We start from the raw sequence: 57,671 nt of genomic DNA, 5'->3' as shown, positions 1-57,671 counted from the left end.
TTTTGAAATATCACGTCCTGATCGTCGACAAAATTTCCATTGAATTTGTCCATGAAGCCGACGCGGAAGGTGACTCTCTTCTGCTGGTGGCTGATTTGGGACAGGTTCCGGTTAACGCACGCGGCACCGTTTATAAATACCTGCTGTCTGCCAACGTTGTCTTTAAAGGGACTGGCGGCAGCACACTTGGGGTTCATGAAGAAACGGACAACGTGATCCTGAGCTTTGCCGTACCAAACCATGCCCTAGAGCCGGAAAAACTAGCCGACATCATCAAGGGCTTTGTGGATGTGGCCGAGTTCTGGCGTGCTTCACTGGAAAACTGGCGCGAAAACGACGTCAACACTGATGGCGATATGGATGAGCAATTCTTCGCTAACCTTGATGCACCTGCTGCCCCATCTTCCTCCGCCTCCCGTCCAGATCAGTTCATTCGCGGTTAATCCCCGCAGAATACGCAAATTAGGAGTAACCCCATGGTAAATCCGATCATAAATAACCCAGGCCTCTATCAACCTTTGATCCCACCCGGGAACGGCGGCGTTCAAAACGTAGGTCAAGGCGCACAAGGGGCACAAAACGCCCAGAACGCCAATAATGGCGGTGTCAACATGCAGCCAGCCCCACCGGGCGGCGCTTTGCAAGGTCACAATATTGGGGCAGGTAACGCACCGGGCATCTTTAGCCAGATCAAAAATTCCATCACCAACTTCTTTGATCGGATCGGCGCCTTCTTCCGCCCGTCCCCACCGGTACCGATGAATGCCAACCCGACCGTTGCGCAGCTCAACACCCCATCCCCGCATGGTCTGTTGCAAACCGCGCCGGGTCTGGACGCCCGCATGGATGCCTATCGCCAAGATATCGGCTCTCCCCTCTCTCAACAAGATGTGCGCGACCTGATCAACACCGGTGAAAAGATCATGTCCGCGATCCAGCACTCACGACCAAATGCCGATGGTTCCTACGATATCCAACAGGGCGGGCAGGACGTCAACGTACGTTCCAACACCCATACAACATTGGCTCTGTCATGGTATATGATGGCAAAAGCCGGCGCTGATGGCGATGATAGCTTGATCGGCAGCGGATCCATGTTGATGAAAGATCCCGGCAACAAGGTCTATAACTTCTTAAGTTCCGCACCAACGGCTTATGACCGTATTTCGACTCACTTCAACGAACGTTCCGCGAGCCCGATCAATCATGGTCATGCGACACAGCGTGGCATTGAAGATTTCGAGAGCCGTATGCCGTCCAAAAAAGGCGCGATTTGCTTTGATAAACTGAATGATCCGAATGGGGGCCAGCCGGACCTGTTTGTTAAAATCGAAGGTTCAGGGATGCCACCGGTCTTTCGTGGGCTTGCTCATCACGGCGATGAAGGCACCAGCACAGGGACACGTGTCCTAAATGCGTTTAAATCCATCGGTCGCCAGTTCCAGCATTGCACCAGCTTTATCTCCACACGTTTTGCTGCGCCGGATGGCGGAAACTTCCAAATGCACCGCGAGCATATCAACAAAGATGCGCAGCGTGACATCGTCTTCCAGCCGTTCAGCAACGCCATGAACCTGTTAACCAACCCGAATGATCCAAATGAAAATGCGGGCGAAGCTTTCATCAAACAAGGTCAAAAATATGGTCTAGGCCATATCGAGGCACAACTTTATGAAATTTCAGGTGCGTTGGATCTTCTGGATGACCTGACGGGCAATCAGATCACCATCAACGGGACAGACTACACAGCAGACCTGAACGCCCTGAGAGCCGCAGTAGATGCCGCACTTGACGGGTGTAATGACTTCCGTCAAGAAGACAATGTAGGTAACGACTATGGCGTTGTGCGTAAAGGTGCAGAAGTCCATATCGGCTTTGCAGACACACCGGACTTCAAAACTCTTGAAATTCAAGATGCATTTGCCGCTGTCCAAAATGCCGATGACCAGACAATTGCAGCCACTTTAAAGGACCAGCTCACAACAGCAAACGGGAATTTGAAATCTCGCGAAGAACGTGACGACGTCTTCCAGATTGCCAAAGTTGCCTGTGGCCTCAGCCATGTTCAAATGAACAATATCGTCCTTGCCTTGTTGGAAGATCAACAAAATACTGTTGATTATAACAGTGGCAACTTATTGAGAACGGATAACCCCGCGTCTTGGGTCGCCTCCGCACATGTCAAAGCGATGGTTCAAGACTGGATCGATGAGGTAAAACAAGCCGTTTTCGACCACCCGGGCGCCCTTGAAATGACGGGACCACAACTTGAGCAAACGATTTTGAATAAAATCCTGCGCAGTACCGATGATCTGCCAGATCAGTTCAAACAGCTGATGACGGGTATTCAGAACCTCCAAGATGGTGAAGGCAGTGCTTTGCGTGCTAAATATGGCGTTGATACGGCAGATACCGTTACCAATGATGCCTTTATCCTGCGCAACGTCATGCCTGCCTTCATTAAAGACCCAGAGTTCCTGAATGAATTTGGGATGGGGGCTGCACGCGTGGTTCAGCACGTTCAACAGATGTTTAACGCCGCTGTATCCGACTCAACCCCAGAAGAGGCAGTTGAGCAACTTGTGCAACGTCACGGGCTTGATCCTGAAGTTGCAACCGAAGGCAACATCAATATGTTAAGAGCCTTCTACGACGAAATCCGCGCATAAGCCGGACCGTCTACAGTAAAGCCGCCTACCAATGGCCTCCCTCACCAGGGAGGCCATTTTTTTATGTTTCCTTTCCTCTTCCCCCCTGCTCCTTCTGCCGCTTGAAGAGAGTACGCAGAGATCTGTCCTGATAAGCGGAGAGCATTGCTTTTTTCTTTTGCCCTTGATCTGAACCTTGACCTTACCTCTCAGGTTCTCAGCAGCCCGACATTGATCAAGGCCCCCTTCCCCTGCCCTGCCCACACAGCTTCATGAAGTTGAACAACCTCTATACGCCATCTCTGCCTATAGGTAATAGGGCCTGCGTCCCCTCATAGAAAAAGGCACGAGAAGATCGCTCCTCTCGTGCCTTTGTTTCAACGCTTTAAAACAGCTTTACGGTTTGCTTACAGTGTTACACGACCCAAAGGCTGAATATTCACGTCCTTGGCCAGCTCTTGATAGGACAGGACCGGCAACTCGTACAGTTCCGCCTCAATCATCTTGCGGACATATCGGCGGATATCCATTGAGGTCAGCAGAACCGGCTGATGAGGCTGGGCAGATAAGTCCCCAACCGTTTCCTTCAAGTTCGTCACCAGCTTGCGCACCGCCGCCGGATCAAGGGCAAGATAGCTCCCCGTTGAGGTCTGGCGGATTTCGTTACGGATAGTATCTTCCACATCCGGCGTAAACATATAAGACGGCAAGATATTCTGTGATGTCTTATACTTATGACAGATATGGCGGCTTAAGGAGCCACGGACATATTCCACCAACAAGACGGTGTCTTTTTCCTTCTGGCCCCATTCGATTAAGGCTTCAAAGATCGTTCGCAGGTTCCGAATAGAAACATCTTCGCTCACCAGACGTTTTAAAATCTCGTTGATCTTCTGGATCGGCAAGACGCGCTGTGCTTCCTTGATCAGTTCCCCATATTCACTTTCAAACGTATCAATCAGGCGCTTGGTTTCCTGAATACCGATAAATTCTTCTGCATGCTGTTTAAGAACATACGACAAGTGATAGGTCAGGATGGTCGCACCTTCCATGTAAGAATAGCCCATGGCATCCATGCGGTCCTTATGTTTTGCATCCACCCAAAGCGTCTCAAGGTTGGGCAGGAACTTCTCGCCCTTCTCCACCTCGATATTCAACATGGCGAGATCGTCCACCTTTTCGCGTGACAGCAATTTACCCGCCAGGATTTTACCCTGACAGGTCGGGACTTCGTTGATCAAAATAGTATAACTACCCGGGGCCAAATTCTGGTTAAAGCGCAGGTAAATTTCAGGGAACGGGACGCCCAAATCAAAATAGAGCGCGCGCCGCAGCCGGATCAGCTCGTTATTCAGCTTTTTATCATTGATCGAACTTCGTCCGTCACTACTGACATCAATAATCAACGGTGTGGTCAGGGTCAGTTCTGCCGCAGATGCTTTAGAATCCAGATTTTCGTTGTAATCCTCTTCCGCGACGATGGCCAATCCGCCCTCTTCGTCGTCCCCACCCTCTTTCTTGCCAAATTTGCCGGACTGAAATTTATTGAGCATCACGCCACCGCCGCCGACAAGGGCTGCAAGGATCAAAAAGATCGTGGTCGGAAAACCCGGAATAAACCCAAAACCCACCAAAATCGCAGAGGCGACCAACAAAGCGCGATGATGACCAAACACTTGTCCGGTAATGTCGGACCCAAGGTTTGCGTTTTCCACATCATCGTCACTAATGCGGGTTACAATGATCCCCGCAGTAATGGAGATCAACAGAGCCGGAATTTGGGAGACAAGACCATCACCAATCGTCAGGATAGAATAGACCTGCAAGGCATCGCTAATTTCCATCCCGCGCTGCATGGCCCCGATGGAGACACCACCCAAGATGTTGACGAAGATGATAATCAGGCCCGCGATCGCATCGCCCTTCACAAACTTCATGGCACCGTCCATGGCGCCGTAAAGCTGGCTTTCTTTCTCCACCATGGAACGGCGGCGCTTGGCCTCTTTCATATCAATGGTGCCGGCGCGCATATCCCCATCAATGGACATCTGCTTACCCGGCATCGCATCAAGGGAAAAACGCGCGCCGACTTCTGCGACACGTTCAGAGCCTTTGGTGATTACGATAAACTGGACGATCGTGATGATCAAAAAGATAACCAGACCAACGATCAGGTTTCCCTGCACCACAAAGTTACCAAACGTTTCAACGATCGCACCCGCATCAGCTTGCAACAGGATCAAACGGGTTGTGGTGATCGACAGCGCCAATCGAAACAGCGTTGTAATCAACAATACCGCCGGAAAAGACGTAAACCCAAGCGGTGACGGCAAATAGACCGCCACCATCAACAGGATAACGGACAAAGTCATATTGGTGGCAATCAACGTATCCACCACCAGCGTCGGCATCGGCAGGATCATCATAAAGATGATCGCCATCAACAACACCGCAAGCGCGATGTCAGTCCGCTTGGACATAAGCACTAAAAGGCCGAGTATTTTATCCATAAATCTTTTCCACCAAAGGGATCAGCCTTTGTTGATCCTTTCCAGAATGTCTTGTGCTTTTTGGAGTTCGCCTTGGGACGCAAGGGCACGCGCGCGCAGAATTTCCAGCCCGTCGATATCTTCTTTCTCGTCACTCAGCTTGTAGACCTGATCAATATGAAACAGAGCTTGCGCACCATCGCCATTTTGAAAATGACCATAGGCCAACAGCTTATGAACCTGCGCGTCCTGATCGTTGATATGATGCATCCCTTTTAAGATCGACAGCGCCTTTTCAGCACGCTGAGCATCGATCAGGAAAAAGGCCAACACCATCAAGGCATCCCAGGAATTATTTGAGAGCGCAGGCTCCGACTTTCGTTTCGTCATCCTTGATCTTATCCTGCAAACAACATTTCACGGAAATACTGCAAGGCTTCCTGAAGGTTCTGATGATCTTCAATCGCGGCCTTCATCTCGCCAAGAGCTTCATGATTTCCCATCTGGTCCAGCGCCTTCATCGCGTTTTTAAGTTCTGCCTCAAACTTATGCGGCGACAGAATTTCACGATCACTGATAAACGGCATCACCGCCATTCGGGTCTGGGAACTCAGGGTCGGTGCATTTTGCAGTCGCGACACCATACCCGATGTGTTGGCTTCGGACGGGGCCAGCTTGGTTTTGCGCTGATCGCCCAGCGTTTCCTGCACCCCCTGATTGCCGATCCGACCAATCCCGCGGTCAAAGTTAATAATCGGAGCGTTATTTTGAATAGCCATAAGACATCCTCCTAATCACGCCGCCAACTGGCGGAACCGTTCTGACAATTCATCCAGCACCTGTTCAAGGATACTGAGATCGGCCTGACTTTGGTCCAGACGGACAAAAAAGATCAGCCGTTCATCTTTCGACAGACCGGATCTCACCGGATGACGAAAGATGGTGTCAAAATGGCTTTGGGCCAGTGCTTTGCGTGCCATATCCGGTTTAAACCGGTCATAAGTCTGAGACAGCGCCACAGTGATGTGATCTTCTGCTTTCTCCAACTGGAGAGTCCCCAGACGTTCAAATTCAAATTCACAGAGGTTATTTTCGTCGAACCGAAGTCCCTCTATGCCCATGCTTTCGCCAAATCGTGTTAACAGATCATCAAAAAACATTATTCATTCTCCAGCATATCTTGCTCGATCTCGTCAGCGATGTCCTGCGCTTCAACGACACTATCCATAATCCGGTCCTTATTACGGATCGCTTCTTGCGTATCCTGCGAATAGGTGCGCAGAGGCAGGTTCGACAGAACCGTCCTGACTTCGCGCAAGACCGCAATTTTCCCTTCGATGGGAGAGGATAAAACCGAGTCAGCCAGTTTTGTGATCTGGTTGGCGGAAACGCTAAACGGACGATCCACAGCCTCAAACGTGCCTTGCATAATCTTGAAGGCCGCATTTTCCGGCACACCACTATAAAACCCTTCAAGGCGTTTCACCGACACGCTTGCCTGATCATAGGTCGTTTTGACCACTTCCAACTGGTAGAGATTATCAATCACGGCTTTTTGCTGATTTTTATCCACATTGGATGACATGGACGACATATCGGCACCAGCGGCACGAATGAGATATTCCACAGCATCCGTAAAGCCTTTTTCGCCATATTTTTCCATGATGGAACAAAACGTGTGACCGATACCCGCATCTGCAGCGACCTCTGCCATATAGAGGTTACGCAGATCAACCATGCTGCCCAGCGCTTCACTGGCATAAAGTGCTGCACTTTCTGAAATGATCATCCCAGAGTGAATTTCACGCCCGTTTTCCGCCAGATAGCTGTTGGTTGCCTCTTCAACAATGCTGCGCAGTTGCTCGCTATCGCTATCATCCAACGTGTGGGAGATATGTTCCAGCACCGCATAGACCTGCACCGGATCAGGGTCTTCATGTTTGGACAGTTCATTTTTCAGATAATCCAGCAACTCGTCCTTACTGGAAAAGCTTTGCTGACGCGACCGCTGGGTAATGTCCGAAATTTCATCTTTACGGTTTTTCAGATCAGGGAGTTTATTGAGATAATCGTCAATCTTTTTAACCTGCTCAACCCGTTTTGCCAGCTCTGCATTATCCGGCTTGAGAGAACGTTTTTTACCCTGTTTTTTCTCCGCACGTTCCGAAAAGGCCGCGCCGATTTCTTCTTGCATGTCAGCCGCCAGTGACTGTGCGGAAATTTGGATTTTCACCCCTTCCCCACCGCGACTACCAGCTTGTGCTTGCGGGGACATAGCGGCGTTACCTGCATTATTGGCAGTGGCAATCGCGCTTTGTCCTGAAACTATGTTAATACTCATTCTGCGTACCTCTAAAAGCTCAAGAGAGACTTATCCCTCGCGCTCCTTCCAAATTGTGCGCAACGTGTCCATCAGTTCGTCTGTAATGTCCTGACCTTCCTGCTCCGTTGTGAAGACACGCGGATTGAGGAACACCACCAGCTCTGTACTGCTGTTCAACCTGTCACTCGACCCAAACAACGGCCCGATTAACGGCAGATCCCCAAGGATCGGCAAACGGTTATTGGTCACAGTATCTTGCTCAGAAATCAAACCACCCAACACAGCGGTCTGACCGGATTTCACATCGATCTGTGTGTCGATAATGCGTTTTGATAACGTCGGCGTCAGAGATGATGTGTTGGACAGGGACGACACCCGAGACACTTCTTGCGTAATATTCAAAGTCACCTTGCCGCTTTTGTTGGCATAAGGTGTCACTTTCAGGATCACCCCGGTCGGCTGATATTCAACACTTGTCACCGTCGGCGCATTTGGATTTGTCGTATCCTGCACTTCCCTGACTGTCACCGGGACTTCGTCGCCCACCTGCAAACTGGCTTCATGATTATTTGCCACGATCAGTTTAGGACGCGACAACACCCGAATATCGGTCACAGCGCGTAACGCATTGATCACCGACTGGACATTGCCTGTATTGTTCAGGATAGCGTTAAAGCCAGGATACGTGGCCCCAACCGCCCCAGTCGTCGCATTGGAAAAACCAAGACTGACTTTGCCCTCCGCGAGGCCCTCAAACAAAGACTGCACCCCAAACTGCAACCGGTCATTCAACGACACTTCGATAATGGTCGCTTCAATCATGATTTGAATGGGTTTTGAATCCAGCTTCTGAACCGCTTCATAAATTTCCTGATAATCTTCCAGCGTGGCGCGGATCAACAGGGAGTTTGCGTGCTTGCTCGGCACCGCGACCACCGTCGAGTCCACCTGCGGGGCTGATTGCCCCCCATCACCCTCTGCCGGTGCTGCGCGGGTGCCGCCCCAGCCCAACTGGTTCAGCTGATCCGCAATAACACCCGCTTCCGCATTCTGCAGCTCGATAACATAGAGCCCCCGCCCTTTATGGGCCGGTCGATCAAGATCACGCACGATCTGGCGCAATTTCTGGATCATCTGCTCAGAGCGACCGGTCAACAAAATCGCATTCAACCGCGGTAATGGCGCGTAATTGATCGCGGATCCGGCCTGACCTTGCGGGTAGATTTGGGCCAATTCGGCCATCATACGCCCCGCTTCGGTGTGATTAAGCGGCACAACCATCAAGCGACGCCCCGTCAGCATGTTGGTATCAAAATATTTTGCGGACTCGATCACCCGCTGGCGACTGTCTTTCGGTCCCCAGACAAAAAGCAACCCACGATCAGCATCAACCGTGACCTTGGTAATACCCGGAAAAGCCTGTTGCAACAAACGGGCAACGTTTTCCGGTTCGGTGTTTACGATGGGGATCACCGAAAAGGCCTTCATCTGCTCCCCCAGAGGGACCAGACTGTCTTTCACATTGACGATAAACACATCATCAGATCGATCCAGCACCACACCAGCAACCGATAATCTTTCTCGCAACAACTTCACGAGTTCGACCTCGCTCATGGTGCCGCCGGCACTCAGATCGATGCGCCCGGTTACATCCGGTGAAATAACAAAGGACTGTTGCAGCACTTCACCGATTACGGCAGCGGCAACATCGGAGATACGGGCGTTCGAGAAACGAAAAGATAGTTTTTTCGGCTCTGTACCCAATCCCGCATACAATTCGGCATTGGCAACCTCGCCCACATAAAAGTCATCACTTTCACGTACAGGGGGTTCGCTTTCTGCGTTCTTTGCTTCCTGTTCGGCTTTTGCCTGCTCTCTTGCCTGATCCTCGTTCGTCTTCTCCTGCATTTCGGTGAAGACACGATCATAGCTTGACCCATCCATCTTCCATGGGTCCCAAGATCCGGAACAGGATGCCAGCAAAACGGACATACCAACCACAGTAAAACTGTTACGTAGTGACGACTTCAACGCCTCTCCCCTTTATTATTATCCCCTTGGCGACAAGAGGCCTGTTAGTTTAACGCATGTTCTGAATGATGGATTTCACCGCATCGCCATAACTCTTCATCATCGTAGATTGAAGGTTGATGGACATGCTCCATTTCTGCATGGCTTGCTGCATTTCCAGCATATGGGCCGTATCATCCAGACCGTTAGGGTTTTTGGACAATGTTTCCAGTTCATTTGCCTTCTGAGTCACAACACTGTTCAGGTTGCTGCTCATGGATTTCATATCAAAGCTCATATCGGCTCTCCTTTAGAATATTGGCTTATGTATTCTTAGTAACCCAATAGGACTGAAAAGTTTCACCTGCAGCCGCAATTGCTGCCCGAAATTTTTCCATTCTTGCAAAATCGTCCGGCTTCAGGCCGCCATCAATCTGCTTTTTTGCGGCTTCGTCCATAGCCCCAAGACGTGCCATCAAGTCATTGACCACGGTTTTATCGGCATCACTGTCCAGTTTTTCCTGCATTTCAGACAAGGCCATCGCGTCTTCGTTCATTTGGCTCATTCCTTTCCAATTTGATAAAATTTATTCTTTGATCCCTGCTGCGTCCCGACCCCCTTGTCGGAAATACGCGTGATCACATACCCGTTTGGCAATGTGTCCCCAACGCTATAGGTCTTTCCATTGCTGCCGATCGCGACCGCGACATCCCCATAAATCATCCCGCTAAAACCAAATCGACGGGGGGACGGCACGGTCTTTGCCACAACGGGTTGGACACGTTTTTCCACCACGACAAGTGGCGGGGGGGCAACCGCTTTCGCAACTTTATCCGTCACCTGAGACTGGATATCCAACTGGCTTTCAATTGTGGCACCCCACGGATCCGCGCTAAACAACGTCTGCTTAAAAGTTTGCATCGCCTCCATCAGGCGTGTTTTTTCCGCAGGCTCCACCTCACCGCTCACAACCATGCGACGCGGTATGTTATTTTCGTGATGCAAGACTGTTTGAAGCGGTAAGCTCAGCTTCAACGCGTTGATCTTTGCCTCCAACTCCGTTTTGATCGCGTCTGCCGTGATCAATTGCAGATCAAGTGGGCGCAACTGCGGTAAGTCCCGTTGTAAGACAGCGACAATCTGATTTTGCAGAACTTCATTGGGGACATAGCCCTGAAGTTCTATTTCCCCGCTGTCCACATTCCCTTGCACATGCCAGTTGACGTCCATGCGGCTCAACAAGGTTTTAACGGAATTGGCCTGCAAGTTCAGGACTGCGATATTCATACGCGGCGCATATCCCTGATCAGAAAAAAGATACCGCAAATCCAGCATGTCCGCCGATGTTTTCACAAAGCCGGTTAACGCCAGGACACCATTGCGATCAAATTCAAACGTGACACTTTTATCCAAGCCGACCTGCTGCAACAGATCAGCCACTTTCTCATCCGGGGTTACCACAACCTCCGGCGTGCGTTCCCGTGTCACAAACAGAAAGACAAGCCCCAACACCACAAGGGCGCCAGCAGAAACACTCCAAAACAAAATCTTTTTGCCCGACCGTCTCTGTTCAGGCGCACTCTCTTCATCTGTTTCCTTCTGTGCCTCACTCACTGGGTCGCTCGCCTCAGAAACAGCGTCTGCTTGGTCATCCTGCGCAAGGGGAGCCGCGTCACCCTCTTGCCCTTCTTCTCGCGCCTCATCCACCATAGGTTCACGTTTGGGGGCGCTAAAAATCTCAAGATCCACAAGGGGCCAGCTTACTTCTTCACCTTGAGCAACAATCAGGATCGTCCCGGCAATTTTGATGGGACTAAAAAGCGCGCAATTGACCGCACCGCTTTCCGGTGTGGCTTCCCGGAGGTCATCTGCAACATAAAGCGCAGCCCCTTCAACGGGGAGCAAACGCACAGACTGACCATCCGATGTCAATCGGATATGCGTTGGTGCCAAACCCTGATCAGAGAAAATAACATCACAGTCCAGACCCCGGCCAACCGTAACCTCTTCATTTGGGTGAAGACGAGCGCGCGCGCCCTCATTCGGGCCTGAGAGAACTTTAAGGATCAAATCTGACATAAAGGGATACCGCTTTTCTTTTCATTATTTCCGTTCACTTCAGTCAAAAGCATTTTTTTTCGCAACGTTTCACAAAAACCAAACAGGACAAAAGCCGTGTCAAATCCAGCTTTTCAGCCAAACTGCAACACGCCACCGTTTATTAGTCACTGCTGATCACAAAAAGTTTCTCAATTAAATGAAAAAAAAGAAACTTATTGTCCCGCCCTGTTACTTACGAAAAAAGGCCAGACAATAAGGGTAGTATTGCAGTCGTGGACACATCACATCACACCATCCATCCAGCGCGTTTAAAACACTACGCCTATTCCCAAATTCAAGACCTGAACAAAACCAGTAAACTGGTCGCGGGTTTGTGCACCATTCTGGGCGCGCGCCATCAACTGGCGTCTTCCACAAGCTTTGAACAGGCGGTCCAAATCAGTTTAAAACTGGGCGATAGCCATCTCATCCTTCTCGCGGATCGCAACTTTGTGCAAGAAATCGGCTGCGCCCATTTTGACCTACCCGCCGATTACGTCATACCTGAAGGCTTGCAATGCGCCAGTGTAGAAAACGTCCTGTCCCCGTTCCTTCATCAGTTGGAAAATGCCCTCAACATCACCATTGCCATTGAGGATGTGCGCTTGGCTGACGTTGATAGCCTGAACGGACAGTTTGACTATTACGCCATTTCCCATCCTGATCACCGCGACTTTAACGTTGCATTGTCCCTTGTCTCCGACCTACCAGACATTCCCCTACCGCTTTATCCGGTGGACGACACCATGACGATCACCTTCCCGATCGTGCTTGATGAAATGTCTTTGTCCTTAAACCAGATTGAAGACTTGGAAATCGGCGATATTTTCCTCAGTCAAATCTCGCGCACTGCGACCACTCTGGACTGTCGCCTTCCCCTTGCCGGACAATGGCTAGGCGCCACCATTGAAGACAACAAACTGCTGTTTAAACAAATGGATATCCAAATGACCAACGAAGAAAATCAAAGCCAGCCTGCCCCGACACCGGATGATCAAGACAGCACGACCGCTGACGGCCAAGATGCCTCGGTTGAAGAGGGAAATCCGGTAGCCGCCCAAAAGATCGTGGATGAACAGACCTTGGGTGATGCGGAAATCAAGGTCCGCTTTGATCTGGGGGAACTTTCAATGGCGCTGAAAGATGTACAAAATCTGGTCGAAGGATCGGTGGTCGAACTGCCACAAAGCTTTGATCAACTGGTGCGCATCTCCATCAACGGCACGCCTGTTGGGCAAGCCGAACTGATCGACATCGATGGCAAGGCCGGGGTTCGTATCCTGCGCCTGAACCGCTAAGGTAAGGGTCTGATTTTCCGATGACAGAATTACCCAACCCCATGACCCTGATCGGGGCCATGTCTGCTTTGGCGCTGTTGCCTTTTATCGCCATCATGGTGACCTCGTTCGTTAAATTTGCCGTTGTCCTGTCGCTGGTTCGAAATGCCCTTGGGGTTCAACAGATTCCGCCCAACTCGGCCCTTTATGGTCTATCGATCATTCTAACGCTCTATGTCATGGCGCCCGTTGGTCACCAAATTTACCAAGTCGTGCAATCCACCTCTTTGGAATTTACCGACCCCGCCATCCTCATGGAACGGTTGACCAATGCGGCTGAACCCTTACGCCAGTTTCTTGCCAAACATGCCAATGACGCGCCACGGGATTTCTTTGTGGAAACCACCCGTAAAATCTGGCCGGAAGAGCTTGCCGCCCAAATTGACCGGAACAGCTATTTTATCCTGATCCCGGCCTTTACGGTTTCTGAACTAACGGCCGCGTTTGAAATTGGCTTTTTGCTCTATCTGCCATTCATCGCCATTGACTTGATTATCTCGAATATCCTGCTGGCAATGGGGATGATGATGGTATCGCCCATGACCATTTCCTTGCCGTTCAAGCTGTTTCTATTCGTCGCTGTAGAGGGCTGGACCCGCCTGATCTACGGTCTTGTCCTGTCCTATCAATAGACGAAAGGAGCACGACGCATGGATAACACCGATACAATGAATTTGGTCTCCCAGACCCTGATGATCGTCCTGACCTTGTCCTTGCCCCCTATTTTGGCGGCAACTGTCATCGGCTTGCTGGTCAGCCTATTTCAGGCACTGACCCAAATTCAGGAACAGACGCTGGGCTTTATTCTCAAGCTCTTGGCGGTGATCGTGACAATTTTTGCCACCGCAGGCTGGGCTGGTCACACGCTCTTCCAGTTCACCCTGATGATCTTTGACTCCTTTAAAGACATTGGCTGATGTTTGACTTGCTGAGCGAAGGAAAGCACATTCTGACCGTCCTTGCGATGGTCATTCCGCGTTTTCTAACCGTGATGGCTTTACTCCCGATCTTTGCGAAAGGCTTTTTGCCCGGTATGCTGCGCAATGGTATGGCGATCAGCCTGACCATTGTCCTGGTCCCGCCAGTTATGCTGAATGTCAAAATGGCAGAACTTGGCATGCCCAACCTGACCGTCATCATCCTAAAAGAAGTCATGGTCGGCTTTTTATTGTCCCTGCCGCTGGTCATCACCTTTTGGGCGGCAGAAGCCATCGGCGCTTATATCGACAACCAACGCGGGGCATCAATGGCAAGCAGCATGGACCCACTGACCAATGAACAGACGACACCGTTGGGGCAATTGTTCATCCGCGCCTACACCACGTTTTTCCTGGCAAGCGGCAGTTTCCTAATTCTGTTGGACCTGATTTACACAAGCTATATCACATGGCCCGTCACCGAGTTTTTCCCCAGCTTTAGCCCCGATGTGGTCGATATTTATCTGGGGCTGCTTGATCGTTTTATGTGGTTGGTGGTTGTCATGACAGCCCCCGTTATTATCTCTATGATGTTGGCAGAACTGGCACTGGCGCTGATCAGCCGCTTTGCACCACAGCTTAATGTGTTCTTTCTCGCCATGCCGGTCAAAAGTGCCATGGGCGTTTTTGTCCTGATTATCTATCTGCCTTTATTGGTGACAAACCTGATGGGCTACCTTGATGGCTATCGCAGCCTCATCGGTAATGTCGGAGGGGCCTTTCAATGAGTGAAAAGACGGAAAACCCCACCCCGAAAAAACTTCGTGATGCCCGCAAAGACGGTCAGGTTGCCAAAAGTAAAGAAATCCCGTCTGCCGTTCTGATGAGTGCAACGCTGCTGTTCCTCATCGCCCAAGGGCCGACGTATTTTGAACGGTTCGAACAATTTTTCAATGCGTTTTCAGCCGTCTATGAATTTGAAGATAGTGCCAGTGCGATCGGCTATGTCTTTACGTTGCTGAAGGATATTGCCTTTGCCATCATCATCCCGTTCTGCCTGTTGGTCTTCGTCTTGGGCTTTGCCTCCAACTATTTTCAAATCGGCTTTTTAATGTCCTTCAAGGCAGCAAAGCCTGCGCTGAATAAAATCAGCCCGGCCACCAACGCGAAGAACATTTTTTCCATTAAAAACCTGATGGAGTTTTTAAAGTCCATCATCAAAATCGTCACTCTGATCGTGATTCTGACCTATGTGATTGTGGAAAACATCCCTTCTTTACTGCAAGCCCCACGGTGTGGTCTGGAATGTGTCTTTTCCGTCACCGGCGCCATGTTAAAACAGATCGTGATTTTTTCCATCCCGGTCTTTGTCGTGATCGCGGGGGCCGATTTCATCTTTGAAAAGACCCAGCACATCAAGAAGCTGAAAATGTCCAAAGATGAGGTCAAACGCGAATATAAAGAGTCAGAAGGCGATCCGATGATCAAGAGCCAACGTAAACAATTGCATCAGGAAATGCTGATGCATGACACCTCAGAACGTGTAAGAAAGTCGAGTGTACTTGTGACAAACCCGGTTCATATTGCCATTGGTCTTTATTATGACGAGGATGAAACACCCCTTCCCGTCATTATGGCAAAAGGAAAAGACCATATCGCGCGCCGCATGGTGGAAATCGCCAAGGAAGAAGGCATCCCTGTGATGCAGAATATCCCGCTGGCCCATGCGCTCAATAACGAATGTCAAATGGATCAGATGATCCCGGCAGAACTGATTGAACCCGTGGCAGAAGTCCTGCGTTGGGTTCAATCCCTCGAAAATGGCGAGGTATAAGGCGGTCTTTTATAAAAAGCCGCCGTCGTCGTCCTCATCAGGATGATACTGCTGTTTGTTGCGCGATTGTCCATCCTGATCGCTTTGGCGCGCTTCGTCGTCAGACATTACCTTGACTTCAACGTTATCACCCAGCCGCTTGCTGAGTTCATTCTGCATATCACCGCTGCGCTGATGCAGCATATTAGCGCTATCCACATTACCTGACACAAATGTGATCTGGGTTTTACCATCGACCACACTGACGCGGACTTCGGTATTTTGCAGCATCCCGTCCTTTAACTGGATACGCACCTCACCGGGGGAGTTTACATCTCCTTTGGCGACCATCACCCGACTGGCAATTTCCTGGGCCAATTCGCCCAACTGTCCGGCCTGACCAGCCCCCGCCGCTTGCTGAGGCGCTTGTACGCCCCGGCTCATGCCACCCAAAATACCCGCACCGGGGCTAAAGGGCGACGCGTGCTGTTGCTGTTCGGGGTTTTGTCCACCTTCTTTTCGACCTTCATCGCCGCGTTTTTTCATGGCGCTGCGGAAGTCCTGCTGGTTTTCTTCCGATGGTCTTGTTTGCTCATTCGCGCGGCTATCGGCGGGGCGGCTGTTTTGGGTGCTATAATTACTATCTACTGATTTCATCGCTTCCACTCTCTCAGAAAGACAGACGATCAATCGGACGGAACTCTTCCAGTGCCAAGTCCTCTTTCTCCTGCGCTTTCAAATATTCCTCTGTCTTTTCAATTTCGACAAGTTCTTCAAACTTTGAAACTTTCATCATGGCGGCATCCAGCTCCAACTGGGCTTCTTTCACCCGTTCGCCGGCAACCTCCTTCTCTTTTTCCGCTTCCCCAATTGCCAAAAACAACTGGCTTTCGCGGGCCCTCAAGTCTGATATTTTTTCTTTTAGTTCGTCAATTTCGTCTAACTGCACCAGCTTCTGTTCGATCTCGTCATAGAGCCGATCCTGTTCGCTCACCACAAAACGGGCAAAGTCCTGATGTTTGCGTTGCGCTGCTTGCACGGCCTCCACCGCCTGATCATACACCAACCGTTTGGCCCGAAGCTGTGATTGCGCCTTGTCCTTTTTGCGCACCTTTAATTCCAAGATGGTTTTAAAAGCGCTCATGATCACACAAGGTTCATCAACTGGGCGATGGTTTCATCATAATCCGCTTGCTCGTCCGTCCTCTGCTTCAGGAAGGTGACAATCGCGTCGTATTTCTCCAAAGCTTCATCAGCGACCCGATCGGCCCCTTTCTGATATTCCCCGATGCGCACCAGCAGCTCGACCTCTTCATATTTTGCCAGCAGCTCACGTACCCGACCGGCCTTGGCCTGATGTTCTTTGGTGGTAATCGCATTCATCACCCGTGAGGCACTTGCCAACACGTCCACTGCCGGATATCGATAGGCTTTTGCCATCTTACGCGACAGGATGATGTGCCCATCAAGGATAGACCGGGTTTCATCCGCAATCGGCTCGTTCATATCATCGCCTTCCACCAAAACGGTGTAAAGCGCAGTGATCGATCCTTTATCATTCATCCCCACCCGTTCCATCAAGCGCGGCAAGGTCGCAAACACAGACGGCGGGTAGCCCCGACGGGTCGGTGGTTCACCCGCTGACAGGCCAATTTCACGCTGCGCGCGTCCAAATCGGGTCACGGAGTCCATCAAAAACAAAACTTTCTTGCCCTGATCACGGAAATATTCAGCAATACTGGTCGCCACATAAGCCGCTTTGGCACGTTCCATCGACGATTTATCGGAGGTCGCGCAGATCAGGATGGATTTTTTCATCCCTTCCGGCCCAAGGTCATGTTCAATAAATTCCCGGACCTCCCGCCCGCGTTCCCCAATCAGGGCCATGACGGTCACATCCACATCGGCACTTTTCACCAGCATGGCCATGAGGGTACTTTTCCCCCCACCGGCCGCGGCAAAAATCCCCATACGTTGCCCTTCCCCACAGGTGAGGATCGAGTCCAGCACCCGTACCCCCAACGCGAGGGGCTTTGAGATAATCTGGCGGCTCAACGGGTCCGGGGCGTCCTGATAGACCGGATAATATTCTTCCACCTTCAACGGACCTTTGGAATGGGTATCCAACGGTTCCCCCATCCCGTTGAGCACGCGACCCAACAAGCCGGGGCCAACCCCGACCAGATGCATTTTACCCGTGGGGATCACTTCCGTGACCGTTGAAATCCCGTTCATTTCCCCAATCGGGGTCAACAGCGCGGCATCTTGGGAAAAGCCGACAACCTCAGCCCGCAACTCAAAATCTTCGCCCGGATTGCGCAGGATACACAATTCCCCCAGCTTGATGGACGGCACGACGGCTTTGATGATGGTGCCTTGCACCTGCAAGACCCGTCCGGTCACGCGTAAGGGCTGAACGTCTTTGACGACCGCCTTTAAAGACTGTTTGATGTAATCCAGCCGTTTCACGTTTCCACCTTATCGCCGATTGCTTTCTGGAAGGCCATTTTCAGCGCATCCAACTGACCATCTAAACTCGCATCCACGATCCCGATCGGGCTTTCAATGATACAGCCTTGATCGTTCAGGCGGCTGTCTGGCTGGACCTGCAACTCAAGGATCGCCGGATACAGCGCCAATATTTCATTGAGCTTATCGTTCAGGACTTCAACATTTTGCGGAGCAACGCGCACGCTGACTTTCTTTTCACTACGCACCACTTGTAAAGCATTGCGCACGACCTTGACGATCAGGTCATGAGCATCAATCCCGGTGACCACTTTTTCAAGCGCTTCCGTGACGATGTTGACGATGTCCTGCTCCACCGAGGCCAGATACTCCACGGTTTGCTCCACCGTCGTGATCATTTGCTCGGTCATTTCCATTTTTGCTTCAAACAGACCATCTTCATAGCCGCGCTGTTTTTCACTTTCATAGAGGCTCTCTGCCTCTTTGCGGATTTGTTCCGCTTCGGCCTTTGCCGCATCAAGGACAGCATTTGCTTCCAAAAGCGTGGCATAGTCCGATGCCTTCAGAATTTTCTGATCTTCGACTGCGGCAAGCTTGTCTGTATTTAATTGAATATAACGCGCCATGATGGGCAAGTCTCCCGAATGATCCGCTGTAAAAGCCGTTTTGCCTCGTCCTCGGACAGATTAAAATCACTCTCCTGAAAATCATCCTGATAGTCTCGAGGTAATTTCAGCATGATCCGCTTTAAAAAGGCGGAGTCCAGTTTCTGCCAGATCGCGCTTAGGCGTTGTACGCCACCACGCACATATTCATCCGCACCAAACGTGGGATCAAAAACCCGCACATTCTCTTCTGGCGACAGCATCAACGGTGCTTGATGGAGACAAAACAGATAATCCTCCTCCCCCAGCACCTGACGAATTTGACGCACCTCATCACCAGAAATCCGGCTGGCGATATCCTTGCTGTAATATATCAAGGACAGCCGTTTTAGGACGCTCAATAACGCTGGCGCATCCATCAGACATAGTTTTTCCTGCCACCCGATATCTGGTGTCAGGATAAAGGCAGGAAGCTCGAAGGCCTGACAGAGATAACTTTCCAATCGTCCCTTGGTGCGCGGGCACTCTTTGAGTTTTTCAAACAAGCCGTGCGCGATCACCTGTTCTCGCCAACTGGCATCACAGTATCCGCTGGGAAAAAAGGTCAAAGCATGTAGACGACGACTAAACTCTGTTTCCTCCATCCTTATGCCTCACTGGCTTCAGGTGCTTCCCCTTCCTGACGGTTTTTCTTGAGGTAGAGATACCCCAGAACGCCTGTCGCAATTGCAAACAGCAACGCCAGCGCAAACAGCCCATAGACCAGCGCCGGGTTGTCGCCCGTCAGTTCCGCCATAAATCCATCGGAAGGTTGCTTTTTACGAACTGGGATCATGCCCTTAGAAGGAAACAGGACCACCGATATTTTTTTGTAATCCAACTCTGCAACACTATTGGCGACCATTTCCTTAATTTGCGGAATGTAGGAACTAAAATCATAATCCTGCTGGTGCTTGATAAAGACAGCAGCGGAAGCGGGCTTAACCGTCTTTTCTTTTTTATCCGGCAAAACCACATGCACCCGAACGGCAATCGCCCCATCCAGTTGAGAGATCGTGCCCGTCAATTCCTGTGAAATCGCATAAACAAGGCGGGCATTTTCCTCAGTGGGCGTTGAAATCAAACCATCTTTTTTAAAGATATCACCAAGATCAGACACCTCATTGCGCGGCAAGCCACGGCCTAACAGCAACTCAATCGCCTGATCCTGCTGCGTCTCTTCAATCAGGATGTCAATGGCGCCATCTTTTGCCGGCCGTTTCTCCGCCTCAAGGCCCGCGCGCAACAAGATGGCCAGCATCTCGTTGCCTTCTTTTTGCGACACACCGGTATAAAGATCAACTTTACACCCACTTAAAACCCCTAGGGCAACCAAAAACAGGGCTACTTTTACAAAATTAAATCGCTTCATTCGCTTTTTCTTTATTGGCCTTTAAGCAGGGTGTCCACGTTCTGACTGGTCTTGGAGGCCACTTTACCCATCAAGTCCTGTTGAAGTTGCACTTGTTGCAGTTTCATTTGCAGGTTCATCATTTCCTTGGCAGACAAATCACCACTGGCACCGCCCAAAGCCTGTTCAGCCTGCGCCATAACCTCTTTATATTTGGCATTGGTGTTTTGCAGGTTATCCAGAATTTTGGTCCCCATGGTCGTCTCTCCGGTCTGATCAACCTGGCCGGGACGTTCTGGCGCCTGGGTTTGCTGCGCCTGGTCAACACCTTGCGCCCCCTGATTCTGCTGCCCGCCGTTCATTGCATTTTTAAAGGAGTCGACATCCTGCTGGTTGGCATCCATGCCACCGGATTGTGTCTGCTGCTCGCTGGCTTTTTCTGTGACTTTTTGCAGCATCTGCTGCACATTCGAGATATCTACCATGTAACGTCTCCTTTAACGAAGGAATGAAAGACGACTATTGAACTTATGCAAACAATGCGTTTGCAAATTCTTTCGCGGCACTGTCACCGCTGCGGTGCAATTGATCAACAACGCGATCACATTCACCACCGCGTCCGGCAAGCTTTAGCGTCATTGCCAAAATCATCTTGGCTTGCAGGCAATCCGGATTAATCCGCAACGCATCATCACGTAAAACCTTGATGGCCTCGTCATGCTTTTCCGAGGTTAAAAGTGTAACAGCTTGCCCGATATAGGCATATTCTGACTCAGGGCGTACCGCTAACACACCCTCAAAAATCGTTTGTGCCTGCTTTGTCATGCCACCATTGGCCGCCAGAAAGCCTGCTTCCATCAACACTTTAAGATCGTCTGTCGAAATATTATCCATTTTATATTGGGCCCGTTTTCTATTTTAGAACTTAAATTTTCGAAATAATTTCAGAAACATATTCAAAGTCATCGACGGTCTGGTCGATCACTTCGTTGATCTGTACCGCCGGCACACCGTCGATATCGATCATCTGAAACAGAAAGTCCTCTCCCGTTTCCAGATCATGCGTAATCGTTGTCGTCACCTGATCCTGAATGGCGCTTGAAACCTTTAACAGGGTTTCGTGGCGTTCCTGTTCCGACACATCTTTGTCGCTACCTAAGAGTTTCATGCTCATCATCAGGCGGTTATCCTGCTGCGGCGTAAATTTTACGACCAGATTTGCATCAAACGGAAAGGTCCAGCCGCCCTCTTTTTGCTCAGGGACCGGTTCTCCCAAATGTGCGCAATAATTCCCGATTACCTCTGCTGCCTTAGACATCTTATCCTTCAACATTCATTGCAAATCAAAACTCAACGCGACGACATTGTGCCGTCCTATATATGAGTAACAATAACTCTCACTAAGTTGCTTAACAAAATACACACCCAGTCCACCGATCATCCGATCTTCCAGATCCGCGTCGATATCAGGCTCTTTGACTTCTTCAAAAGGGTTAAAGGCGGGGCCGTCGTCTTTAATAAAAACTTTCAGCTTTTTGCCCTCTTCGCGCACGTCCAATTCCACGCTGACGCTGCCTTTTTCATTTTCGCCATATTTGATAATATTGGTGAGCAACTCATCCAGACACAGCATGACATTCTGTCCAAGCGCGCCGGAAAGTTCCCCTTTCTGGACGGACACTTCGACTTCATCCATCACCTGTTTCAAGTGATCTGTCCGGGCTTCAAACCTGTGTGTCATGGAAAACGTCATGGATTAACTGCCTAGAGCACCCATCGCAGCAGCCTGATCATCATAAAATGTCAGGATCTTGTTAAAGCCCGACATCTGGAAAACCTCCATCACCTCCGGCTTAACGCCACACAGGCCATAGGCTGCCTTGCGTGCGGTCATTTTCTTCGCCCCGATCAAAATAACGCGAAGCCCCGCACTGGATACAAAAGCCACATCGCTGAGGTCCAGAACCAGTTTTTCTTCACTATCAAACAACCCGATCGCCGCAGCTTCCACGTCTCCAGCGGTTTGCCCATCGATCCGGCCTGATAACATCAGGACTTTGACGCCGTTTTCAGTTTTCTCAGCAATATTCAAAAGACTTCTCCCTCATGGTCGCGCTGTCATTCTATATAAGTAACGCTAAAAACCTTTTGGTTTCACAGAAAGTAATCTTTAATATTTTCATCAGCAAAAATGACAGGATATCGCCATGACCGCGCGACTGCTTATTAACGATCCAATTAAAGTGACACTGGAAGATCTCGGTCTTCAGGTAACCCCCTTTAAGCTTTCCCCCCACAGCGCGCCGCTGGGTTGGTGCTTTGAAGTCAACAATGCAAGCTTTGTCTATCGCTGGGTTAATGACAATGAAGTCACAATCGTGGAATATCGCCAATCTGCCGTGCAACAGGGAATAAGAAATCCCTTTGCCGAATTCGTCTGGTTTTTGAACTTTCTATCTGACCCGAAGTTCAATCTAACCACCATCAGTGGGGCGGTTCATCCGCTGGAGCGCGAAGAAAACCTGCCGCGGGGGTTAGGACAGGACCGGATCCTTAAATATTACAAGTTTTTGGGCGGTGAAACCGGTGGCGTCGAATGGGTGGCCCGCAAAATGCGCCTGAATGTCGAGGTTTATCGTCGTAAAAATCAAAAACGAATTCCGCCAAAGGCCCTCCCGATAAGTGGAAAGCCCTTGGCGAAATCATGACTTTTAGGCACGCATGATCGTGCGCATAGAGTCGGCGTTTGCTTGTTCCAATGCTGCGAGCTTGGAGCGAATATCCGCCATCATATCTTTGACGGAGTTGGCAAACTCGTTCATTTCCTGCATGGAGTGCTGAAGCTTTTCAGCCTCTTTTTCATGCAACTTCGCATCAGTATCACTGCCGGAGGCCGTCAATTCAAACGGTGCATTCGCCATCTGGCTGACGCCTTGTGTTGCCCCTTGCAGCACTTGGCCCGTATTGCCAGCTTGTTTTGCCGATGCTCCAAAGCTTGCGGCATCGGCCTTATAGCCCTTGGCAATAGCAGAGTTCCCCGCGCCAGCATCGTTCAGCTTCTCAAACTTGGCTTGCGCCTTGCCTGCCGCCATATCCGACTTGATGGACTTCGCTGTTGAGGCCATACTCGCCACACTCATGCCAATGGACACAGCCCCACTGACCATCGCCCCGACAAAGCGCATCATAGCAGCCTCTTTCATGTCGGAAACCTGTTTATCGATTTCACCCATACGGCCTTCCAAGGCCGCCAGGCGCATTTCCTTGCCAGCTTCGCGTTGTTCAATGCCCAATTGGTGCATCAAGACAAACAAAGCCGCCATATCCGTCGGTGAGGTCTGGCCCATCTTGGTCATCGCCCCTTGCGCTGCTGTCAGCGCTTCTGGCGTAACCTGCCCCGGTGTCGGCAAAGACACCCCGGCAGCAGCCAAAAGATTTGGCGGCAGTTTATCCAGGCTATTTGATGGGATAATGACAACGCCATTTTCAATACGGATATTTAGATTTTTTTCCTGCGCTTCTGGCGAAGTCGCGTAGTTTTGGAAATCTGAAACCACCCGTGGGGAGAGATTATTAAACGATACATCCGTCATGTTCTGTCCTTCCTTACGCTTTGTTCATCTGGCCAACAAGCTGACCCGTTGAACTGTCCTGACTGGACAAAATATCCATTACGGTCGAAACTGACTCTTCCAGTTCCTCAACCACTTTCTTGATGCGGTCGGTCTCTTCTTCCATTTGGCTTTGCATCTTAGCGATCATTGCCTGAAGCTTGAGATGTTCTGCACGCGAGTCTGTCGCATCTTTCTCATAAGACGCCTTTGCCATACTGGAAACAGATCCCCCGATGGTAGACGCTGCCGAAACCATGCTGGACGCTTTAGCGATTGTGCCCGCAACCTGCGCAGCTTTTGCTGCTGCTTGCGTTGCCTGCGCTGTAGCTTGCGCCGTTGCGTTCGTAACCGCACCGCCGCTACCCGCGCCCCATGTGACCGCGACGATCACGACCGTAATCGCAATACCAGCCACAATATTGGCCGCTGTTTCATCCATGCCCAAGGCTTCCAGACCTTTTGCAATGCCTGTGGTCAAGCCACCAACAACGCCCCCTTTCATCACCTCGCCAACATCGCCGCCGACGGCGTTGCCCAATGCTTCGTAGGCACCGGACATGCGTAATGCACTATCCACCGCCAACGCCAACATAATCCCGCCAGCGGCCGCACCGCCACCTGTCGCAATCAAGGCCGCCCCTGCAATCGCCAAAGCCGCCGTTGCGATCCAGCCAAAGACTTTACCAAAGACACCGGCTTTCTCAGCTTTTTCGGCAGACTTGGCTGCTTCTTCCAGCTTTTTGATGGCTTCAGCGTGCTGGTCTTCTTTTTTAGACTTATCCGCTTCGATTGATTCTTTAGAGGTATTGATGGTTTCTTCGCTCAATTTGCTGCGAATTTCCAACAGAAGCAGCGCGGCCTGATCACCCGTCATACCGGGTTCTGCCAATTTAGGTAAAGAACCGCTGGCCCCTGCCCCGCCCGGCATTGTTGTTGCCACCTGCGCCTGAGTAACAGAGCCTTTTGGTCCCTGCGTCCGCTCGACCGATTGGGTTTCATCAAGAGATTGTGTTGTCAGGTTGGGATTGACGCCCCCACCACTATTAACATTAATACCGGACATATCATGCCCCCTTTTGCTCGCGTACAACGCTCAACAGAGCTTCTGCACGTGCTTTCGTCGCCGCATGAGCAACATTTTCACCGGACCAATGGATCGCAGATTCACAACCACTTTCGGCCTTATCAAGATTGCCCATGGACAAGTAGCACATGGCTGCCTGCAAAGACGGGGTCGGGTCTTCCACATCCAGAACGGCAGTCATGGAATAGGCATCAACCGCTTCAGCGAAATTTTTAAGTTGCTGATGACAGGCTGCCGCACCCAACCAAAAGCGCTTGTCCAGATGAGAATAGAGGCACAAAAAACCAAACACTTTCAACGCATCCTGATATTTGGCATTTTCAAACAGATTGTACGCAACCGTGTAGATTGCCTCAATTTCCTGTGTCGTCAGGCCACGGATATCGCCAAGCGTCTTTTCGCCACTCAGCAACTGATCAATGATTTGGCCCAACTCTTCTTCGTTCAATTCGACTTCTGACATGTTCTTTCCTTAATCACGTATATTTGCACAGGCTTGCGCGGATAAATCGCGCAGCCTAGCGCATGTTGCTGATCACTTTGTCCATTACACCGGACAGTTTATTCATGATATTGCTGCTCATTTCAAACGCTTGATTACGTTTGTTCATCAAACTTTGCAGACGGATCATTTCCAACTGAGATGTGCTATTCAGACCATCTGCATGGGTTTTCATATGCTCAATGGCTGAATCCCAATCCTGTTCGCTAACACCATACTCCCCTTTGGAGATGCCATTACCAACGGGCAGGTTATTTTCTTTCGCCCAATCCGCCATGGAAACCGTTGTGCCATCTGCCATGGTAAATTCCCGCGGCGAGGGCGGCTGAAGATCGTCACCATAAGCTTTAAAGTTTTTGATCAGGATGTCCCATTCCCCGGCCTGATGAATGTCATCGCCATTATCAACCCAGTCCTTGAGAGAGATACCGCGATTATCGGCCCATTCCTGCATGGTGACTTTTTCACCATTTGGCATGGTAAAGGGTTCGGTATCGCCATGTTTGTTCCAGCCGCCCCCCGCGACCTTGCCACGGAACTCCTGCGCTTCCCCCATAAAATGATCGTACATGGCTTTTTCTTGGGAATAGGTGCCGGCTTCATCCTTGATGCCACGCGCTTCCGCCATGAAAAAATTGGTCATTTTGATTTGTTCATTGACCTGCTTCATCTGATTGGCCTGATCTTTCAACTGACCTTCCAGACTGTCCGCACGTTCCAATGACAACATCATCATCAACGTCCCAACATCAAAGTCACCCTGACTTTGAGACGCACCATATACTATTCCTGAGCCACTCAGGCCACCGATTGGATCGCTCATCTCTCTCGACCTCCCATTTTCAATTTCAGCTTAGGCAACACTTAACGCATGTTGCCAATAATCTTATCCATGACACCGGACAGCTTATTCATGACGTTACTTGCCATTTCGAAAGCCTGATTGCGTTTGTTCATCAAACTTTGCAACCGGATCATTTCTAGCTGCGACGTACTGTTCAGGCTATCAGCGTGGGTTTTGATGTGTTCAATATTCACATCCCACTCGCCCTTGTTATGCTTGGTATCGTTACCCGTCGTATCTTTGGACACACCGCGCGACTTGAAGAATTCTGTCATGGTCACGGTTGTCCCATCTGCCATCTTAAACGGTGTCGCACTTGACTCGTTGCTGACCTCGTCACCGGCAGACTCTTTCAAACGGCGCGCTTCTGCCATAAAATGGTTGGCCATTTTAATTTCGTCATTGATGTTTTTCATCTGATTGGCCTGATCTTTCAACTGGCTTTCCAGACTATCCGCACGTTCCAGCGACAACATCATCATCAACGTGCCCACATCAAAGTCACCCTGACTTTGGGAGGCGCCATATACAATACCTGAACTTCCGACTGCATCTACCATCTTAACTTCCTTCCCTTAAACGGACATGCGAGAACCGCGACGCGCGGAACGTTTTGCAGGTTTGTTGAAACGGTTTTGGGCTTCCATGCGATCAGCTTCAGCTTGCACGGCTTCATCAATCTTGCGGTTTTCTTCTTCAACCGCCTTCAATTCATCCGCAGACATTTCGCTGCGGGCGCGCTCAATCGCCTCACCCAACTGCGTGCGTGAGATACCCATTTCCTGAAATAAATGCTCTGTTGATTTTTCAGTGGATTCAGCCTGTTTGATGGCTTCATCTATTTCTGCAACCCACTTTTCGTCAATCATTCCGCTTTCTTGATTCAACACATTCAGTCTCCTCATTAACCTAATTAATAAACATCAACAATTTGCGATCCGGATCATCATCACTTACGCTTTGCTGTTGTTTATATGTAACGAGAAAGGCCGATGGGTTTCTTAAAAGGCGAAATAAATTCCAAGAAAAAAGATGGGCGGTTCATCAACCCTTGTTTTGCAAGAGATCGGCAAGACGTCCTTCAAGGGCGTTCAATTGATCCGCTATATCTTGCTGAAGATCAGCCCCACCTGGTACACCGAACACGGCGCCAACCAGCATTGATGTCATATGGATTTGAGACGACGCCATTGCAATAGCGCCTGCTTCTAGCGGGTCCATCCCCTTGGCTTCCAAAGCCTCTGCCATTTTGTCTGCCAGCTCGTCAAAAGCAGCTTGGAGTTTTGGACCATCCAGCACCTTCATCAACGGAGTTTGCAACACTGATGCATTCAGGGCGGACACATCCCCCGTATTCACATCCAGATCACGCATCCAGTTGACAAGCTGTGGATTACCCTGCCCCCCTTCCACTTGCTCCCGCAACGACAAAAACGGGGCTAGTAACTCGTCCACGTTGACAGGATTTTGTGCAGGTTGGCCTACCGACGACGTCTGGGGTGCCCCATCCAGCTTTGACAAGGCAGCATTCAGGGCTTGTGCGTCAAACGCGCCAAGCGGTTGCGGTACGACATCGCGGACCTGTGTCGGAATACCACCCGAAGGGCGCAGGTTTGCGTTCTCCATAACCGGCGGCGGTGATTTAGACACACTTTTCGCCTGCGCATTCTGGGAAGCAGCAACGTTATTCGAGCCCTCAACGTCCTGAGTATTGGACGGCACTATCTGCGGTCTATGATTGATATTGATCAAAATAGACATCCATTTGTTTTATTTCTCGAAGCATGACAATTCGAGGCCATACATTGTTCTTAGTAACGCTTTATATAGGAAAGTTTCTAAAAAATATGCCGTAAATTTCAATATTTTTACAAATGGTCTTGCATTTGCTGGCGCAGCGCCTGCCTGACGCGAAAAATTCTACTTTTAAGTGCTGAAACAGAGCATCCGTGACGTTGCGCCACTTCTTCATAAGTCTGTCCGTCCACACTAATGGAGAGGATCATATCTTTGGAATCGCTAGGTAAATTGGCAAGCGCATCATTCAGAGAAGTCATAAGTTCTTTCGCCTTATTCTCCTGCTCCGGCGTTTTACGCGTGTCCTGAATTTGATCGAGATATTCACCACCGACAAAATCATACTTCTTGTGGACACTACGGCTCAGGTAGTTTCGAATAATATTGTACGATATCCCAATGAGCCACGTAGAGAATTTAGAATTCCCCTGAAATTTCTGGATACTCAGTTGCGCTTGGATAAACGTCTCCTGAACCAGATCTTCCACCTCGTCCTGTGCACCTGTTTTAGATTGCACAAATCGGATCAGCTTTTCGCGATTTTGAATAAACAAAACCTCCAGCGCGTCAGAATCGCCAAGTGCTGCAGCTTTCACTAAAGCTGAATCATCCTGAGTATGCTTTTGCTCACACAACATATGTTACGAAACTGCCCGATTTCGAGGAACGCCTATTTTTTTATTGTGCGAAAGTATAAAATTTCGCACAACACTTGTAAAGATATACAAACATTACGCTTATATAATCTACAGATTTATTCTTTGATTAATTCCAGGTTACTTATTCACCAAATCCGCAAACCTTAGCAATTGAATTGGGGGAAATTTTTCCAACTTTCTAGCAGTATCCATATTGATTATAAAGGAATATCTGGACAAAGATCGCACTTCTACGTCGATCGGCTTCTTACCTTTGAAGATCACCTGCTCGGCCTGAAGGCCAGCCAGTTGCCCAATATTGTAATACCTGTTCGCAACTGCAAGTAATGCATGTGAATTACGAACAAAAATCTCGCTCCCCGCAGCCACCGGAATACGGGCATCTAGCGCCGCTTGCGTAAAAATATCTCGATTAGAAGTTATAAATGAGCTGGAGCCGACATAAATGATATCGACCTTTTCCTTTTTAAATTCATCAACCATCGTCACTAAAGATTGCTTGTCCGGCTGTCCATTTTCATCAACACTTACCGCCTTTGCAACCAGCTCAAACCCCAGCTCATCCGCCAATTTTTGCAGTTTTTGCGCATTTAACACCGAGTTCAATTCGTCATTATTGTAAGCCAACCCGATCCGGTCGGCTTTTAGGTAAGTTTGGATGGCCCGAATTTGCACATCTTCGGGCACTCGGTTGTGCGTTCCGGTGACAAATTCCCGTCCGGAGCTGCTATATTCGCGAATCAGCTTAGCTCCGACAGGATCGGCAACGATCATAAACAAGGAGGGAATCCCGGAAAGAAACTTTTCTGGTGTCTCGGTATCGTAGGGGCCAATCATCCCCCGCGACGTCGATGTCCCCCATGTCACCACAAGGTCAGGCTTGATCTCCATCGCTTCTGTCACGAAATCAGCCAAAACATCTTTATCTCTATTGGCGTCTCGTACCGTAATTTCCACATCCAGTCCACGTTCGGAAAAATATTCTTTAAAGCCACGGCAAGCATCCTCACAGCCGCGCCAGACGACCATATAAATCTGCTTGGTCTTTGCCATCGCATCCAGACTTGGCAACGTCAGGACCATACCGAGGAAAAGGGAAAAGAAAATTCGTTTCAACATAGTTACTTACCCTTCTGCTGTCTGTTTGACGGCGGAATTATTAAAAATGAAAAACATGGCGAGCGTGATCACAAGGATCAACCCACCCAGCATGCCCATTGCACCTGCATAACTCGTAAAGGACAACAATGCCCCAATCAGCAACGGTCCCATAACCGACCCCACCCGTTCAGAGGTGCGTAAAATACCAAGAACCTGTGTGCGCCCGACGTCTTTTTCGTCCTCACAAGCCTCCATGACGGCGGCAATCAGCGGTGCCTTGATGATGCCGTGCGCGACCCCAAGCAACGCAACAGCAGCCACCAACGCCCACACGGTTTCGTAATAAGAAAAGACCACCAGCAACAGACCGGAGAAGAGCGATCCGAACACCACAAGTTCCTTAACCTTTTGCGTGCGATCGACAAAGCGGGCTGCAATCGGACTGATCGGAATGATGATAAAAGAATAAAGCATCATAATCCGTCCGGTTTCAGCCGTTGAAGTGCCGAGACTGACCAAATAAAGCGGGATGAGGTAATAGAAAAAGCCTGTCAAAACGATCTTTGTCGGGATCGCACAAAACGCGACAAGCGCAACAAATCTGGTATTTTTAATCAGGACACGCATCGCAGAGGGCTTTTTCGACGCTCCGATCTCGGTCGCTACCTGTTGCTTTTCATCGCGTACATCCGATGACAACATGCGCCATGCCAACAGGCCCGCACAGGCCGCAAAGACAGCACTGATGAAAAACACGGGGTGATAACCAATCCGATCCGCAATAATCCCACCAATCGCCGTACCGCACATGGTCGCACTCATCAACACGCCCACAAAAACCGCCATCCCCTTGGCGCGATTTTCCTTGGAAACAACAGCGGCGATATAGCCCTGACAGGAAATGGTGATGATCGCGTAGCCGATGGCTGTTGAACTGCGCCAGACCAGCACGTCATAAATATCATTTGCCAGCGCACACCCGATATACCCCGTAATGGCCGGAAATAACCCGAACAAGAACAAACGCTTGTTGCCAAACTTATCTGCCCAACTGCCGGCGAAGGGTGTAATTGCCGCAATCACAAACATAAAGATCGCAATAGGCAAGCCGATGATCATATCGCGCGACAATCCAAGGACAGGGCGATAAAGCTCATCCACATACAGCGGCATAAAGGACTTTTGCAATTCTTCCGCAAAGGAAAACACAAACAACGGAATACGCGCATCAATAACACTTGCCTGACTGCCCGATGACATCAGCATTCCTTGCAAGTTAAACCGTTTTCCCAGCTTTTCAAACTCCCGCGCAGCCCCGGCATCTTTGGAAAAGACGCGTTCATGCAAACGCTTGTACCTTTCCTGCAAATCAACGGACGTATTGTTCAAGAGAGTAATCAGGTTATTGATCTCGTCCCCCCATCGTTTGGTATGGGAAATCCGGCCAAAATCGCTGTTGGATTGCTTACGTAAAATTTCTTCCACTTTGAAAATCGGCAGGGAGACGTTCATCATCACCATGACCAGAATAAACTCAAATGAAACCAGAACCACCGTGACAAGAATGATCAAGATGTCAAAAAACACATTGGTCAATTCCCCCCGAATGAAGTAACCGTCCAGACCGATGTAAATCTTGCCATAGACCTGCCCATCATACTTCAGTTCGATCGGTGCGGTCAGAACATCGCGTTGATGATCCCCAAAAAACGGCGTCAGGGACAACAACTGCATAAACCCATTGCTGAAATGGCCCAGCACATCTTCTTGCCCTGCCCGTTCCGTCTCCCCAAGCGACGCATTTTTCAACAGGGCCGGATCAAAAACAAAATCTTCATCGCCGCCTCTAAAGACCAGTTCATCCTGCGGGGTTGTGACGTAGATATAGAGAAACTCGTCATATTTGGACACGATGCCATCCAGATAGGATTTCACACCCGCAATCTTTTCAAATGGAATACCTGCATCCAAGGCGCGATTCATGTCTTCATGAATGGAATTTGCCGTCACATGGGCTTTTCGTTCCAACTCAGGGCGCAAAGACTGGTTGATTTCAACCAACGCGTAAAGGGTACTGACCATTGAGGCAAAAATAACGACCAAAATCGTCACAAACACCAAACGACGATTCATATCCGACGTAATAGTGTTGGAGGAACTGAAATCATTCATGAGAACCTCCTTTCCCCAAAGGCAAAATTCTGTTTTGCGCGGCTTCGAGTTCTTTCATAATAATCAACTGGTTTTCCCGAGCTTTTTTGACATCGTCACTCAAATATGTCGCGCCGTGCCCGCCGTTTGCCGGCAGGTCAGGCTCCCTCAATTCGCTGTAAACCGATTTGTAAAAACGATGGAATTTCGAAAAACTGACCTTTATCAAAATACTAAGAAGCACCGCAAAAGACAGAAGCGTGATAAAGGCGCCAAAGGTCAATTTCTGGAAAATATCAGATATCGCAACATTGTATTCCGCCTTGGAATATTTGATCACCACCCCGCCTAATGGCAGATCCACCGCGTTTTTCAGGTTCAATCCAATCAACAGATAGTCGTCTTCTTCGACAGTCCATTGGGATTTGGTTTCCGATGACACATTCTGCACCAGAACCTCCTCCATTTGATGGGATACCCGATCTTTAATCGAGCTATATAGGATACGACCATTTGTGTTGATAACCGCAATTTCCTCAATACCGTCGTCCAGTTTGCTGCTGGTTTCCAACATGCTTTCCAGCTGGTTAATCTCTTGAAATTTCAAGCCAAGGGACGTCGCATGCTCCACCACATTTTCAATGGAACCGGCAACAACCATCAAGCGTGACGACACCACACCGGACAAGATGTTTTGATATTTCATGTAACTCATAAAGACAAACAGGGTGAGCATCAGCGTCAACACCGTGATCGTCATCACCAAAAACTTTAAATAAAGCTGCATTTCACCCTCATTTACGATCCCTGCTGTCCCTGCCCCAGATACCGTAGGCCAACGATTGTGATGTCATCTGCCTGCGGTACTTCACCTGCAAAATCATCCACGCATTTTCTAAGGCCTGTTGGTAAATCAGCAATATTTTTGTCCACGAAACCGTCTAGCGCTTTTTTCAAACGGTCTTCGCCAAACAATTCTTCTTTATTATTAAAGGCCTCTGTCACACCATCCGTATAAAGGACAAGCATGTCATCCGGCCCCAAAGACAGGCTGGCTTCTTCAAAGTCCATCCCTTCCATCACCGCAAGTGCCATCCCATCCGGCATTTCTACAGGCTGGCTCTCTCCTTTGCGCAACAGGTAGGCCGGATTGTGGCCCGCATTGGCATATCTAAATTCACCGGTTTTCACATTGATCTCGCCATACATCATGGTGACGAACAGCATCTGTTCATTTTCCGCACTCAACAGATCATTCAAACGATGCAGGACCTGAGAAGGGGACAAGCCGAACATGGCAGTTGATTTCAAAAGCGTACGTGAAATCAGCATGAAGAAAGCCGCTGGCACACCTTTGCCCGATACATCAGCAACCACAACCCCGATGCGGTCCTCATCGATTTCAAAAAAGTCGTAAAAATCACCGCCGACTTCTTTTGCCGCCTTCATGGTGCCATGTAATTCAACCACGCCGTCGACCACAAGGTCACTGGGCAGCACCGACGTCTGAATTTGCCGGGCGATATCCAATTCCTGTTCTAGCGCAACCAGTTTGGTTTTATGCATCAGGGCTTCACGCAGCTCCGCAACCAGCTTGTTCACTTCGTCATACTGGTTGGCTACACGGGTCGCCATATGTTCAAACCCTTCCGCCAGCATCCCCAGTTCACCCTTTTTCTTATTCTTGCGCGCACCGGTTTCAATCGCTGACAGCTCTTCCATCAAGGTTTCAGAGAACGGACTACCGAGACGGTTTGCCAGCTTTTCCATCTGTTGGCGGATAAAACGTTGCTGGCGACCACCAAACCGTTCCTGCCGTTTTTGTTGATGAACGATCTCGCGGTTTTTCTTTCTAAAATCATCGACGGCCTTACTAAGATCGCCGATTTCATCCTTACGCGCCTGAATATCATAATAGACTTTTTCACCTTTGGTCAGGCGATCCAGGATATTGATCAGATTATAAAGCCGAGCAAAATTCTGACGGATATAACTACGAAGCCCCAACAGCAACACGCCGATAAAAACAATAATTCCCATCAAGGCCGTGTTATGGACCAAAGCCCCTTTCTTCGCTTCGACAGTATCGTCAAACAGAAGAGAAAAATACCCCAAGACGCCCCCACCCAAGTCACGCAAAGTAAACGTAGAGCTATCAAAATGACGATGGCTTCCCGTGACCGGGCTGCGAAAATTGTCTGTCGGCGTTGTCTTGATCGCTTCCGACAAAACCGCCGCAATATCACCGCGTCCCGTGACCCGGTTGCCCTGCTTATCCAGCAGGATCATCTGCGCTTCCATTTCTGTTTCCAAAAACAGTTCCAGATTTGAGATCGGGATAATAACGTTCAATAATTCCTTTTCAGACTCATTGATCGCCTCTAGCGCATAAAGGCCAATGGCAGCCACTGCGCCCTTACGGTCCCGTCCAATGGTGTGAAACGGATTACCGTCCTGCAACACCTGCTTGATCACCCAATCAGGTAGCAAAGGCGACAAATGCGGCCCAACCGCATCGGTGGAACTGAACTGGACTTCAAGTTCGGTATTTAAAATTTCAAACGCCGCTTGATCCTTTTCCAAAGGCACGCCATCGCTTGTTTCCAGTTCGTCGAAAAATTTGACATGTTGATCAAGGCGATCATGCACCGTCTTAGTCAGCACTTTTTTCTGGAGATCAAGGATGATCTGTTCATTCAGCTTATTCACTCTGTCCTGACTGCTATCAAGATAGATAAACAGACCGCCCAGCATCATGAAGCAGGACAAGGCAACAATAATAATAATCCGGTTCTGGAGATTCATTAGATCTTCCCTCCAAAACGGGCCAGCAGTACATGGCCTACCAAACCAACAAGAGCAATTGCGCCAAAGGCATAGACGACCTCAATCACCGCAAACTGGGCCAGCAATAAAGCGATCACCAGACCACTTGCAAAGACACATAAAGACCAAAGCGTCCCTTTAGTCGCGATCATGCGCTGCTTTTTTGCCTCAAACGAGCGCAGATAGGCCAACAACACCACACATGAAAAACCACTGGCTATCATCTGTTGCTCTGCGCCACCGGCAAAAACGAGTACGATCAAGCTGCCGACCAGCCCGCCCAGACACATCAACACGTAACGTTCTGTAGACGGACGGCGATCCTTTGCAGAGGTTTGCCCCATCTTTTCCAAAAAGCCGAAAGTCTCAACAAATTTGGCACGTTCCTGCTCCAAGGTTATGGCGACATCGGGATCGAAAACAGCTTCGCGCACCTCGACAAAGTCCTGTACGATCTCGCGGTAACTCTCCCGCATTTTCTTAAAAAGGGAGTTTTGCAATCGCACCGCATAGCCAAACTCACCGCCGGACGGACCATCCACAATAAAGTTCGGCTTTTGGGCGACCATATCTTCTTTTTGACGGGCCAATAACCATTTTGGCTCGAAATACAATCGTTCCGCAACCATGGCTGCCACATGCCACAACAAAACAACAACCGCCAACACCGCAAACAAAACGCCGCTGCCCGCATCAATCAGCACCTCTTGCGGATAGGACAGTTCCACCCCCAAAAACAGACGGGCAAAATCCACACCGTCGTGTGACAACGTGCGCGACATAATCAAAAAGTCATCCACATTTTTGACCATATCCTCCTTCATCGCCCCAAAATCCACATGAGCGACTTCATCCTGCAGGGTGCTGCCGGCGTGGATGCGAAAAGGCTCTGCAATTCCTTTTAAGATGACAAACTCAACCTCGTCGTGAGACATGAGCAAGTGATTGAAATACTCTTCCAGATCCCGCTGCACCGCTGGTTTATCCAACGGGATGCCCACAGAAGCCGCCAGCTCCAAATCTTCCGAAATGCGGCTTTCCAGGATATGCGCTTTTTCCAAGAACCCTTGTGACAGCGTGTTCTTCATATTTTCAAGGGTCATACTGCCAATGATCGCCAAAGGCACAAACAATGCCAGAACAAGCGCGCAGAATAATTTGAGGTGAAGGAGAGAAAGGGATTTACGTGTCACGCCAGTTTATCCAGTTCGTTTATTTTTTGTTGAGCGTTCTCAAAGTCCGTAAAGACCTTTTGGCTAAACTTAAAGAATGGGTCATGGTGTGATGGTGTCAGCTTGGCTTTATCATCCATCTCCTGCTCCAACAAACTGACCGTCTCTTGGACGATCTTTCGCTCTCGCGCGGTCAACAGATACAAAAGTCCCGTTGCCAGCCCCCCTCCAAACACAACGACCCCGATCCCGGTCAACCAAAACAAAAGCGTGGTATAGTCAGATACTTTGGTCAGATAGCCTTCATCCATTTTGACGACAAGCACCCCGACAATTTCCCCATAGGGTGAATGGATGGCGCGCAAGACATCAAGGTGCTGACCTTGCGTTGGCGTCTCCCCCTTTAGCAACTGCTGTATCCGCGGTTCGCCTTTTTCACCGATCAATGCAAAGTCGCTGCTGTACAACCCGTTTCCATTAACATCATAAATACTGATACTGCGGGTTGCTGCACGATCCCGGTTAACCACATCGACCATACGGCGGGCATCGTGGGACAGGTGCAAGGGGGCGCCAACAGACAGGAGATATTCGATGGTCTCTGCCGTCGTCTCCGCAATCAGGTCCCCGCGTGAAATCAGCTGAGACACCTGAATTTTACGGTGGCTATCGTGCACGGCCACCGCAATGACCAACACCGAAACCACCAACATGACAACTGCGGCCATTATCTTTTTTTCTATAATCTTCAGGCCAAACATGATCGCGTTTCAACACCTATGGGCAGTAAAATCCAAAGAAACTGCGCAATCCGGTGATTGCACAGGCGTACGGACGCAAAAGCGCCTTATCTTGGTAGGTAACATCCTCAACTAAAAAGTTTTCAGACTTTTTCCTAATCACCAAAAAAAACTAAAAAGCCCATGCTGCACTTCATCAAATCATACAAAGTGCAGCACATTTTCTATCTTTTTAGGGTTGGGCTTCAACCGTTTGCATAATGAACGAAGGCTCATCATCCAAGATCACGACCTTCGGCAAATCGGTCACGTCATCGCGTGAAATCCGCAAATTCATTTCCACCTGCAAAAAGGATTTTTCAGGGTCGAGTTCCTGACTGGACGGTTTCCCCGGCACAGTAGACATCAACATGTTCAAGTGCTCCCGCTGTAAGAACTTGACGTCAAAGCCGCCTTCCTCATTGCGCGTCACATCAAAGATTACGCGCTTGCCAACTGCGCTGCTGCCTGTAACCGCCTGAAGATCATCGTAAAGTGCTTCCATGATCGGTGCAAAAGCTGTCTGGTTGGCAACAGAACTTAACAAACGTACATCAAAGACGTCCAACCAGCCATTTTCGTTACGCAAACCATCCAACAGACCAGCTTGTGGGTTATCCAAATTCGAGAGATTTTGACCGTTCAAAATAAAAGTACCGCGCCCGACATCGGCAGTGAACTGTTTATTGATGTCATTATCATTGAAATCACCTTCAGCCATCGGCCAGAAATCAGCCGAATTGTAAGTAGACGTCAGGTCATCCTTTACGTTGATACTAAATGCTTTCTCCTCGCGAATATTCATGCCAACAGCGCGCATATCGCGGATCATTTCAGTCGGGACTTCACCCAAATGCCCATAATATTCCTGATCGATATCATTGCCGAAACGACCTTCATCAATCCCTGCCGCTTTGGATAAAACATGCATCATCATCATAGCCGTGCTTTGCATATCATAAAGGTAGACTTGCTCTTCCTGACGGCCAAAGCGGGCCATAGCCTCATCGCTTTCGACAAAATGAAGATCCCCCATCATGCCGGCGCCCGCGAGTTTGATCAAAGGCTGCAAATTCGGCGTGATCGCTTCATAAGCCGCGGTTGCTTCCTCTTCGTTCAAGCCTTGTGCGACCATAGCAAGGTCAAAGACATTGGCGCGGAATTCAACATTCTGATCAGCACCCCAGTCATCAGCCCCCGGAATACTGCCCAGATTATCAAAATGCGTATTTGTGAAAGCATGCATTAGCGGCAATGAGGTCCCACCCGCCGACATATCCTTAAGCGAATTGATCAACTCACCTGCAGTCGTCGCCGCCGCTACAAGCACATCAAGATGCGCCGTTGTCTTGACAGATGTATTTTCCAGTACGATTTCAGCGAGCTTGGTAGCCATCTCCTGACTGATATCCATTGTGTCGACATGAGCAAGCATAGCGACACGTGATTGAAGCAGCTTTGTAATTTCAGTTTCAGCCGCAGTTTTAACTTCATTTTCCGTCTGGCGGCTTTCGCTTGAAGCCACATCACGGATTGTCGCGCCCGAAACCTTACCCTGAATACGGCTCAGATCATATTTGCTCTGATCTGTCGGCAAGCCCAAATCCGTTGCAATACGACTGAAAATCGCGTTAAATTCGGGATTTCCAGGCTTACTGAATTTTGCAACCAAGTCCTGATTGTCCTGACGAATTTCTTTCACCTGTTCATCCAGCGATGTCAAAACTTGTGAAATTTCGCGAGATTTCAACGGTTGCCCACCTTCATGGCTATTGCGCACGATACTGGCGGCGTAATCGCCCAACTTGCCGGGATAACGGTCTTTAATCGCATTGCAGAAGGACTGCATCACTGTGCCGTTTTCCTGACGGACCGACCCCGGTGCAAAGGTCGCCTGAAACCAGTTGGCAACCTTGCCAAAGAATGATGTTCCACGGGTAGACAGACCGTCATTGCCCTGCATTTTCACATCAGCTTGCGGATTGTTCGCCGCAATATTTTTAAAGTCGTTTAATGAAATTGCCATCTGTCACACTCCCCTATCCACGGATCCCTTGAAAACCCGGCTCCATCTCGCTGACGGCCGCATTGTCGTTGCCTGACTTTTCCACCACATCACGCCAGTAAATCGCCGCATCTACGAAAGAAGACAGCAGCGTTTCAAATTCTGTGCCGTTGATGCGTTCAATATTAAAGGTTTGAGACAGGGCGATGATTTTATCATCAACGCTATACCCCAGCGTCTTGCCGCCTGTATGCTGGCCCAAGAAATTGGCATTCAACAGCATGGTCATGGTTTCAACTGACGGCGCTTGAGAAACTTGCTGTAGCGCTGAATAGAAGGTCATTTCCTTTTCGCCGCTATCGAGTTCCATGTTCACCCCTAGACTGTCAAATGACAGGTAGCAGTAATTGCGATCATCCAGGCGTAGCTCCGCCAAGCCGATTGAACGGCCCAATTCAGAGATGACGGTATCGATATTGCGTTGCGACATAAGGCACTCCATAATTGTAATTGCTTCTATGGAGTAGGTAACGAAGCGCAGAAAAAAGTTTTCCAGCGTCCCTCGTTTTTCAGCCCGCCCCCCGGTAATCTTGAGGCGCGATAAGGCTTATGTACGACAAAAATTATTTTTCTCTTGGGAGCATTTTCCACAAACATCCCGCTTTTAGAGAACGCGTTTTAATCCCGCTGGCCTTGCGCAAATACCTCAAGGTCACGCACGGTATCAATATCATATTGCGCATTGGGAAGATCAATTTCCATCACATCGCCAGCCCTGCTGTTCAACAACTTTTTCGCCCCACTATCCCCCGACAAAGCGATCAACTCGGCAAACTTCTCTTTTGGAAAAAGGGCAGGAACACCGCGCTGCCCCGCATACCGGGCGCACACGACGCATCCCTTGCTGGCGCCGTCCAACACCCGTTCAAGGTCTGCCATCGTCACGGCGACCTGATCTGCCAACCCGATTAAAATGGCATCATACGCCCCCTGATCCACCACTTGCGCAACACCGTGGGAAAGGGAACTCCCCAGCCCTGCTGCCCAGTTTTCATGAACCATGACCGTTACACCCCGCAACAATGGGATTATTTGATCGCGATAAGCCCCGACAACAACATACGTATCTTCGCGAACCCTTTCGGGCAACCGTGTGATCGCCTGCTCAATAATCGTCTGACCAGAAGGCAAGCGCGCCAATTGCTTGGAGGACCCAAAACGCGAGGCTTGACCAGCAGCTAATATCAGATAGGCAATTTTCATAAAGTCTTCGATAAAGAGGTTGCGGTACGGCCATGCAAGGCGGCATGACATTCCGACAGAATAGACAAAGCAATCGCTTCTGGCAAATCCCCACCGATATCCAGCCCCGCCGGACCGGAAATCGGCACAATCGCATCCTGCCAGTTTATCCCCGCTTCGTCCAACACCGTATCATGGCGATGGCGCGGCCCTAAGAGGGCGAGATATTTCAGGCTTTCCACCTTATGCAAATCTTTCAAGGCCTGTGCATCCAGACTGACACTATGGGCCATGAGGACAACCGCATCGATGCTACTCTCATGGGCATATTGGGTCAACTCAGCGCCCATTTCCCGCCCAATCACGTCTGCGCTTGCGAAAAATTCTTTTCGGGCATTTGCGGCGCGCGGATCCACAAGGCTGACATACCACCCCATCCGCTTTGCCATTTCCACAACCGGCATGGCATCGGGGCCACCGCCCACGATCAACAGATGCGGATCAGGTCTGATCTGCGTGACCAGCCACTCCGCCCCCTCTCGGGACTCTAGCGTTGAGCGTTGTGCGATATCAAAATTTTGCAAGGGACCGTTAAAGTCAAACGTCGCTTCGGGTGCTTGTTTGTCCGCGATCAACTGACGATACACCCCGCCGCGACGATTATTCAGCGCCTCGCGCAGGTCGGACAGTCCCAGATCATTTTCAGCGGTGATCGGCTGCAGGATAATATGGACCACACCGCCGCAGCCGATGCCGATTTGAAACGCCAAATCATCCTCGTCCTGTGAATCATAGGTCAGCAGCAGAGATTTACCTGTCTGCATCACCCGTTTGGCATTCAGCTTGATATCGGCTTCCAGACAGCCGCCGCTCAACAGGCCATATTGCTGACCAAACCCATCTATCAACATCATAGCCCCCGCCTTGCGATAGGCGGATTTTTCTGTTTTATAGATGGTGCCCAGCACCCATTGGGTATGATCTTTATTTTCAAACCAATGATTTAAGGCCTGTGAGAGGTGGTTTGCCATAAACGTACCTTACGCCGATCTAACGATTTGTGGCAAGGAGGTTGCTGGCGGTGTATTGCGGCTACGTTCTGTGCGCACAATCCCGTCAATAATCGTCATGCCGATCCCCGGCAAATCACCCAGTTCGATACTTTCAAGGATGGTTTTGCCCGCAGTATGTTGTGCTTTATCCATAATCACAAAATCAGCAGACTTGCCGACCTGAATAAGCCCACATTCCAGATCGCGCATTTTTGCCGTGTTACCTGTTGCAAGACAGATCGCCTGTTCCGCCGGGACATCGCCAAGGGACGACAACATGGACACCATGCGCAAAATCCCCAAGGGCTGCACACCAGACCCTGCCGGACCATCGGTACCCAGGATCACACGTTCCAGCTGGTTTAATTCGCGTGCTGTGCGCAGGGCCAACAAGCCGGATCGTTCGTTGCCGTTATGGACAATCTCGATCCCGCGTCCGCAGCTTTCACACAGGCAGGTAATCTGATCATCCGGCAAGGCTGTGTGCCCGCCATTGATATGCCCGATAATGTCCGCATCCGCTTCCAGCACCACATCTTTATCAATCAGGCCAGAACCGGGAATGGACGGCCCGCCCGTATGGATCGTACTTTGGATACCGTATTTACGCGCCCAGGCGACCATCTCTTTGGCTTCATAGCCCGCCTTGACGCTGCCCAGACCAACTTCGCCCAACAGCTTAACGCCTGCTTCCGCCAGTTCTTTAAAATCGTTTTCTTCCATACCCTGTTCGATGACAGGCGCGCCTGCGATCACCTTTACGCCGCTGGGACGGAAGTTTTCAAAAGCCCGTTGCGACGCAATCGCCATGGCTTTTAGCCCAACAATATCTTTCGGGCGGCCCGGCATGTGTACTTCCCCGGCAGAAATCATGGTCGTGACCCCGCCGTTTAAGGAACTATCAATCCAGCTCATTTGGTTTTGGCGCGGCGTCCAATCACCTGCAACAGGGTGCACGTGACTGTCGATCAGGCCCGGGGTTACGGTCGTGCCCATGGCATCGACAACCACTTTCGCACTGTCCACATCCACGTCTTTTTCATAACCGATCTGCTTAATCAGCCCGTCTTCAACCAAAATTGTATCGGCGCTGAGAACCGGATTTTCCAGATCACCACTTAAAATCAAACCGATATTTTTAATCACCAAAGAATTTTTAACGCCACTCATGTTGAAGACCTCACTGCCTGTTTCTATTCCATGGGTACAAGCCCCCCAAACAGATCGAGAAGCCACCTTTAAAATGAGTGTGCTAAATTATTTGTATACCGTCAATTAATTTTAACCATTTCAATAATTTTTATAAAAAACAACCAGCCTCACATTTACTTAGTAAATCATAATAAATTGATTTAAAACAGTTTTTATATAAATACCCATACCAATCAATTTGTTTGCATACATACACTAAATAAATTAGTATACTTGCAAAAAAACAATAGATGAAAAGACACCATTCAACCGGAGGCTTGCCCCCATGCGTAAATATTTTCACATTGATCTCAACGACAGATCAATCGAAACACAGACCCTCAGCGGCGAAGCGCTAGCGCGTGCTGGACGTCATTTTATTGCAAAGACATTGTTGGAAAACGATGTCGCAACTGTTGATCCCCTCTCCCCCGACAATCCGCTGATTTTCTCAGCGGGGCCTTTTGCCGGGTCCAACTTCTCCAACGGTAACCGCCTCAGTGTCGGCTGTAAAAGTCCGCTGACCGGCGGCATTAAAGAAGCCAACACCGGCGGCACCTTCGGTTTTGCCCTTGGCCAACTGGAACTGTCCGGCCTGACCCTTTATGGAGCGTCTGACGAGTGGGTGGTCATTCGCATCACCAAAGAACACGAAATCACTTTCGAGTCTGCCGAGCCTTACATGGGCCTAGGGAACTTTGAAGCTTCCCGCCTGCTCCATGAAAAATATGGCGATAAAATCAGCCTTGCCCTGTGTGGTCCGGTGGGGGAATACCTCGGTCTCACCTCCGGCATTGCCTTTACCGATCCTGAACAACGCCCGGTGCGCCTTGCGGCCCGCGGCGGTGTGGGGGCAGTTATGGGAGCGAAAAAAGTCAAAGCCATCGTGGTTGACCGTCACAAAATGCCGCCATTCACTGATCGCAAAAAGTTCATGGGCTCCATCAAACAATATGGCAAGCTGCTGCGTGAACAACCGGTTATTGAAAACTTCGGCAAACTCGGTACAGCCATGGTCGGGGATTACACCAACACCATCGGCGGCATGCCGGTGCGCAACTTCAGTTCCGGTCAAATTCAAGACCCGAAAGACGGTCCCCTACAAGTCGGCGGTCAATTTATTGCAGAACTGAACGCGGGACGCGGCGGGGAAACGACACATGCCTGCATGCCGGGCTGTATGATTAAATGCAGCAACGTCTATGTGGATGAGCAAGGCGAAGAAATTTGCTCCCCCCTTGAATATGAGACCATCGGCTTGATGGGCACCAACTGTGGTCTGACCCACCCCGACCAGATCGCGCGCGTCAATCATATCGCCAACGATCTGGGTGTGGACAGTATCGAAGTCGGCGCCATGATCGGTGTGTTGATGGAAGCGGGCGTCGGTGACTTTGGCGATGAAGGCTTTATCAAAGACGTCCTGACGGAAATGCATAAAGGCAGCGAAAAAGGTCGCCTCTACGCCCAAGGAACAGAACGTGTCGGCAAACATTTTGGCGTCAAACGTATACCGGTGATCAAAAAGCAAGCCCTCAGTGCCTATGATCCCCGCGTCATTGAAGTAACAGGCGTGACCATGATGCTAACTGCCCAAGGGGCTGATCATACGGCAGGCAATATGCACTCTATTGTGTGCGATGATAAAACCACTGAAGAAGTGACCGAACTCAGCATGGGCGCACAGAAAAATAGTGCCGCAGCAGATTCACTCGGTCTTTGTGTCTTTGGACGCTCGGTCACCGAAGCCAATTCCGAATTGATTGTGGAAGCCATCAACGCAGCCTACGGCTGTGAGCTAGACCCCTCGTTCGTACTGGAAACAGGGCTTGAGACTCTGAAGATGGAGCATGAATTTAACCTGCAAGCGGGTTTCGTCACCGAAGATGACCAACTGCCGGACTTCTTCTACAACGAAGCTTTGGCCCCGTCCCATAAAACCGCCCGCCACAGTGCCCAAGCGGTGAATGAGGTCAGATCAGCTCACTTCTAAGCCAACCAAAACAAAAAGGACCGTACCCGATAAAGGGACGGTCCTTTTACTTTGCCCTACCGGACATAAGATGATTATTTTAGCTTTTGCAGCAGATCGATCAACTTATTGCGGTTGGCTTGTGTAATCGGTCGCAGTATTTCATCTGTGATCTCTTTCCCCAACGGGATCAATTCTTGCGTCATCTCGCGCCCTTTCTCGCTCAGCGAGACAAGCAAACGACGAGAGTCCGTCTGATCAACAGACGTCTGCACCAGACCTTTTTTACTCAAACGTTCAACAACACCTTTGATGGTGGCGGCATCCATTGCGGTATGCCGCCCCAACTGGTTTTGAGAACATTCACCGATTTCATAAAGTTTGACCAAAGCGGCGTATTGCGTCGTCGTTAACTTGCTTTTGATCCGTTCGGAAAAAATATTGTTATGACGCTGCATAACCCGGCGTAGGAGAAACCCCACCTGGTCTTCCAGTTTATAATTTTCGATGATTTCTCTCTCTTTCAAATTCCCACGCCCCCAAACTTGTTAAAGTACAAACGATATCGTAATCCTTCACTCCCTATAAATCAAGGTATAGGCGTATCTAGCAGTGTTATTACACTGCTAGATACGCGTTTTTAACCTCGTCATTTTGAGCGAGTTCAGTCATCGTCCCCTCGTATCGGATCACCCCTTTTTCAATGATATAGGCGCGATCCGAAATCAATTTTGCAAAATGCAAATTCTGTTCGGAGATAATAACGCTCAATCCATATTTTTTCATCTCTAAAATAGCACTTGCCATTTCTTCAACAATTTTAGGTGAAAGACCTTCCGAGGGTTCATCCAGCAACACAAGGGACGGATTGCCCATCAAGGTGCGGGCAATCGTCAACATCTGCTGCTCCCCGCCCGACATTTGACCGCCGGGCCGGTTGCGCATTTCCGCAAGGTTGGGGAAAAATTCAAACAACATTTCTGTTGTCCATTCCCGCACGCCATCGCGCGCGGGTTGTTTGCCAACCAACAAATTTTCCTCAACCGTCAGGTCGGTGAAAATCCGGCGATCTTCGGGCACGTAGCCCAAACCCAAACGAACAATCTCGTGGGTTGGTTTGCCGCAGATTTCCTCATCATTAAAGATGACGGATCCACTGCATTTTTCGACCAGACCGACCAGACTTGCAAAGGTCGTTGATTTACCAGCACCATTTCGGCCCAATAAAGCGACAACTTCACTTTCATGCGCTTTTAGATGAACATCTGTCAGGATATGCGCACCGCCATAGTAGCTGTTCAGGCTATGGACATCTAATTTTGACTTCATATTATGCGTTCCCTACAAGTTCTTCATCATAGACCGCACCAGTCCCCAAATAGATGGACTGGACTTCTTCATTCTCGCGGATTTCAGACGGCAGACCCAAGGCGATCAACTCCCCCCGGTTCAACACCATCACCCGATCGGCATGACTAAAGACCACATCCATGTCATGTTCGGTGAACAGGACGCTGATGTCTTTTTCCTTCACGATATCCGCTGTCAGTTGCATCAAGGCGATCCGCTCGTTCGGGGCCATGCCCGCTGCGGGTTCATCCATCAGCAAGATTTGCGGATCATTGGCAAGGGCGATGGCAAGCTCAAGGCGCTTTACATCCCCATAAGCCAACATCCCGCACGGACGTTCTGCCTGATCCTGCATGGACACCAGTTCCAGCAGCTCATACGCTTCCTCTTTATAAAGAGAGCCTGCGAACGGCAACATGGACAGCAAACGCTTGTGGTGAGAGATCAAGGCCATCTGGACGTTTTCAATCACCGTCATGGAGGTAAAGGTCGCGGCAATCTGGAAGGTACGGCCGACCCCTTTGCGCCAGACCTGACGCGGTTCCAGACCGATAATTTCCTCACCAAACAGCTTGATGCTGCCGCCATCTGCCTTCAACTGACCGTTCAGCATGTTAAAGCAGGTGCTTTTGCCCGCCCCGTTGGGACCGATCAGGGCAAGAAGTTCGCCTTTACGAACTTCAAAGCCCACATTGGTGACGGCTTTCACACCGCCAAAGGATTTAGAAAGCCCTTTTACGACGAGCGAACTCATGATTTGCCCTCCTCAATGCTGTCTTTTTTCTTGGAGAAATGCTCAAGGAAGAAGCCAACGATCCCCTGCGGGAAGGCCACAACCAGAACAATGATGAAGGATCCAAGGATAATCTTCCAGAACTCTGTATGGCTGATGATAAAGGTGGACAGTGCTTTAAACACACCAGCCCCGACAATCGGCCCTGCAACAGTTTGGATACCGCCCAGCAACACCATCACCAGACCGTCAACTGACAGCGGAATGGAGATATAATCCGGGAAGACACTGCCTTTAAGGTAGGCAAACAGCACCCCACCGACACCAGCAAAACTACCGGCCAAGACAAAACCGAACCACTGGATACGCAGGCGGTCAATCCCGATCGCATCCGCACGCAACAACGAGTCACGACAGCCACGCAGCGTATAGCCAAAGGGCGAGAAGACAATACGACGGATCGCATAAACACTGATCCCGACGATCGCCAACGTCACGTAATAGAAGCTGGTTTGATCAGCCGCCCACGCATCAGGCCAAATTCCCAACAAGCCGTTGTCACCGCCTGTCACATCATCCCACTGGAAGATCACAGACCATGAAATTTGCGCAAAGGCCAGCGTCAACATCGCCAGATACACACCCGACAGTCGTACACAGAACCACCCGAAAATGATCGCGCCAGCGACCGCCAAGAAGGGCGCTAACACCATTGTCGCCCCCATGGATAGCCCAAGGAATTTAACCAGCAAAGCTGTGCCATACGCACCCAAACCAAAATAAGCTGCATGACCAAAGGAGACCATGCCGCCAACGCCCATCATCAAGTGCAGGCTGGCAGCGAACAAGGCAAAGATCAGAATTTCGGTCGACACGTTCAGCAGGAAGTCACCGGCAAACATCGGCAGGAAGACCAAAGCGAGCCCCAGCGCCAAGACCCAGTTCTTACCCAGTTTGCTCAACGGTGCCCACGGACGGATCACGCTGCCCAAAGCGGTACGCGGATGTGCTTCTGCCTTACCCAGCAGACCATATGGACGGATCACCAAAACTACCGCCATCACCAAGAACATCAAGATCATGGAGATTTTCGGGAAGAGCAAGATCCCAAACGCGTTCAGTTCCGCAATAATGAAGGAGGCAAGGAAGGCACCCAAAACGTTGCCGAACCCACCGATAACAACAACCACGAAAGCTTCCACGATGATTTGCAAGTCCATCGCATTGTGAACGGCATCACGCGGGATTTGAACCGCGCCGCCCAGTGCTGCCAAGAACACACCCAGCGTAAAGACGCCGGTAAACAACCACGCCTGATTTACACCCAACGCAGAAACCATCATGCGGTCTTGAGTGGCCGCACGGACCAAGACACCCCAGCGCGTTTTGTTAAACAGCAGCCACAGCGCCCCCAGACAGAGCGGACCTAAAACAATTAACATCAATTCGTATGTCGGGAAAGCCTGACCAAAGATCTCAACTGCCCCTTTCATACCCGGTGCACGACGACCCAGCAGATCATCCACACCCCAAATCTGGATCACAAGATCCTGAATAACCAGCGTCACCCCGAAGGTTGCCAGCAATTGAAACAGTTCGGGAGAATTGTAAATACGGCGCAACAGAACGATCTCGATCAGTGCCCCCAAAATAGCCACCGCAACCGCAGCAGCAATCAATCCACCCCAGAACCCCAGAGCGCCCATCCAGGACTCAGTCAATGTATAGGCGACATATGCGCCCATCATATAAAACGCACCATGTGCAAAGTTGGTAATCCGTGTCACACCAAAGATAATTGATAACCCTGATGCCACCAGAAATAACGACGAAGCACTGGAAAGGCCGTTAAGAAACTGGATAAAAATAAAATCCACTGGCTTATCCTCTTTTTATTATAAAAAACGGCGCACACGAGGTGGACTCCCCTCACGCGCGCCGGATTTCATGTTACATTCCGCGCAATTCTTTAGTTGTCGCTTCGTCAGGCAGGTGGTTGGCACCGTCTTCATATTTCCAGTCAACCATAATGCCCTTGTCGTCTTTCAAGGCTGTACGACCGACATAGGCACCCAATGTTGCCTGATGATCAACCGCACGGAAGGACGCTTTGCCCATCGGCGTGTCAAACTCAACACCTTTACCGCCAGCAATCAAATCTTCAGATTTCAAAGATTTAGAGTTTGCGATAATTGCAGCTGTTGCTTTCATTGTCGCATAGCCAACGATAGAACCCAGACGTGGGTAGTCGTCAAACTTTGCTTCATACGCAGAACGGAATGCGTTGTGTTCCGGTGTATCGATGGAATACCAAGGATAACCCGTCACCAACCAACCTTCAGGTGCTTCATCACGAAGCGCGTCCAGATATTCCGGCTCACCCGTCAGCATGGAAACAACCTCACGACCGTCAAACAATTTACGTGTTGTGCCTTCGCGGACAAATTTTGTCAGGTCAGACCCGAACGTCACGTTAAAGATCGCTTCTGGTTCAGAGCGCAGCAGTGCTTGTACTGTTGAACCTGCATCCATTTTAAACAGTGTCGGCCATTGCTCGTCCACCCACTCGATGTCCGGGCGTTTTTCTGACAGGATCGCTTTAAAGGCTTCGACGGAAGATTTACCGTACTCATAGTTCGGTGCAATCGTCGCCCAGCGTTTTGCCGGAAGTTTGGCTGCTTCGTTCGCAAGGATACTTGCTTGGATTGTGACGTTCGGACGGACACGGAACACGTAATCGTGGCCCTTGGACCATGTCATCGCATCTGTCAAAGGCTCTGCTGCAACGAACACCACTTCTTTTTGCAAGGCAAAGTCAGATACCGCCAAACCGATATGGGAGAAGAAAGTCCCCATCAGCATATGCACGTTATCTTTAGATACCAGTTCGTTAGCGGCAGTTACCGCTTCGCCCGGTTTACCGGCATCATCTTTGGAAATCACTTCAACCAGCTTGCCGTTAATGCCGCCTGCTGCGTTGATTTCTTCCAGTGCCAGTTGCCAACCGTTACGGTACGGAACCGTAAATGCAGGCATTTTAGAATAGCTGTTGATTTCTCCGATTTTGATGGTATCGGCAGCTTGCGCTCCCTGAATTGTCATAGCAGCAACAACGCCGCCAAGCACACCGCCGATTAGTTGTCTTCTAGTGATCATTCATCTTCTCCTTGTGTGAAAACTTTCCCTATCTTCCCAAATATTTTTATAGTTATCTTAAGCCGTCTTCGCCGATGGCCTCTTCATGGGTGAGTCCACCCACACGAGGTAACGGCCGACCGCTATCTGTGACGCATACTGCGACCAGAATTTCGTTTGCCCGTGGTGCGTCATTCACGCGCACTTCCATGGCATCGAAATGGCTTCGAACGTAGGCTGCATCTTTATGACCCAACGGAACATCCATCGGGGTTGCCGGTCCGCCACGTTTTTTGGCAGACGGCACCAAAGCTGCGCCTTTCTCAACTGCTTTACGAAGCGGCGCGCCCAGCTTCGGGTGCAAAATAGCCGCTGCATGTTCCAGCTCGCCATTTTCCCCGACAAGGGCCGCTTTTCCGTAACTTTCAGCTTCCTGTGGTTCGATCCCCAGCGCTTTCACCGCTTTTTCACCCAGCAAACCGCCAAGTTCGGCACCAAAATCCATCAGAAGCGTCAAATCATCTTCATATGTTCCCGCGAACGGGTTTTTAATCACGGCAATCGCCGCTGCACGGCGCGTGGCCGGGGAAATGGCTTTCCCCATTTCCTCATGGGTTTCTTCAACCACCGTGACGATTTTGCGGATGTTCATCTTGCTCATCGCAGACCATCCTTTCCTTCAACATCTTCTGCTGCCAGACCGCCGACACGCGCATGGATGCGTGAGCCTGTGGTCATCACCAGCACAAACGCCAACTCGTCTGCGCGCGGACCGTCAGAGACACCGACTTCCATCGCATCAAAGTGACTGCGTACGTAAGAGGCATTGACGTGGGTGATCGGCACATCAAGGCGTGCGCCCACGCCCCCTACTTTTTTGGTAGACGGGACAATCGCTTTTGAATCATGCAACATTTCGCGCATGGCATAGCCACCCGGAACGTGCCACAGCGCGCCATGTTCCAACTCGCCAGCTTCACCGACGATTGCGCCTTTGCCATAGCCTTGAATTTCAGCAGCACTCACGCCCGTTGCTTTCAGGACATCTTTTGCCAAGGACAGGCCAAGAGCTTCCAGATCCTTCATAAACGGGGTGATGTCTTCAACATATCCGCCCGCATAAGGGTTTTTGATAACCGTGATCCCGGCGACGCGGCGCAATGGTTTCGCAGCGACAGGTCCACCTTCATGGTAAATTTCTTCGCTCAGAAGAACTCGTTTTCTTTCTTCGATAGCAGGCATTACAACTGCGCTCCTTCTAACTGGTTTAGTTGTGTTGATTGTAAAATTGTGGGAAGGCACATGGTCCCGACAACGCGGGTACTTCCCTGTAAAGTAAGGGCACAGGCTTTGATCAGCCCCTGTGCCAGATATTCTTGCGCCTGCGCTTCACCTGCGCTCAGGGCTTCTTCAACTTCGTCCGCACTCAGGCGTTTGACATCGACTGTGACCAGACGCTCGCCCAGATCACTATCCAGATCAAGGCTATGGGCGGGTTGACGCGTAATTTTATCGCACGCAGGCAAATTGACCGCATTGGCGATCAAGGTCGCCGCCACATCGGCCTCTGCGGCACAGTCTGCCAAAACCGTCACGGTATCTGCAATCCCGAAGGAATGACTGCGACCTTTCCAGCCACTGCTTGCGATCCCGCCGATGCCTTGATCAGCGGTGATATCAATCGTGCCGTTTAAGTCTGGCTGTTCCACATCTGCAACCAAACCGACGCGATAGCTTTCTCCGCTTGCCAAAAACAAAGCGATATCGCCGCCGTTATTGACATACAGCTTGGTTAAATCACACGTCTTGCAGATGTGCTGACAGACATGATCCGCCACCGAACCCGCCACCGCTGCCATGGGCGTGACAAACTGGCTTGCAAACGGGGCAACTGCACGCACCATTCTTTGTGCCACATCCCCATGAACCAACAGGTCAGCGGAATAAGGGGAACGAAGCGCCCCCAAATCCAGGACCAGTCGAGCCAAAAGACCGTCAAAGACAAGGTTCGCTTGCTCAAAAGCTTTTTGAACCTCAGTCTCCGTGCCTTCAGCCGCGATGATCAGATCAATCGGGCCTTGTTGAAGGTGCAGCCTTTTGCCGTCAGGGAGTTGTGCCGAATGGTGCTGATACATTTAGTTACCCTTCCGGCCCCCATTCATAGTGTTTGGAGGCCATCGGCCAGCTTGCTTCCTGATTTTGACCGACTTGACGGATTTTTGTTGCTGCCAAGACATCTTCCAGCTTTTGAACGGAGTCCATATGACCGCCCAAAGCCTGATAGTCATCCAGACGCATGGAAAATTCGATCGGGGCCACCAACGCAGGTGTCGGGACATAGCCAAATGAATTTTCCGGCATGGTCGTCACATCCACCATGTAGGTAATGCCGCCGCCCGGCCAGATAAACACATCGGCACCGCCACTTGTCACATGGGTCAGCGTATCTTTAACCGACTTGGTCAGCTTGACCGGGTTTTCTGTCACACCTGCGCGCAAGGAACCACCGGCCCCCCCGATAAACATAACCGAACACATCGCAGGCTCGCAGTTTTCCTGAATACGCATCACAGATGCTTTCAGCTCATCCGGCAATTCTTTTTCAACGGGCTTAAGGGTGTCATCTAGTTCAAAATAACCAAAATGTTCCCCCGTTGTGCTGACCATCAGCAGGGATTGACCGGGTTTTGCTTCTTTTTCTTTAAAGTCGCCAAGGATAGACAGCGGATCATCAATGTCCGTCCCGCCCCACCCTGTGCCAGGGCTTGCCACCTGAAAATAACGACCCGGTGTGGAGCGACGGCCCTTGATCACGATACCGGATGGTTCCACGTCCAACAGCTTACCAGCTTGGTGTTCACTCATGACGCCTGTAATGTGGTCATCAACCACGACCACATCGTCCACATGGTCACGCCATTGTTTGGCAAACATACCGATGGTCGCGGACCCACAGCCCACACGCATACGTTCTTCTTTAACACCATTGATGATCGGCGGCTGACCGGCCTGAACGACGATTTCCACGCCGTCATCCACATTTAAAGTCACCGCCTGACCATTACAAAGGTCTAACAAGCACTGGCACGTAACGCGCCCTTCTTTTTTGGACCCGCCTGTCAAATGTTCCACCCCACCAAGGGACAGCATTTGAGAGCCATATTCCCCTGTGGTCACATGCCCGACCGCTTCGCCTTCGCAGCGCACGGTGGCTTGTTCGTGACCCAAGTGACGGTCTGTGTCGATTTTGATCTTCACGCCGCAATAGCTAAAGATCCCTTCCGTCACCACCGTCACCATATCGATGCCATTGACTTCGCTCGACACGATAAAGGGGGCGGGTTTGTAATCAGGGTACGTCGTACCTGCGCCAACGGCGGTCACAAAGTGTTGGTCAGCAACGACGATATCGCCACTCCATTCATGTTCTTTGCTCAAGAACGGGATCAGTTTCTCGCCGTCTTTCTTCGCACGTTCCACAATCACCAACGGATCAACCCGGGCCAGTTCCCCATCAAGGTTGGCGTAACGGTCGCACGCCCCTGCCCGTCCAAACTTGATCCGGCATCGCACCGGACAGGCATCACATTGCACAACGCTGTTTTTTTCTTGTTCTGTCATCAGTTTGTTCCTTTTGTGCCTTGGATCGCATCCAGCACCCGATCCGGTGTTGCAGGCACCTGATAGATCCGCGCCCCTGTTGCGTGGTGGATCGCATTCAAAATTGCCGGTGCTGTCGGGATCAAGACTTGTTCCCCAATACCTTTCGCCCCGTAAGGCCCATGCGGGTCTTTGGCTTCAACCAAGATCGTTTCAACAGATGGCATGTCGCCAACAGTCGGGATCAAATAATCGTGCAGGTTTTCGTTACGACCCGGAATAAATTCTTCCAACAAGGCCAGACCGATCCCTTGGGCCGACCCGCCTTCAACTTGGCCTTCCACCAGCATCGGGTTAATCGCTTGGCCCACGTCATGGGCGGCAACCAGACGCAGCAACTTGACCGTGCCCAGCTTTATATCCACTTCCAGCTCCATCATATGCGCGCCGTAGCCAAACATGGCGTAAGGGATACCCTGACCGTTTTCATCCAGCGGGGAGGTCGGCGGATCGTAGGTGCCTTCCCCAAACAGCACGAAGCCGTCTTTATCTTGGGGCAAGCTGGACAGGTCGATCACATGTTCCCCACCCGCATCAGTGACGATCAGCGTTTTATCAGTGGCTGATAGTTTGATGGTGGCGTTTTCTGAGGCGTTGACTTGACGCAAAATCACGTTGCGCAGCTCAAGCCCTGCCAGATAAGACGCCTTACCGGAGATAAAGGTCTGACGTGATGCAGATGTTTTACCCGCGTCCGCCGTCAGGTCCGTATCCCCTGTGATAATTTCAAAGTCCGCAAACTCCAGACCGGCCGCATCCGCACAGATTTGCGTCATGACTGTGTTGGACCCCTGACCGATATCCACCGCCCCTTGGAACAGGATACAGCGACCATCTGCCTTGATGCCCACTTTCATGGTTGAAGGGTTAGGCAATGAGGTATTGCCACAGCCATACCACATGCCCGCAACCCCAACGCCACGGCGTTTGCTGCCAGATGCGTTTGCAGCGTTAAAGGCGTCTGCTTCTTTAAGGGCGACATCCCATTTGGGTTTTAGCGATTCCAGACAGTCTTTAAAACCAACACCGGTTTCAAACACTTGTCCGGTAACGGTCGGCATCCCATTTTCCAACGCATTTTTAAGACGGAAGTCCAGACGATCCATACCGAGCTTGTTTGCCAATTCATCAAACAAACCTTCTTGCGCGATGGAGGACTGCGGCACCCCAAATCCACGAAACGCCCCGGATGGTGCACAGTTGGTGTGCACGGAATGGGATTTTGCGCGGTACGCCGGATAGAAGTAAGGACCGGAGGCATGGACAGGGACACGGTTTGCCACCGTCGGCCCCCATGATGCATAAGCGCCCGTGTTAAACACGCCATCAAAATCCATCGCCGTCAGGGTGCCGTCTTTCTTCGCCGCAATCTTGGCTTTGATGTGGGACGGGTGACGTTTGGTCGTGGACATCATCGATTCAGGGCGCGAATAGGTCATGCGCACAGGTTTCTTCAACATCCACGCGGCAAGGGCAATAAAGGGCTGTACGGACAGGTCAAGCTTACTACCAAAGCCACCGCCAACAGAGGTCGGGATGATGCGCACATCTTCCGGTGCCAAATCCATAATAATGGCAAGCGAGTCACGATCCATATAAGGGGCTTGCGTACAGGCGGATACTTCGATGCGATCCCCAACGCGCACGGCAAAACCGGCTTCCGGCTCAATATACCCATGCTCAACGAAACCCGTGCGGAATTCGCCTTCCACAACCACGTCAGCACTTGCAAATTCATCCGCCAGCGGGCCACGCTGCACGATCCCGCGCACCATTGTGTTACCTGCGCGATCTTCATGCAGCAGGGCAGCCCCTTCTGCCAAAGCCTCTTCCGGGATGAGGGACGCTTTCAGTTCCGTCCAGCTGATCGGGAAGTCACTGACTTTAAAGCGATCAAAAAATGCATCCGGTGCCACAACAGCCGCCACGGCTTCGCCTTTAAAGCGGGCTTCGGTTTCTGCAAAGACAGGCTGGTCCGCCATCGGTTCAATCACACCAAACAAGTTGCGGCCTGGAATGTCTTTTGCGCTTAAGATCAATTCAATTTCAGGGTTGGCTTTTTGGTACGCGTCCAGATCACCAAATTCAAAGGACGCACGATGGTATGGTGATCGGATAGCGACCACACGCAACGCCTCTTCCGGTGCGCCATCATCCCCAAACACATCTGTGCCCAGTACCTTAGGGTCACCATCGATACGTTTTAAGCGCGCCCCAACGGCTTTGTCTTCTTTTGGCTCGTTTGGTGTTGCGTTTACGTCAAGGCTGTTTGCATTCACCACCGCATCGACGATTTTTTGATAACCAGTACAGCGACAGAGCACCCCGCCCAACGCGTCTTTCACTTCATCACGCGATGGGTTTGGTGTCTTCATCAACAGCGCGGTTGCAGAGGTCAGCATCCCCGGCGTACAGATCCCGCATTGCGCGGCCCCGTGATGCAGGAAGGACGCTTGCAGTTTGCCCATCGCCTCTTCTTCGCTTAAGCCTTCAACCGTGACAATCTCCGCCCCATTCAGGCGACCCGCAGGCACCATACAGGCGCACACCACTTCCCCGTTCATCAGGACAGAACAAGCACCGCAGTCCCCGGCGTCACAACCGACTTTTGTGCCTTTAAGTTTCAGCACATCGCGCAACACTTTGGTCAGGCGATAGGATGGGTCCGTGTCAACCTGAACAGACTTCCCATTGAGGTTGAACGAAATTTCCATTTTCTGATTTTCCATTAGAGTGTCTCCGCACATTTTGCCAAGGCCCGTGTGACCAGTTCAACCGCTGCATTGCGGCGATATTCCGCCTTTGCACGCACGTCACTGATGGGACTGAGACACGAAAAATAATCTGCTTTTACTAAAGTCGCGACTTCTGAAGCTGCACACCCGATCAGCGCTTGTTCCAACGCATAAATGCGCATCGCAACTTCTGAACAGGCACCCACACTAATGCGAGCCTGTGTAATCTTGCTTTGGTCATCCACCTCGACAATCACCGCAACCATAGTGATGGAGATCACAAGGTATTTGCGTGACCCCAGTTTAATAAAGTGACTGTGTGCAGCGGACAGGTCTTTCGGGACCAGCACCGCGCTGACCAATTCACCAGGCTGTAAGGCTGTGCGACGGTTGCCCAAGACAAACTCTTGGATCGGCAACACACGTACACCGTCTTGAGAGGACAGCTCCACTTGTGCATTTAAAGCCAGAAGCGGCGGCACACCGTCTGCCGCAGGTGAGGCGTTACATAGGTTGCCCGCAATGGTGCCTGCATTTTGAATCTGGATGGACCCGACTTCCAGCGCAGCCTGTTTCAGACAATCAAACTGGGCGGGCAAATCGGCGTTTGCAATATCAGACCATGTAGTCAGGGCGCCAAACCGGTAATGGTCATCAGTATCTGAAATACCGCGCAAATCATTGATCGCGGAAATATCCATAATGTTGTCAGGCATCCCCAGAGAAGTCGCCGCAGGGAACACATCCGTCCCACCTGCCAGCACTGTCATTTCCTGTCCTGCCGAGATCTCCAACGCTTCTGCCAGCGTCTTCGGTAATACATATGTCATCTTTGTCGAACGCACCCTATTTAAGAATTTCATTTCGTTTGTGTGCTAATGTAAAATTAGTATGCGAACAAAAAAATGGACTGTCAAACACAAATCAAATGCACACATATTATTTTTTATGTCGCAGAGCAGCATTTTTGAAGAAATATTATTTCAAAAATGATTTGACTTTATGAATAATCACATAAAAACAGGCATTTAATGTTTTTTAGAAATGGAATAAAAAAATATTGTCAAATCTTAAATCATTTGTATACTAATGATAAATAAGATCAAAACAGGGGGCTATCATGATACCGAACAGCTTAAAGTGTATCGGTAAGACACGTCATAAATCTGCGCGTCTGCCATGGGCCGCCCTCCCGTGTCAGGTTTGCTTTTGTGCTATGCACAACCCATGCCTAGATTTATGTAAAGGAAGTATCAAATGACTTATGTGGTTATGGAAAACTGCATTCAATGCAAATACACCGACTGTGTGGAAGTCTGCCCTGTAGACTGTTTCTACGAGGGGGAGAACTTCCTCGTCATCAATCCTGACGAATGTATTGATTGCGGCGTTTGTGAACCGGAATGTCCCGCCGAAGCAATTAAACCGGATACCGAACCCGATACCGAACAATGGATCGAATTGAACAAAAAATATGCAGAAGTCTGGCCAAACATCACCAGCCAGCGCGATCCACTTCCAAATGCTGACGATCTAAACGGCAAAAGTGGAAAACTTGCCGAACTCAGCGAAAACCCCGGCGAGGGTGACTGACCCCTCCCCCATCAGACCCTTGTGCCAACTTACAGCCTGCATTTTCATGCAGGCTCAGATTGCTGACAAAGGTCTCGCCTTGGCGAGGCCTTTGTGATTCAATGAGGAATGCTTAAAAAACGCGGTCCTCAACAAACGGAACTTGAGATGGTCAGTCTGGATAGTCTGGTTCCGTCCAACCATCTTTTGCGCAAAATTGATGCGCATATTGATTTCAGTTTCATTCACGACAAAGTGGCGCCTTTATATTGCGCCGATAATGGTCGACCTCCGCTTGATCCGACTATGTTGTTTAAGGCTTTACTGGTCGGTTATCTCTTTGGCATTCGCTCCGAGCGTCAGTTGGTGCGCGAGATTGAGGTCAATGTGGCC

61 protein-coding genes (1 of these 61 running past the window's edge) are annotated in these 57,671 nt (G+C 50.2%); 11 read left to right on the top strand and 50 right to left on the bottom strand.

The annotated features are described in order from the left end of the window. Together Q397_RS0113515 and Q397_RS0113510 are read left to right on the top strand one after the other, a co-directional pair. On the top strand, positions 1 to 443 hold the 3' portion of the coding sequence (locus Q397_RS0113515) for a CesT family type III secretion system chaperone (protein ID WP_028879870.1). It extends 67 nt beyond the left edge of the window; only the last 443 of its 510 coding nucleotides appear in the window; its start codon lies beyond the left edge, outside the window; it ends in the stop codon at positions 441 to 443. 33 nt (positions 444 to 476) lie between these two features. Then, positions 477 to 2,669 (top strand): hypothetical protein, encoded by a 2,193-nt coding sequence (locus Q397_RS0113510; protein WP_028879869.1) that lies wholly within the window; start codon positions 477 to 479, stop codon positions 2,667 to 2,669. A gap of 386 nt (positions 2,670 to 3,055) precedes the next feature. Here Q397_RS0113510 and sctV read toward each other — a convergent pair whose 3' ends face one another. The 9 genes from sctV to sctD are packed head-to-tail and all read right to left on the bottom strand — an operon-like array spanning position 3,056 to position 11,550. After that, positions 3,056 to 5,158: a type III secretion system export apparatus subunit SctV gene (gene sctV, locus Q397_RS0113505; RefSeq protein WP_028879868.1), complete on the bottom strand. Its 2,103-nt coding sequence runs from the start codon at positions 5,156 to 5,158 to the stop codon at positions 3,056 to 3,058. Between the two features lie 21 nt (positions 5,159 to 5,179). Continuing rightward, positions 5,180 to 5,527, bottom strand: a complete 348-nt coding sequence (locus tag Q397_RS0113500) for a tetratricopeptide repeat protein (RefSeq protein ID WP_028879867.1) — start codon at positions 5,525 to 5,527, stop codon at positions 5,180 to 5,182. Positions 5,528 to 5,535: 8 nt separating this feature from the next. Then, entirely contained in the window at positions 5,536 to 5,916 is a 381-nt protein-coding gene (gene sctX, locus Q397_RS0113495; RefSeq protein ID WP_028879866.1) for a type III secretion apparatus assembly protein SctX, read from the bottom strand. 15 nt (positions 5,917 to 5,931) lie between these two features. Next, a complete protein-coding gene (locus tag Q397_RS0113490) occupies positions 5,932 to 6,297 on the bottom strand; it encodes a CesT family type III secretion system chaperone (RefSeq protein ID WP_028879865.1) in 366 nt (121 codons plus the stop codon). Further along, the gene (locus tag Q397_RS0113485) at positions 6,297 to 7,478 is read right to left on the bottom strand and encodes an HrpJ domain-containing protein (RefSeq protein ID WP_028879864.1); all 1,182 of its coding nucleotides are present in this window, start codon (positions 7,476 to 7,478) and stop codon (positions 6,297 to 6,299) included. The genes Q397_RS0113490 and Q397_RS0113485 overlap by 1 nt, the downstream gene beginning before the upstream one ends. Before the next feature lie 30 nt (positions 7,479 to 7,508). Then, the gene (locus Q397_RS24265; RefSeq protein WP_156950726.1) at positions 7,509 to 9,491 is read right to left on the bottom strand and encodes a secretin N-terminal domain-containing protein; all 1,983 of its coding nucleotides are present in this window, start codon (positions 9,489 to 9,491) and stop codon (positions 7,509 to 7,511) included. Between the two features lie 49 nt (positions 9,492 to 9,540). Beyond that, the gene (gene sctF, locus Q397_RS0113475; RefSeq protein ID WP_028879863.1) at positions 9,541 to 9,768 is read right to left on the bottom strand and encodes a type III secretion system needle filament subunit SctF; all 228 of its coding nucleotides are present in this window, start codon (positions 9,766 to 9,768) and stop codon (positions 9,541 to 9,543) included. A gap of 25 nt (positions 9,769 to 9,793) precedes the next feature. Then, positions 9,794 to 10,027 (bottom strand): hypothetical protein, encoded by a 234-nt coding sequence (locus Q397_RS0113470; RefSeq protein WP_028879862.1) that lies wholly within the window; start codon positions 10,025 to 10,027, stop codon positions 9,794 to 9,796. 5 nt (positions 10,028 to 10,032) lie between these two features. Beyond that, a complete protein-coding gene (gene sctD, locus Q397_RS0113465) occupies positions 10,033 to 11,550 on the bottom strand; it encodes a type III secretion system inner membrane ring subunit SctD (RefSeq protein ID WP_028879861.1) in 1,518 nt (505 codons plus the stop codon). A 254-nt stretch (positions 11,551 to 11,804) separates the two neighbouring features. On the opposite strand from sctD, the gene Q397_RS0113460 reads away from it, so the two are divergent. Genes Q397_RS0113460 through sctU form a run of 5 tightly spaced genes read left to right on the top strand, consistent with a single transcriptional unit; the run spans position 11,805 to position 15,659 of the window. After that, positions 11,805 to 12,869: a FliM/FliN family flagellar motor switch protein gene (locus tag Q397_RS0113460; protein WP_028879860.1), complete on the top strand. Its 1,065-nt coding sequence runs from the start codon at positions 11,805 to 11,807 to the stop codon at positions 12,867 to 12,869. 20 nt (positions 12,870 to 12,889) lie between these two features. Continuing rightward, positions 12,890 to 13,540: a type III secretion system export apparatus subunit SctR gene (sctR, locus tag Q397_RS0113455; RefSeq protein WP_028879859.1), complete on the top strand. Its 651-nt coding sequence runs from the start codon at positions 12,890 to 12,892 to the stop codon at positions 13,538 to 13,540. A gap of 18 nt (positions 13,541 to 13,558) precedes the next feature. Beyond that, positions 13,559 to 13,825: a type III secretion system export apparatus subunit SctS gene (sctS, locus tag Q397_RS0113450; RefSeq protein WP_028879858.1), complete on the top strand. Its 267-nt coding sequence runs from the start codon at positions 13,559 to 13,561 to the stop codon at positions 13,823 to 13,825. Next, positions 13,825 to 14,613, top strand: a complete 789-nt coding sequence (sctT, locus tag Q397_RS0113445; protein ID WP_028879857.1) for a type III secretion system export apparatus subunit SctT — start codon at positions 13,825 to 13,827, stop codon at positions 14,611 to 14,613. Before sctS ends, sctT begins: the two co-directional genes overlap by 1 nt. Beyond that, positions 14,610 to 15,659: a type III secretion system export apparatus subunit SctU gene (gene sctU, locus Q397_RS0113440; protein ID WP_028879856.1), complete on the top strand. Its 1,050-nt coding sequence runs from the start codon at positions 14,610 to 14,612 to the stop codon at positions 15,657 to 15,659. Before sctT ends, sctU begins: the two co-directional genes overlap by 4 nt. A 9-nt stretch (positions 15,660 to 15,668) precedes the next feature. Here the strand turns inward: sctU and Q397_RS0113435 are convergent, their stop codons facing one another. Genes Q397_RS0113435 through Q397_RS0113385 form a run of 11 tightly spaced genes read right to left on the bottom strand, consistent with a single transcriptional unit; the run spans position 15,669 to position 22,194 of the window. After that, the gene (locus tag Q397_RS0113435; RefSeq protein ID WP_028879855.1) at positions 15,669 to 16,295 is read right to left on the bottom strand and encodes a type III secretion HpaP family protein; all 627 of its coding nucleotides are present in this window, start codon (positions 16,293 to 16,295) and stop codon (positions 15,669 to 15,671) included. 13 nt (positions 16,296 to 16,308) lie between these two features. Further along, positions 16,309 to 16,782 (bottom strand): type III secretion system stalk subunit SctO, encoded by a 474-nt coding sequence (sctO, locus tag Q397_RS0113430; protein ID WP_038013955.1) that lies wholly within the window; start codon positions 16,780 to 16,782, stop codon positions 16,309 to 16,311. A 2-nt stretch (positions 16,783 to 16,784) separates the two neighbouring features. After that, complete coding sequence (gene sctN, locus Q397_RS0113425) at positions 16,785 to 18,107, bottom strand: type III secretion system ATPase SctN (RefSeq protein WP_028879853.1); 1,323 nt, start codon at positions 18,105 to 18,107, stop codon at positions 16,785 to 16,787. Continuing rightward, on the bottom strand, positions 18,104 to 18,733 hold the full coding sequence (locus Q397_RS22555) for an HrpE/YscL family type III secretion apparatus protein (protein ID WP_051610018.1): 630 nt from the start codon (positions 18,731 to 18,733) through the stop codon (positions 18,104 to 18,106). Before Q397_RS22555 ends, sctN begins: the two co-directional genes overlap by 4 nt. Continuing rightward, a complete protein-coding gene (locus Q397_RS0113415) occupies positions 18,712 to 19,356 on the bottom strand; it encodes a SctK family type III secretion system sorting platform protein (protein ID WP_028879852.1) in 645 nt (214 codons plus the stop codon). Before Q397_RS0113415 ends, Q397_RS22555 begins: the two co-directional genes overlap by 22 nt. A 2-nt stretch (positions 19,357 to 19,358) precedes the next feature. Then, positions 19,359 to 20,123: a type III secretion system inner membrane ring lipoprotein SctJ gene (gene sctJ, locus Q397_RS22550; RefSeq protein ID WP_051610017.1), complete on the bottom strand. Its 765-nt coding sequence runs from the start codon at positions 20,121 to 20,123 to the stop codon at positions 19,359 to 19,361. An 11-nt stretch (positions 20,124 to 20,134) separates the two neighbouring features. Beyond that, the gene (sctI, locus tag Q397_RS24260) at positions 20,135 to 20,587 is read right to left on the bottom strand and encodes a type III secretion system inner rod subunit SctI (protein WP_051610016.1); all 453 of its coding nucleotides are present in this window, start codon (positions 20,585 to 20,587) and stop codon (positions 20,135 to 20,137) included. A gap of 43 nt (positions 20,588 to 20,630) precedes the next feature. Further along, positions 20,631 to 20,996: a tetratricopeptide repeat protein gene (locus tag Q397_RS0113400; protein WP_028879851.1), complete on the bottom strand. Its 366-nt coding sequence runs from the start codon at positions 20,994 to 20,996 to the stop codon at positions 20,631 to 20,633. Positions 20,997 to 21,027: 31 nt separating this feature from the next. Continuing rightward, positions 21,028 to 21,420, bottom strand: coding sequence for a CesT family type III secretion system chaperone (locus tag Q397_RS0113395; RefSeq protein ID WP_028879850.1), 393 nt, complete (start codon positions 21,418 to 21,420; stop codon positions 21,028 to 21,030). Positions 21,421 to 21,435: 15 nt separating this feature from the next. Further along, positions 21,436 to 21,855: an ATP-binding protein gene (locus Q397_RS24255; RefSeq protein WP_051610015.1), complete on the bottom strand. Its 420-nt coding sequence runs from the start codon at positions 21,853 to 21,855 to the stop codon at positions 21,436 to 21,438. Between the two features lie 3 nt (positions 21,856 to 21,858). Continuing rightward, on the bottom strand, positions 21,859 to 22,194 hold the full coding sequence (locus Q397_RS0113385) for an STAS domain-containing protein (RefSeq protein ID WP_028879849.1): 336 nt from the start codon (positions 22,192 to 22,194) through the stop codon (positions 21,859 to 21,861). Positions 22,195 to 22,309: 115 nt separating this feature from the next. On the opposite strand from Q397_RS0113385, the gene Q397_RS0113380 reads away from it, so the two are divergent. Then, positions 22,310 to 22,810 (top strand): hypothetical protein, encoded by a 501-nt coding sequence (locus tag Q397_RS0113380; RefSeq protein WP_028879848.1) that lies wholly within the window; start codon positions 22,310 to 22,312, stop codon positions 22,808 to 22,810. Between the two features lie 3 nt (positions 22,811 to 22,813). Here the strand turns inward: Q397_RS0113380 and sctB are convergent, their stop codons facing one another. The 19 genes from sctB to Q397_RS0113280 all read right to left on the bottom strand — a co-directional run bounded on the left by sctB (position 22,814) and on the right by Q397_RS0113280 (position 42,100). After that, complete coding sequence (gene sctB, locus Q397_RS0113375; RefSeq protein WP_028879847.1) at positions 22,814 to 23,695, bottom strand: type III secretion system translocon subunit SctB; 882 nt, start codon at positions 23,693 to 23,695, stop codon at positions 22,814 to 22,816. A 13-nt stretch (positions 23,696 to 23,708) separates the two neighbouring features. Further along, the gene (sctE, locus tag Q397_RS0113370; protein WP_028879846.1) at positions 23,709 to 24,779 is read right to left on the bottom strand and encodes a type III secretion system translocon subunit SseC family protein; all 1,071 of its coding nucleotides are present in this window, start codon (positions 24,777 to 24,779) and stop codon (positions 23,709 to 23,711) included. Position 24,780: 1 nt separating this feature from the next. Then, the gene (locus Q397_RS0113365) at positions 24,781 to 25,263 is read right to left on the bottom strand and encodes a SycD/LcrH family type III secretion system chaperone (RefSeq protein WP_038013953.1); all 483 of its coding nucleotides are present in this window, start codon (positions 25,261 to 25,263) and stop codon (positions 24,781 to 24,783) included. Between the two features lie 55 nt (positions 25,264 to 25,318). Then, complete coding sequence (locus Q397_RS24250) at positions 25,319 to 26,125, bottom strand: hypothetical protein (RefSeq protein ID WP_156950724.1); 807 nt, start codon at positions 26,123 to 26,125, stop codon at positions 25,319 to 25,321. Between the two features lie 41 nt (positions 26,126 to 26,166). Continuing rightward, the gene (locus Q397_RS0113355) at positions 26,167 to 26,706 is read right to left on the bottom strand and encodes a hypothetical protein (protein ID WP_028879843.1); all 540 of its coding nucleotides are present in this window, start codon (positions 26,704 to 26,706) and stop codon (positions 26,167 to 26,169) included. Positions 26,707 to 26,721: 15 nt separating this feature from the next. Beyond that, on the bottom strand, positions 26,722 to 27,036 hold the full coding sequence (locus Q397_RS0113350; protein ID WP_028879842.1) for a hypothetical protein: 315 nt from the start codon (positions 27,034 to 27,036) through the stop codon (positions 26,722 to 26,724). A 154-nt stretch (positions 27,037 to 27,190) separates the two neighbouring features. Further along, complete coding sequence (locus tag Q397_RS0113345) at positions 27,191 to 27,796, bottom strand: hypothetical protein (protein WP_156950723.1); 606 nt, start codon at positions 27,794 to 27,796, stop codon at positions 27,191 to 27,193. A 218-nt stretch (positions 27,797 to 28,014) separates the two neighbouring features. Further along, on the bottom strand, positions 28,015 to 28,539 hold the full coding sequence (locus tag Q397_RS0113340; protein WP_169737999.1) for an RNA polymerase sigma factor: 525 nt from the start codon (positions 28,537 to 28,539) through the stop codon (positions 28,015 to 28,017). A 180-nt stretch (positions 28,540 to 28,719) separates the two neighbouring features. Next, positions 28,720 to 29,721: an ABC transporter substrate-binding protein gene (locus Q397_RS0113335; RefSeq protein WP_038013949.1), complete on the bottom strand. Its 1,002-nt coding sequence runs from the start codon at positions 29,719 to 29,721 to the stop codon at positions 28,720 to 28,722. Between the two features lie 6 nt (positions 29,722 to 29,727). Continuing rightward, complete coding sequence (locus tag Q397_RS22530; protein ID WP_051610014.1) at positions 29,728 to 31,875, bottom strand: MFS transporter; 2,148 nt, start codon at positions 31,873 to 31,875, stop codon at positions 29,728 to 29,730. After that, entirely contained in the window at positions 31,868 to 32,641 is a 774-nt protein-coding gene (locus tag Q397_RS0113325) for a hypothetical protein (protein WP_028879838.1), read from the bottom strand. The genes Q397_RS22530 and Q397_RS0113325 overlap by 8 nt, the downstream gene beginning before the upstream one ends. An 11-nt stretch (positions 32,642 to 32,652) precedes the next feature. Then, a complete protein-coding gene (locus Q397_RS24245) occupies positions 32,653 to 34,659 on the bottom strand; it encodes a SpoIIE family protein phosphatase (protein WP_051610013.1) in 2,007 nt (668 codons plus the stop codon). After that, positions 34,659 to 35,873: a hypothetical protein gene (locus Q397_RS0113315; protein WP_028879837.1), complete on the bottom strand. Its 1,215-nt coding sequence runs from the start codon at positions 35,871 to 35,873 to the stop codon at positions 34,659 to 34,661. Before Q397_RS0113315 ends, Q397_RS24245 begins: the two co-directional genes overlap by 1 nt. Next, a complete protein-coding gene (locus tag Q397_RS0113310; RefSeq protein ID WP_156950722.1) occupies positions 35,870 to 36,580 on the bottom strand; it encodes a hypothetical protein in 711 nt (236 codons plus the stop codon). The genes Q397_RS0113315 and Q397_RS0113310 overlap by 4 nt, the downstream gene beginning before the upstream one ends. Before the next feature lie 244 nt (positions 36,581 to 36,824). Beyond that, positions 36,825 to 38,657, bottom strand: coding sequence for a hypothetical protein (locus Q397_RS0113300; RefSeq protein WP_028879835.1), 1,833 nt, complete (start codon positions 38,655 to 38,657; stop codon positions 36,825 to 36,827). 13 nt (positions 38,658 to 38,670) lie between these two features. Beyond that, on the bottom strand, positions 38,671 to 39,126 hold the full coding sequence (locus Q397_RS0113295; protein WP_028879834.1) for a type III secretion system chaperone: 456 nt from the start codon (positions 39,124 to 39,126) through the stop codon (positions 38,671 to 38,673). Positions 39,127 to 39,314: 188 nt separating this feature from the next. Beyond that, entirely contained in the window at positions 39,315 to 39,899 is a 585-nt protein-coding gene (locus Q397_RS0113290; protein WP_038013947.1) for a nucleotidyltransferase family protein, read from the bottom strand. Next, a complete protein-coding gene (locus tag Q397_RS0113285) occupies positions 39,896 to 40,909 on the bottom strand; it encodes an XdhC family protein (protein WP_028879832.1) in 1,014 nt (337 codons plus the stop codon). The genes Q397_RS0113290 and Q397_RS0113285 overlap by 4 nt, the downstream gene beginning before the upstream one ends. Positions 40,910 to 40,918: 9 nt before the next feature. Next, positions 40,919 to 42,100 (bottom strand): amidohydrolase family protein, encoded by a 1,182-nt coding sequence (locus tag Q397_RS0113280; RefSeq protein WP_028879831.1) that lies wholly within the window; start codon positions 42,098 to 42,100, stop codon positions 40,919 to 40,921. A 307-nt stretch (positions 42,101 to 42,407) separates the two neighbouring features. Here Q397_RS0113280 and Q397_RS0113275 point away from each other — a divergent pair, with 307 nt between their 5' ends. Continuing rightward, positions 42,408 to 44,114 carry an aldehyde ferredoxin oxidoreductase C-terminal domain-containing protein gene (locus Q397_RS0113275; RefSeq protein WP_028879830.1) on the top strand — a complete coding sequence of 569 codons (1,707 nt, stop codon included), beginning with the start codon at positions 42,408 to 42,410 and terminating at the stop codon, positions 44,112 to 44,114. A 74-nt stretch (positions 44,115 to 44,188) separates the two neighbouring features. On the opposite strand, the gene Q397_RS0113270 is transcribed toward Q397_RS0113275, so the two are convergent. The 11 genes from Q397_RS0113270 to Q397_RS0113220 form a co-directional block, all read right to left on the bottom strand. Further along, a complete protein-coding gene (locus tag Q397_RS0113270) occupies positions 44,189 to 44,620 on the bottom strand; it encodes a MarR family winged helix-turn-helix transcriptional regulator (protein ID WP_028879829.1) in 432 nt (143 codons plus the stop codon). A 91-nt stretch (positions 44,621 to 44,711) separates the two neighbouring features. Next, positions 44,712 to 45,422 (bottom strand): ABC transporter ATP-binding protein, encoded by a 711-nt coding sequence (locus Q397_RS0113265; RefSeq protein ID WP_028879828.1) that lies wholly within the window; start codon positions 45,420 to 45,422, stop codon positions 44,712 to 44,714. A 1-nt stretch (position 45,423) separates the two neighbouring features. Further along, positions 45,424 to 46,197 (bottom strand): ABC transporter ATP-binding protein, encoded by a 774-nt coding sequence (locus Q397_RS0113260; RefSeq protein ID WP_038013944.1) that lies wholly within the window; start codon positions 46,195 to 46,197, stop codon positions 45,424 to 45,426. Continuing rightward, complete coding sequence (locus tag Q397_RS0113255; protein ID WP_028879826.1) at positions 46,194 to 48,053, bottom strand: ABC transporter permease; 1,860 nt, start codon at positions 48,051 to 48,053, stop codon at positions 46,194 to 46,196. Before Q397_RS0113255 ends, Q397_RS0113260 begins: the two co-directional genes overlap by 4 nt. Before the next feature lie 73 nt (positions 48,054 to 48,126). After that, positions 48,127 to 49,332 carry an ABC transporter substrate-binding protein gene (locus Q397_RS0113250; RefSeq protein WP_028879825.1) on the bottom strand — a complete coding sequence of 402 codons (1,206 nt, stop codon included), beginning with the start codon at positions 49,330 to 49,332 and terminating at the stop codon, positions 48,127 to 48,129. 52 nt (positions 49,333 to 49,384) lie between these two features. Further along, positions 49,385 to 49,972: an amino acid synthesis family protein gene (locus tag Q397_RS0113245; protein ID WP_028879824.1), complete on the bottom strand. Its 588-nt coding sequence runs from the start codon at positions 49,970 to 49,972 to the stop codon at positions 49,385 to 49,387. Next, positions 49,969 to 50,553, bottom strand: coding sequence for an amino acid synthesis family protein (locus Q397_RS0113240; protein ID WP_028879823.1), 585 nt, complete (start codon positions 50,551 to 50,553; stop codon positions 49,969 to 49,971). Before Q397_RS0113240 ends, Q397_RS0113245 begins: the two co-directional genes overlap by 4 nt. Next, the gene (locus Q397_RS22520; RefSeq protein ID WP_038013943.1) at positions 50,553 to 51,446 is read right to left on the bottom strand and encodes a UPF0280 family protein; all 894 of its coding nucleotides are present in this window, start codon (positions 51,444 to 51,446) and stop codon (positions 50,553 to 50,555) included. The genes Q397_RS0113240 and Q397_RS22520 overlap by 1 nt, the downstream gene beginning before the upstream one ends. Before the next feature lie 4 nt (positions 51,447 to 51,450). After that, positions 51,451 to 52,932, bottom strand: coding sequence for a 6-hydroxynicotinate reductase (locus Q397_RS22515; protein WP_038013941.1), 1,482 nt, complete (start codon positions 52,930 to 52,932; stop codon positions 51,451 to 51,453). Continuing rightward, entirely contained in the window at positions 52,932 to 55,700 is a 2,769-nt protein-coding gene (locus Q397_RS0113225) for a molybdopterin-dependent oxidoreductase (RefSeq protein WP_038013940.1), read from the bottom strand. Before Q397_RS0113225 ends, Q397_RS22515 begins: the two co-directional genes overlap by 1 nt. Next, on the bottom strand, positions 55,700 to 56,536 hold the full coding sequence (locus Q397_RS0113220) for an FAD binding domain-containing protein (RefSeq protein ID WP_028879821.1): 837 nt from the start codon (positions 56,534 to 56,536) through the stop codon (positions 55,700 to 55,702). The genes Q397_RS0113225 and Q397_RS0113220 overlap by 1 nt, the downstream gene beginning before the upstream one ends. Positions 56,537 to 56,963: 427 nt before the next feature. Between Q397_RS0113220 and fdxA the strand changes: the two genes are divergently transcribed. Both fdxA and Q397_RS22510 read left to right on the top strand, forming a co-directional pair. Next, complete coding sequence (gene fdxA, locus Q397_RS0113215) at positions 56,964 to 57,299, top strand: ferredoxin FdxA (protein WP_028879820.1); 336 nt, start codon at positions 56,964 to 56,966, stop codon at positions 57,297 to 57,299. A gap of 108 nt (positions 57,300 to 57,407) precedes the next feature. Then, on the top strand, positions 57,408 to 57,671 hold a 264-nt coding region (locus Q397_RS22510), incomplete at its 3' end, for a transposase (RefSeq protein WP_028879328.1).

It is taken from the genome of Terasakiella pusilla DSM 6293, assembly GCF_000688235.1.
Taxonomy (GTDB): Bacteria; Pseudomonadota; Alphaproteobacteria; order Rhodospirillales; family Terasakiellaceae; genus Terasakiella; species Terasakiella pusilla.
Note: the sequence above shows the minus strand (reverse complement) of the source record. Positions and strands in the feature narration are given on the sequence as shown.

Coding starts and splice junctions, on each gene's coding strand:
- Q397_RS0113510 (WP_028879869.1), top strand. CDS start 477: ATGGTAAATCCGATCATAAATAACCCAGGCCTCTATCAACCTTTGATC.
- sctV (WP_028879868.1), bottom strand. CDS start 5,158: ATGGATAAAATACTCGGCCTTTTAGTGCTTATGTCCAAGCGGACTGAC.
- Q397_RS0113500 (WP_028879867.1), bottom strand. CDS start 5,527: ATGACGAAACGAAAGTCGGAGCCTGCGCTCTCAAATAATTCCTGGGAT.
- sctX (WP_028879866.1), bottom strand. CDS start 5,916: ATGGCTATTCAAAATAACGCTCCGATTATTAACTTTGACCGCGGGATT.
- Q397_RS0113490 (WP_028879865.1), bottom strand. CDS start 6,297: ATGTTTTTTGATGATCTGTTAACACGATTTGGCGAAAGCATGGGCATA.
- Q397_RS0113485 (WP_028879864.1), bottom strand. CDS start 7,478: ATGAGTATTAACATAGTTTCAGGACAAAGCGCGATTGCCACTGCCAAT.
- sctF (WP_028879863.1), bottom strand. CDS start 9,768: ATGAGCTTTGATATGAAATCCATGAGCAGCAACCTGAACAGTGTTGTG.
- Q397_RS0113470 (WP_028879862.1), bottom strand. CDS start 10,027: ATGAACGAAGACGCGATGGCCTTGTCTGAAATGCAGGAAAAACTGGAC.
- sctD (WP_028879861.1), bottom strand. CDS start 11,550: ATGTCAGATTTGATCCTTAAAGTTCTCTCAGGCCCGAATGAGGGCGCG.
- sctR (WP_028879859.1), top strand. CDS start 12,890: ATGACAGAATTACCCAACCCCATGACCCTGATCGGGGCCATGTCTGCT.
- sctS (WP_028879858.1), top strand. CDS start 13,559: ATGGATAACACCGATACAATGAATTTGGTCTCCCAGACCCTGATGATC.
- sctT (WP_028879857.1), top strand. CDS start 13,825: ATGTTTGACTTGCTGAGCGAAGGAAAGCACATTCTGACCGTCCTTGCG.
- sctU (WP_028879856.1), top strand. CDS start 14,610: ATGAGTGAAAAGACGGAAAACCCCACCCCGAAAAAACTTCGTGATGCC.
- Q397_RS0113435 (WP_028879855.1), bottom strand. CDS start 16,295: ATGAAATCAGTAGATAGTAATTATAGCACCCAAAACAGCCGCCCCGCC.
- sctO (WP_038013955.1), bottom strand. CDS start 16,782: ATGAGCGCTTTTAAAACCATCTTGGAATTAAAGGTGCGCAAAAAGGAC.
- Q397_RS22555 (WP_051610018.1), bottom strand. CDS start 18,733: ATGGCGCGTTATATTCAATTAAATACAGACAAGCTTGCCGCAGTCGAA.
- Q397_RS0113415 (WP_028879852.1), bottom strand. CDS start 19,356: ATGGAGGAAACAGAGTTTAGTCGTCGTCTACATGCTTTGACCTTTTTT.
- sctJ (WP_051610017.1), bottom strand. CDS start 20,123: ATGAAGCGATTTAATTTTGTAAAAGTAGCCCTGTTTTTGGTTGCCCTA.
- sctI (WP_051610016.1), bottom strand. CDS start 20,587: ATGGTAGATATCTCGAATGTGCAGCAGATGCTGCAAAAAGTCACAGAA.
- Q397_RS0113400 (WP_028879851.1), bottom strand. CDS start 20,996: ATGGATAATATTTCGACAGACGATCTTAAAGTGTTGATGGAAGCAGGC.
- Q397_RS0113395 (WP_028879850.1), bottom strand. CDS start 21,420: ATGTCTAAGGCAGCAGAGGTAATCGGGAATTATTGCGCACATTTGGGA.
- Q397_RS24255 (WP_051610015.1), bottom strand. CDS start 21,855: ATGACGTTTTCCATGACACACAGGTTTGAAGCCCGGACAGATCACTTG.
- Q397_RS0113380 (WP_028879848.1), top strand. CDS start 22,310: ATGACCGCGCGACTGCTTATTAACGATCCAATTAAAGTGACACTGGAA.
- sctB (WP_028879847.1), bottom strand. CDS start 23,695: ATGACGGATGTATCGTTTAATAATCTCTCCCCACGGGTGGTTTCAGAT.
- sctE (WP_028879846.1), bottom strand. CDS start 24,779: ATGTCCGGTATTAATGTTAATAGTGGTGGGGGCGTCAATCCCAACCTG.
- Q397_RS0113365 (WP_038013953.1), bottom strand. CDS start 25,263: ATGTCAGAAGTCGAATTGAACGAAGAAGAGTTGGGCCAAATCATTGAT.
- Q397_RS24250 (WP_156950724.1), bottom strand. CDS start 26,125: ATGAGCGATCCAATCGGTGGCCTGAGTGGCTCAGGAATAGTATATGGT.
- Q397_RS0113355 (WP_028879843.1), bottom strand. CDS start 26,706: ATGGTAGATGCAGTCGGAAGTTCAGGTATTGTATATGGCGCCTCCCAA.
- Q397_RS0113335 (WP_038013949.1), bottom strand. CDS start 29,721: ATGTTGAAACGAATTTTCTTTTCCCTTTTCCTCGGTATGGTCCTGACG.
- Q397_RS22530 (WP_051610014.1), bottom strand. CDS start 31,875: ATGAATGATTTCAGTTCCTCCAACACTATTACGTCGGATATGAATCGT.
- Q397_RS0113325 (WP_028879838.1), bottom strand. CDS start 32,641: ATGCAGCTTTATTTAAAGTTTTTGGTGATGACGATCACGGTGTTGACG.
- Q397_RS24245 (WP_051610013.1), bottom strand. CDS start 34,659: ATGAATCTCCAGAACCGGATTATTATTATTGTTGCCTTGTCCTGCTTC.
- Q397_RS0113310 (WP_156950722.1), bottom strand. CDS start 36,580: ATGGCCGCAGTTGTCATGTTGGTGGTTTCGGTGTTGGTCATTGCGGTG.
- Q397_RS0113300 (WP_028879835.1), bottom strand. CDS start 38,657: ATGGCAATTTCATTAAACGACTTTAAAAATATTGCGGCGAACAATCCG.
- Q397_RS0113295 (WP_028879834.1), bottom strand. CDS start 39,126: ATGTCGCAACGCAATATCGATACCGTCATCTCTGAATTGGGCCGTTCA.
- Q397_RS0113290 (WP_038013947.1), bottom strand. CDS start 39,899: ATGAAAATTGCCTATCTGATATTAGCTGCTGGTCAAGCCTCGCGTTTT.
- Q397_RS0113285 (WP_028879832.1), bottom strand. CDS start 40,909: ATGGCAAACCACCTCTCACAGGCCTTAAATCATTGGTTTGAAAATAAA.
- Q397_RS0113280 (WP_028879831.1), bottom strand. CDS start 42,100: ATGAGTGGCGTTAAAAATTCTTTGGTGATTAAAAATATCGGTTTGATT.
- Q397_RS0113275 (WP_028879830.1), top strand. CDS start 42,408: ATGCGTAAATATTTTCACATTGATCTCAACGACAGATCAATCGAAACA.
- Q397_RS0113265 (WP_028879828.1), bottom strand. CDS start 45,422: ATGAAGTCAAAATTAGATGTCCATAGCCTGAACAGCTACTATGGCGGT.
- Q397_RS0113260 (WP_038013944.1), bottom strand. CDS start 46,197: ATGAGTTCGCTCGTCGTAAAAGGGCTTTCTAAATCCTTTGGCGGTGTG.
- Q397_RS0113250 (WP_028879825.1), bottom strand. CDS start 49,332: ATGATCACTAGAAGACAACTAATCGGCGGTGTGCTTGGCGGCGTTGTT.
- Q397_RS0113245 (WP_028879824.1), bottom strand. CDS start 49,972: ATGAGCAAGATGAACATCCGCAAAATCGTCACGGTGGTTGAAGAAACC.
- Q397_RS0113240 (WP_028879823.1), bottom strand. CDS start 50,553: ATGCCTGCTATCGAAGAAAGAAAACGAGTTCTTCTGAGCGAAGAAATT.
- Q397_RS22520 (WP_038013943.1), bottom strand. CDS start 51,446: ATGTATCAGCACCATTCGGCACAACTCCCTGACGGCAAAAGGCTGCAC.
- Q397_RS22515 (WP_038013941.1), bottom strand. CDS start 52,932: ATGACAGAACAAGAAAAAAACAGCGTTGTGCAATGTGATGCCTGTCCG.
- Q397_RS0113225 (WP_038013940.1), bottom strand. CDS start 55,700: ATGGAAAATCAGAAAATGGAAATTTCGTTCAACCTCAATGGGAAGTCT.
- Q397_RS0113220 (WP_028879821.1), bottom strand. CDS start 56,536: ATGACATATGTATTACCGAAGACGCTGGCAGAAGCGTTGGAGATCTCG.
- fdxA (WP_028879820.1), top strand. CDS start 56,964: ATGACTTATGTGGTTATGGAAAACTGCATTCAATGCAAATACACCGAC.